At 34.8% G+C, this 57,671-nt stretch carries 59 protein-coding genes and 2 pseudogenes (1 of these 61 only partly in view); 52 read left to right on the top strand and 9 right to left on the bottom strand.

Translation table 11 applies throughout. From position 1 onward, the window contains the following. On the top strand, window positions 1–94 hold the end of the coding sequence (gene tenA, locus FZC76_RS14260) for a thiaminase II (protein WP_148988833.1). It extends 596 nt beyond the left edge of the window; the window shows 94 of its 690 coding nt (coding positions 597–690); the start codon falls outside the window, past its left edge; it ends in the stop codon at window positions 92–94. Window positions 95–168: 74 nt separating this feature from the next. Here the strand turns inward: tenA and FZC76_RS14255 are convergent, their stop codons facing one another. Continuing rightward, entirely contained in the window at window positions 169–579 is a 411-nt protein-coding gene (locus FZC76_RS14255) for a VOC family protein (protein ID WP_148988832.1), read from the bottom strand. Between the two features lie 313 nt (window positions 580–892). On the opposite strand from FZC76_RS14255, the gene FZC76_RS14250 reads away from it, so the two are divergent. From FZC76_RS14250 to FZC76_RS14195, 13 genes are all read left to right on the top strand, one after another. Beyond that, complete coding sequence (locus FZC76_RS14250; RefSeq protein WP_148988831.1) at window positions 893–1,129, top strand: hypothetical protein; 237 nt, start codon at window positions 893–895, stop codon at window positions 1,127–1,129. Window positions 1,130–1,181: 52 nt separating this feature from the next. Then, entirely contained in the window at window positions 1,182–1,367 is a 186-nt protein-coding gene (locus FZC76_RS14245; protein WP_148988830.1) for a hypothetical protein, read from the top strand. 35 nt (window positions 1,368–1,402) lie between these two features. Beyond that, window positions 1,403–1,906: a GrpB family protein gene (locus FZC76_RS14240; protein ID WP_187442077.1), complete on the top strand. Its 504-nt coding sequence runs from the start codon at window positions 1,403–1,405 to the stop codon at window positions 1,904–1,906. A 1,287-nt stretch (window positions 1,907–3,193) separates the two neighbouring features. Further along, entirely contained in the window at window positions 3,194–3,625 is a 432-nt protein-coding gene (locus tag FZC76_RS14235) for a DUF2712 domain-containing protein (protein WP_392396840.1), read from the top strand. A gap of 66 nt (window positions 3,626–3,691) precedes the next feature. Continuing rightward, window positions 3,692–4,462: a hypothetical protein gene (locus FZC76_RS14230; RefSeq protein ID WP_148988828.1), complete on the top strand. Its 771-nt coding sequence runs from the start codon at window positions 3,692–3,694 to the stop codon at window positions 4,460–4,462. After that, window positions 4,452–5,174 carry a WxPxxD family membrane protein gene (locus FZC76_RS23700; RefSeq protein WP_187442076.1) on the top strand — a complete coding sequence of 241 codons (723 nt, stop codon included), beginning with the start codon at window positions 4,452–4,454 and terminating at the stop codon, window positions 5,172–5,174. The genes FZC76_RS14230 and FZC76_RS23700 overlap by 11 nt, the downstream gene beginning before the upstream one ends. Continuing rightward, entirely contained in the window at window positions 5,161–5,892 is a 732-nt protein-coding gene (locus FZC76_RS23695; protein WP_148988827.1) for a DUF2705 family protein, read from the top strand. Before FZC76_RS23700 ends, FZC76_RS23695 begins: the two co-directional genes overlap by 14 nt. Window positions 5,893–5,910: 18 nt before the next feature. Next, the gene (locus FZC76_RS14220) at window positions 5,911–6,543 is read left to right on the top strand and encodes an ABC transporter ATP-binding protein (RefSeq protein WP_148988826.1); all 633 of its coding nucleotides are present in this window, start codon (window positions 5,911–5,913) and stop codon (window positions 6,541–6,543) included. Then, window positions 6,533–7,123 (top strand): hypothetical protein, encoded by a 591-nt coding sequence (locus FZC76_RS14215; RefSeq protein ID WP_148988825.1) that lies wholly within the window; start codon window positions 6,533–6,535, stop codon window positions 7,121–7,123. Before FZC76_RS14220 ends, FZC76_RS14215 begins: the two co-directional genes overlap by 11 nt. A gap of 547 nt (window positions 7,124–7,670) precedes the next feature. Further along, window positions 7,671–8,180, top strand: coding sequence for a DinB family protein (locus FZC76_RS14210; protein WP_148988824.1), 510 nt, complete (start codon window positions 7,671–7,673; stop codon window positions 8,178–8,180). 268 nt (window positions 8,181–8,448) lie between these two features. Beyond that, the gene (locus FZC76_RS14205; protein ID WP_148988823.1) at window positions 8,449–9,195 is read left to right on the top strand and encodes a class I SAM-dependent methyltransferase; all 747 of its coding nucleotides are present in this window, start codon (window positions 8,449–8,451) and stop codon (window positions 9,193–9,195) included. A gap of 85 nt (window positions 9,196–9,280) precedes the next feature. Beyond that, entirely contained in the window at window positions 9,281–9,643 is a 363-nt protein-coding gene (locus FZC76_RS14200; protein WP_316246613.1) for a GNAT family N-acetyltransferase, read from the top strand. A 283-nt stretch (window positions 9,644–9,926) separates the two neighbouring features. Further along, entirely contained in the window at window positions 9,927–10,940 is a 1,014-nt protein-coding gene (locus FZC76_RS14195) for a DUF3231 family protein (protein WP_148988822.1), read from the top strand. Between the two features lie 635 nt (window positions 10,941–11,575). Here the strand turns inward: FZC76_RS14195 and FZC76_RS14190 are convergent. Together FZC76_RS14190 and FZC76_RS14185 are read right to left on the bottom strand one after the other, a co-directional pair. Then, window positions 11,576–12,535 (bottom strand): calcium/sodium antiporter, encoded by a 960-nt coding sequence (locus FZC76_RS14190; RefSeq protein WP_148988821.1) that lies wholly within the window; start codon window positions 12,533–12,535, stop codon window positions 11,576–11,578. A gap of 598 nt (window positions 12,536–13,133) precedes the next feature. Further along, on the bottom strand, window positions 13,134–13,913 hold the full coding sequence (locus FZC76_RS14185) for an MBL fold metallo-hydrolase (protein ID WP_148988820.1): 780 nt from the start codon (window positions 13,911–13,913) through the stop codon (window positions 13,134–13,136). 130 nt (window positions 13,914–14,043) lie between these two features. Between FZC76_RS14185 and FZC76_RS14180 the strand changes: the two genes are divergently transcribed. The 18 genes and pseudogenes from FZC76_RS14180 (at window position 14,044) to FZC76_RS14100 (ending at window position 23,733) form a co-directional block, all read left to right on the top strand. Continuing rightward, window positions 14,044–14,454, top strand: a complete 411-nt coding sequence (locus tag FZC76_RS14180; protein WP_148988819.1) for an Lrp/AsnC family transcriptional regulator — start codon at window positions 14,044–14,046, stop codon at window positions 14,452–14,454. A 305-nt stretch (window positions 14,455–14,759) separates the two neighbouring features. Further along, entirely contained in the window at window positions 14,760–15,605 is an 846-nt protein-coding gene (locus tag FZC76_RS14175) for an AraC family transcriptional regulator (protein WP_148988818.1), read from the top strand. A 173-nt stretch (window positions 15,606–15,778) separates the two neighbouring features. Next, on the top strand, window positions 15,779–16,156 hold the full coding sequence (locus FZC76_RS14170; protein WP_148988817.1) for a hypothetical protein: 378 nt from the start codon (window positions 15,779–15,781) through the stop codon (window positions 16,154–16,156). 117 nt (window positions 16,157–16,273) lie between these two features. Next, window positions 16,274–16,399: a GNAT family acetyltransferase gene (locus tag FZC76_RS23525; RefSeq protein ID WP_148988816.1), complete on the top strand. Its 126-nt coding sequence runs from the start codon at window positions 16,274–16,276 to the stop codon at window positions 16,397–16,399. A 17-nt stretch (window positions 16,400–16,416) separates the two neighbouring features. Further along, a pseudogene (locus FZC76_RS14160) lies at window positions 16,417–16,725 on the top strand (GNAT family N-acetyltransferase); the annotation flags it as partial. 33 nt (window positions 16,726–16,758) lie between these two features. Next, a complete protein-coding gene (locus FZC76_RS14155) occupies window positions 16,759–17,049 on the top strand; it encodes a hypothetical protein (protein ID WP_148988814.1) in 291 nt (96 codons plus the stop codon). 260 nt (window positions 17,050–17,309) lie between these two features. Further along, window positions 17,310–17,759 carry a DUF2500 domain-containing protein gene (locus tag FZC76_RS14150; RefSeq protein ID WP_148988813.1) on the top strand — a complete coding sequence of 150 codons (450 nt, stop codon included), beginning with the start codon at window positions 17,310–17,312 and terminating at the stop codon, window positions 17,757–17,759. Continuing rightward, complete coding sequence (locus FZC76_RS14145) at window positions 17,746–18,276, top strand: ClbS/DfsB family four-helix bundle protein (protein ID WP_148988812.1); 531 nt, start codon at window positions 17,746–17,748, stop codon at window positions 18,274–18,276. Before FZC76_RS14150 ends, FZC76_RS14145 begins: the two co-directional genes overlap by 14 nt. A 38-nt stretch (window positions 18,277–18,314) precedes the next feature. Beyond that, window positions 18,315–18,443, top strand: coding sequence for a hypothetical protein (locus FZC76_RS23520; protein WP_010199893.1), 129 nt, complete (start codon window positions 18,315–18,317; stop codon window positions 18,441–18,443). A gap of 11 nt (window positions 18,444–18,454) precedes the next feature. Next, the gene (locus FZC76_RS14140; RefSeq protein ID WP_148988811.1) at window positions 18,455–18,751 is read left to right on the top strand and encodes a hypothetical protein; all 297 of its coding nucleotides are present in this window, start codon (window positions 18,455–18,457) and stop codon (window positions 18,749–18,751) included. 34 nt (window positions 18,752–18,785) lie between these two features. Beyond that, window positions 18,786–19,091, top strand: a complete 306-nt coding sequence (locus FZC76_RS14135) for a hypothetical protein (protein ID WP_148988810.1) — start codon at window positions 18,786–18,788, stop codon at window positions 19,089–19,091. A gap of 35 nt (window positions 19,092–19,126) precedes the next feature. Further along, complete coding sequence (locus tag FZC76_RS14130; protein WP_148988809.1) at window positions 19,127–19,606, top strand: SRPBCC family protein; 480 nt, start codon at window positions 19,127–19,129, stop codon at window positions 19,604–19,606. A 137-nt stretch (window positions 19,607–19,743) separates the two neighbouring features. After that, window positions 19,744–20,151 (top strand): GNAT family N-acetyltransferase, encoded by a 408-nt coding sequence (locus FZC76_RS14125; RefSeq protein WP_262372618.1) that lies wholly within the window; start codon window positions 19,744–19,746, stop codon window positions 20,149–20,151. 91 nt (window positions 20,152–20,242) lie between these two features. After that, window positions 20,243–20,899, top strand: coding sequence for a Type 1 glutamine amidotransferase-like domain-containing protein (locus FZC76_RS14120; RefSeq protein WP_148988808.1), 657 nt, complete (start codon window positions 20,243–20,245; stop codon window positions 20,897–20,899). Window positions 20,900–20,950: 51 nt separating this feature from the next. Continuing rightward, entirely contained in the window at window positions 20,951–21,721 is a 771-nt protein-coding gene (locus FZC76_RS14115) for an aminoglycoside phosphotransferase family protein (protein WP_148988807.1), read from the top strand. A gap of 27 nt (window positions 21,722–21,748) precedes the next feature. Beyond that, complete coding sequence (locus tag FZC76_RS14110; protein ID WP_148988806.1) at window positions 21,749–22,165, top strand: GNAT family N-acetyltransferase; 417 nt, start codon at window positions 21,749–21,751, stop codon at window positions 22,163–22,165. A gap of 134 nt (window positions 22,166–22,299) precedes the next feature. Then, window positions 22,300–22,839: an MBL fold metallo-hydrolase gene (locus FZC76_RS23515; protein WP_262372616.1), complete on the top strand. Its 540-nt coding sequence runs from the start codon at window positions 22,300–22,302 to the stop codon at window positions 22,837–22,839. 426 nt (window positions 22,840–23,265) lie between these two features. Then, window positions 23,266–23,733 carry a GNAT family N-acetyltransferase gene (locus FZC76_RS14100; protein WP_148988805.1) on the top strand — a complete coding sequence of 156 codons (468 nt, stop codon included), beginning with the start codon at window positions 23,266–23,268 and terminating at the stop codon, window positions 23,731–23,733. A gap of 61 nt (window positions 23,734–23,794) precedes the next feature. On the opposite strand, the gene FZC76_RS14095 is transcribed toward FZC76_RS14100, so the two are convergent. Then, window positions 23,795–25,075 carry an HRDC domain-containing protein gene (locus tag FZC76_RS14095; RefSeq protein ID WP_148988804.1) on the bottom strand — a complete coding sequence of 427 codons (1,281 nt, stop codon included), beginning with the start codon at window positions 25,073–25,075 and terminating at the stop codon, window positions 23,795–23,797. Between the two features lie 238 nt (window positions 25,076–25,313). On the opposite strand from FZC76_RS14095, the gene FZC76_RS23510 reads away from it, so the two are divergent. Further along, a complete protein-coding gene (locus FZC76_RS23510; protein WP_392396839.1) occupies window positions 25,314–25,460 on the top strand; it encodes a GrpB family protein in 147 nt (48 codons plus the stop codon). Between the two features lie 295 nt (window positions 25,461–25,755). Then, window positions 25,756–25,935 carry a hypothetical protein gene (locus FZC76_RS14085; protein WP_148988803.1) on the top strand — a complete coding sequence of 60 codons (180 nt, stop codon included), beginning with the start codon at window positions 25,756–25,758 and terminating at the stop codon, window positions 25,933–25,935. Between the two features lie 238 nt (window positions 25,936–26,173). On the opposite strand, the gene FZC76_RS14080 is transcribed toward FZC76_RS14085, so the two are convergent. From FZC76_RS14080 to FZC76_RS14060, 5 genes are all read right to left on the bottom strand, one after another. Further along, entirely contained in the window at window positions 26,174–26,836 is a 663-nt protein-coding gene (locus FZC76_RS14080) for a hypothetical protein (RefSeq protein WP_148988802.1), read from the bottom strand. Window positions 26,837–26,895: 59 nt separating this feature from the next. Beyond that, entirely contained in the window at window positions 26,896–28,068 is a 1,173-nt protein-coding gene (locus tag FZC76_RS14075) for a restriction endonuclease subunit S (protein ID WP_148988801.1), read from the bottom strand. Between the two features lie 3 nt (window positions 28,069–28,071). Continuing rightward, complete coding sequence (locus FZC76_RS14070) at window positions 28,072–29,625, bottom strand: type I restriction-modification system subunit M (protein WP_148988800.1); 1,554 nt, start codon at window positions 29,623–29,625, stop codon at window positions 28,072–28,074. Between the two features lie 23 nt (window positions 29,626–29,648). Next, entirely contained in the window at window positions 29,649–30,239 is a 591-nt protein-coding gene (locus FZC76_RS14065) for a restriction endonuclease subunit S (protein ID WP_148988799.1), read from the bottom strand. A gap of 173 nt (window positions 30,240–30,412) precedes the next feature. After that, a complete protein-coding gene (locus FZC76_RS14060; protein ID WP_148988798.1) occupies window positions 30,413–33,166 on the bottom strand; it encodes a type I restriction endonuclease subunit R in 2,754 nt (917 codons plus the stop codon). Window positions 33,167–33,393: 227 nt separating this feature from the next. Between FZC76_RS14060 and FZC76_RS14055 the strand changes: the two genes are divergently transcribed. From FZC76_RS14055 to FZC76_RS13970, 18 genes and pseudogenes are all read left to right on the top strand, one after another. After that, complete coding sequence (locus tag FZC76_RS14055) at window positions 33,394–34,836, top strand: SIR2 family protein (RefSeq protein WP_148988797.1); 1,443 nt, start codon at window positions 33,394–33,396, stop codon at window positions 34,834–34,836. Further along, window positions 34,836–35,318, top strand: coding sequence for a TIR domain-containing protein (locus FZC76_RS14050; RefSeq protein WP_148988796.1), 483 nt, complete (start codon window positions 34,836–34,838; stop codon window positions 35,316–35,318). The genes FZC76_RS14055 and FZC76_RS14050 overlap by 1 nt, the downstream gene beginning before the upstream one ends. A gap of 177 nt (window positions 35,319–35,495) precedes the next feature. Next, on the top strand, window positions 35,496–36,404 hold the full coding sequence (locus FZC76_RS14045) for a hypothetical protein (protein ID WP_148988795.1): 909 nt from the start codon (window positions 35,496–35,498) through the stop codon (window positions 36,402–36,404). A 540-nt stretch (window positions 36,405–36,944) separates the two neighbouring features. Beyond that, window positions 36,945–38,868, top strand: a pseudogene (locus FZC76_RS14040) (3'-5' exonuclease). Between the two features lie 29 nt (window positions 38,869–38,897). Further along, window positions 38,898–40,529, top strand: coding sequence for a hypothetical protein (locus FZC76_RS14035; protein WP_148988794.1), 1,632 nt, complete (start codon window positions 38,898–38,900; stop codon window positions 40,527–40,529). Between the two features lie 116 nt (window positions 40,530–40,645). Then, window positions 40,646–43,213 (top strand): MrcB family domain-containing protein, encoded by a 2,568-nt coding sequence (locus FZC76_RS14030; protein WP_148988793.1) that lies wholly within the window; start codon window positions 40,646–40,648, stop codon window positions 43,211–43,213. After that, a complete protein-coding gene (locus tag FZC76_RS14025; protein ID WP_148988792.1) occupies window positions 43,185–45,632 on the top strand; it encodes a restriction endonuclease-like protein in 2,448 nt (815 codons plus the stop codon). Before FZC76_RS14030 ends, FZC76_RS14025 begins: the two co-directional genes overlap by 29 nt. A 22-nt stretch (window positions 45,633–45,654) precedes the next feature. After that, the gene (locus tag FZC76_RS14020) at window positions 45,655–45,978 is read left to right on the top strand and encodes a nucleoside triphosphate pyrophosphohydrolase (RefSeq protein WP_148988791.1); all 324 of its coding nucleotides are present in this window, start codon (window positions 45,655–45,657) and stop codon (window positions 45,976–45,978) included. A gap of 205 nt (window positions 45,979–46,183) precedes the next feature. Further along, window positions 46,184–47,605 (top strand): Wadjet anti-phage system protein JetA family protein, encoded by a 1,422-nt coding sequence (locus FZC76_RS14015; RefSeq protein ID WP_148988790.1) that lies wholly within the window; start codon window positions 46,184–46,186, stop codon window positions 47,603–47,605. Continuing rightward, window positions 47,606–48,253: a DUF4194 domain-containing protein gene (locus tag FZC76_RS14010; RefSeq protein WP_148988789.1), complete on the top strand. Its 648-nt coding sequence runs from the start codon at window positions 47,606–47,608 to the stop codon at window positions 48,251–48,253. It begins immediately after the preceding gene. Beyond that, window positions 48,250–51,546, top strand: coding sequence for an SbcC/MukB-like Walker B domain-containing protein (locus FZC76_RS14005; RefSeq protein WP_148988788.1), 3,297 nt, complete (start codon window positions 48,250–48,252; stop codon window positions 51,544–51,546). Before FZC76_RS14010 ends, FZC76_RS14005 begins: the two co-directional genes overlap by 4 nt. A 2-nt stretch (window positions 51,547–51,548) precedes the next feature. Then, entirely contained in the window at window positions 51,549–52,760 is a 1,212-nt protein-coding gene (locus FZC76_RS14000; protein ID WP_148988787.1) for a Wadjet anti-phage system protein JetD domain-containing protein, read from the top strand. A 228-nt stretch (window positions 52,761–52,988) separates the two neighbouring features. Then, window positions 52,989–53,627: a hypothetical protein gene (locus tag FZC76_RS13995; RefSeq protein ID WP_148989044.1), complete on the top strand. Its 639-nt coding sequence runs from the start codon at window positions 52,989–52,991 to the stop codon at window positions 53,625–53,627. A 36-nt stretch (window positions 53,628–53,663) separates the two neighbouring features. Further along, on the top strand, window positions 53,664–54,371 hold the full coding sequence (locus FZC76_RS13990) for an exonuclease/endonuclease/phosphatase family protein (RefSeq protein WP_148988786.1): 708 nt from the start codon (window positions 53,664–53,666) through the stop codon (window positions 54,369–54,371). 43 nt (window positions 54,372–54,414) lie between these two features. Beyond that, entirely contained in the window at window positions 54,415–55,206 is a 792-nt protein-coding gene (locus FZC76_RS13985; protein ID WP_148988785.1) for a YwqG family protein, read from the top strand. Window positions 55,207–55,221: 15 nt separating this feature from the next. Further along, a complete protein-coding gene (locus tag FZC76_RS13980) occupies window positions 55,222–55,818 on the top strand; it encodes a GNAT family N-acetyltransferase (protein ID WP_148988784.1) in 597 nt (198 codons plus the stop codon). Then, window positions 55,797–56,630 carry an alpha/beta fold hydrolase gene (locus tag FZC76_RS13975; protein WP_148988783.1) on the top strand — a complete coding sequence of 278 codons (834 nt, stop codon included), beginning with the start codon at window positions 55,797–55,799 and terminating at the stop codon, window positions 56,628–56,630. Before FZC76_RS13980 ends, FZC76_RS13975 begins: the two co-directional genes overlap by 22 nt. A gap of 43 nt (window positions 56,631–56,673) precedes the next feature. Continuing rightward, entirely contained in the window at window positions 56,674–57,564 is an 891-nt protein-coding gene (locus FZC76_RS13970) for a helix-turn-helix domain-containing protein (protein ID WP_148988782.1), read from the top strand. Window positions 57,565–57,671: the final 107 nt, after the last annotated feature.

Raw genomic sequence — 57,671 nt, 5'->3', positions numbered from 1 at the left:
CTTCATCACTAGCGCACAATTAGAACATCAATTTTGGACCATGGCTTATACGCAGGAAAAGTGGCCTGTTGCTTTGGATTATATGAAGGTTTAATGATATAAAGGCTAAATTATACTAAGAATGCAGGCAATCATAATGATTACCTGCATTTTATCGTCTATGTTTCATTATTGCAGTGCAGCTTGATCCATGTAAAAGAGTTCCCAAAGGTGACCGTCTATATCTTGAAAGCTCCAACCATACATAAAGCCGTGATCCTGTGGTTCTTTTGACGGCTTTCCACCAGATTCCAAAGCAGCATGGACAATTTTATCCACTGTTTCCCTACTATCAACAGATAAAGCGATGATTGCTTCAGTTGATACGGTAGAATCTGCAATTTCCTTACCGGTAAACGTCTTGAAATGGTCCTCCGTTAATAACATCGCATAACTATGATCATTGATAACCATACATGCTGCTAATTCATTTGTGAACTGTTGATTAAATTCAAAACCCAGACCAGAGAAAAATTCTTTGGATTTACTTAAATCTTTAACTGCCATATTAACGAAAACTTTATCGGCTTGTACACGCATAACATCCACCTCATTATTAAATATTTTAAATCTACATTTCGCTAGCCTATCCTGCAATTCCTCTGAAAAAATTGAGCTTAACATATTTGTAATAATGATAGGAGGCTACTAATTAGCGTTCATTTTTATTTTAGTAAAGGGCTTCATTAGTGTCCTGTAACAACGATTAGCGCTTGTTCTATGTACCTACTTAAATGAAGAATTATTCATTGTAGGAATCTATATATTATGAAATAATTGGTATTAATTAACATGATAAATTACATTTAATACATAATATTTACAGATACATAGAATACTAGGAGGCTTTACGTTGTACATAATACTATCCATTTTTCTGACCATTATCTTAGGGAGTGTATCACTCATGATGGGGCCAGTGGCAGGCAGTTTGCTGGCATTCGGAATTATTGCAGGCATTTTACTTGAAGGTCTGTTCCTTCTAAAAGAAATACACAAAAGGCTCACCAAAGATGAACCCGACTACGATCCAGTCAAAGAAGCTTATGAAAACTATTTGAAAGAAAAAGAAAGCAAAGTTCAAGGATAAGGGAATGCACAGCAAAAAAAGGATCACGGTGCCTGTCCCCTTGGAGGTGTCTATGAAAAAATACGGTTTGTCCTTTATTACATTCTTTGCTGCAGCATATATCGTTTTAGTTGTGTTGGGAGTGGGAGAAACTTTCACCAAAGGAATTCATGTTTTCATCTTATATATTATTGTCACCACCATTGACTGGATGTGGGATAACTCCCAAAAACCATTCAAAAAGAAAAGGTCTGAATAATGTTTAAGTTGGATAGGTATAAGGAGTGCAATCCTGTGAGAAAGACCAACATTCACTCATGGACCAAAGAATGGGCAATGGCATATGAACAAGAACAGAAACTGTTAAAAGAAATCCTGAAAGATGAATTGGTCGATATCTTTCACATCGGAAGTACATCTGTACCGACAATAGGTTATGCCAAACCCATCATTGATATTTTGATTGTGGTAAAAGAAATTGAAAAGGTTGATCGGTACAATGAAGCGTTACAAAAAGTGGGGTATGAACCGAAGGGCAAGAACGGGATAGCAGGGAGAAGGTACTTCCCAAAAGGCAGGCAAAACAGAACACACCATGTACATATCTTTCAGGTCGGAAATGAACATATACAAACACATCTGGATTTCAAAATGTATCTAATGGCACACCCTGATGATGCAAAAGCATATGGAGAAATGAAACTTAAATTAGCAAAGCAGTTTCCAGATAACCACCATATGTATCAAGAGGGGAAGCAGGAGTTTGTGTATGAGTTAGTGGAGAGGGAGAGGAGTTAAGTAGTTGAATGATTTGTTACATAATATCAAAGAAGATTTGCAGGATAAATGCAGAGTCTTCAAAATTCTTTCTACACTCTAGGATGGTTCTCTTGAAGAACAACACTGTTTCCAATTCATCTTCTCGATCTTTTAAGAGATTTAACTGTATTGCTACTTACTGCAAATTCAACTTATGCGTTTCCTTAAGCAGTTCTAAGATTTCTGCATACTGTGGTATCTAAATTACTATATTATATTGGATTAAAGCAGAAAGAGTAATTTGAGATATTAATGGAAGTGGAATACATTCTATTTCTCAAAACGGAACTCTTACTTATAATTGTTGACGCCCCAATACATTTATTTTCTTTCAAAATTTTGAATAAGTATTATAACAGACCGGCAGTATCTCCTCCGAGGATGACTAATATGTCATAATCACTTACTAAGCACTTTTCCACCTTTAGATTCACTTTAATACTGAACTTTCCACTATAGTATCTTCCTTATTAAGAGATGTCTTACATTCGTCATCACAAATATAAGCCTCTTCCTTTAGATGCTTTGCACACTTTTTCACACGTTGATTTCATTTCTAATCCATTACATAACCCCGTTTCCTATAATCTTATAGTAATCTCATTAAAAATGAGGGTCAGTTTATATACTGGTATATTCAATCAAAAGTAATATAATGATAGTTGCTTTTGATGCAACGAATAACAAACCATATGCTTCAAACTTTCTAGTGATTTTTCTCCGCTTCATTAAAGCCATAGTTAAAAATTTTTTCTGCTGATTGAAGTTAAAAATTTTCTGATGGACCTAGATTAAAGAAAGTAATGGCTAATAGATCTAATTTGGACCTTACTGGTACTGAAATATGATCAGAAACAATACATAGTTCATTAATAATAAAAGCCTAACAAATTTTTTGATAGGCTTTTTGTTCTGAACCAAAGTTAATAGTTGGTACTAAAGATTTGTTATACTAAAAAATCTTCACAAACCACCTATCAATTACTAGTAACTACTAAAAGTTTATCCTGTTCTCATTTAGAACGTTTGTGCTGGCAGACCACATATTCTTCTTCAGGGTATTGTTGTCACAATTATAAAACTATTCTTCTAAGAATAATTACACTATATCATTCCAAAATATACTAATATTAATATATAAGTAAAATTAAAATACCAAAAAATATAAAAATTATTAAATATTACCAAAAATATGTTGACTTATAATAATATTCAATATATTGTAAATTTTGTGTCGGCACAAGTAAAAATTTGGAGGTGTTATATTTGTTAAAATTATCATTTGGGAAAAAAATGAAAAACTTAGCATTTGCTTCAGTTATTGGGGTTACAAGTATCTTAATAACTGCACCAGCGTTTGCTGCCAATGATAACATTTTTTATTCTTTTGAAATCAAGCCTTATCACGGAAATGGTTATACTGAAGAAAGATACCGTCAAACAACAAATGTAAATAACAAATGGAAAGTAGATTTACAGGCATCAGGAGAAGGAAAGGGAACAATAACAACATTTTGGCTAGATAAAAACTTAACAGTAGTATCTAACCTATATGATGTGAAACAAGGGTCAGGAGCACAATATTATTCTGCTTATCATACTGCAAGTCAGGTTTATGTTGGATTAGGTGCTGAAAACAATAATTATTCAGCTAATTCCTATACTGTTTCTGGAGTTTGGGACGAAGAAACAAACTAAATTTAGAAATTAATACAGGGAGGAAATAATAAAATGTTATTTCTTCCCTTATAAGGGGAAATTGAAGTGTTTGAGTCTCATCTAAGAAGAATATTAAAAAATAAAATAGCCCTAATACCAATATTTATCATCATAGGATTACCGTTTATAGATATTTTACAGTTAATGCAAGTTAAGATGAGTTTTGGGGTTGAATATCATCCCGTTTTTGCTTCATTTTTAACTGGGGCATCTAGGTTTCATATTAGTCAGATTTTACTAATTTGGTTCTTGCCAATTTATTTATTGATTTTTGTAGCGGATAACGCTGTACAAGACACTCAAACTGGTTATAAGAAAGTTTTAATAAATAAAGTTGGTATAAAACATTATATGTTAGAAAAAATAGGAACATCTTTTATCTTATCTTTTTTAATTGTTTTCATAAGTATAGTTATTAATTTCATAGTTTCTAATACGATCTTTTTTGGGGGTAAATATAGAAAGGGGCTAGAAAATTTATCGTTTCCTGAAAATGTTTTATTTAATTTAGGAACTGATCATCCTTATATTACATATATTTTATTTATTTTTCTATTTTGTTTCGCTGCAGGTATTATAGCTTCCGTTGGAGCATCTTTTAGCTTATTCCTATCAGAAAAGAAATATGTATATAGTGCTACATTTTTCTTTTGGATGTTCTTCATTTTACAAGAGAATTCACTGGTATTTAATTTTCAGCCATTCACAGAATATGGTTTAGACAAAATGATGCCTTCATATATTACATTTCTAGTTACTTCATTCTTCATATGTACAATAATATATCTTATAGAGGTAAGAAAACATGAGATATAAGTCAATAACACTTTCATTTTTCCTTATTATTTTTCTTATGGTTTTTTGGTATATTCAAAACACGCCTAATTTTCAAGAAGATAAGTTGAAAACCTTTCTTGATTTAAATTCATCTAGTTTTGGGTTTATCTCTACGAGGTCGTTAGTTTTATTCTATATAATACCTTTCATCCTGTATTATTTAATATTATCTCAAAAGTTTAGTGATTATTTATATATTAGGTACCAAAAGAGATTGAATATACTAATTAAACAAGTATATTATGTCATAATAAATTCCGTATTATTCTCCTTAATATTAACGATAGCAAACGTTATCATGACAATATATTTTTTTTCGCATCAATTCCTTATTGAAATGAATTACTACTATTATAACTTGATAAATTTTATTTCTCTTTCTATCTTTTATAGTATTGTGGGTATAACATATAGAATATTCTTTAATATTATTAATAAATTAAACTTTGCAATTGTTTTAACATTTCTTCTTTATTTTATTTTATACAACTTAGGCTTACTATTTCCTCATATTAACTTTACTTGGAATATAATTGGAGAGATGGTTATGCTAGACACTCTTTTGAATAGATATTGGACCATCAATCATGCATACTTTATTTTAGTAAAACACTTTTTCATATTAATGACTCTAATTATAATTAATTACCTTATTTTTTTGAAAAAGGATCTTATAAATGAAAAAAAATAAACCTTACTTGCTATTTTTGTTATTATGTCTGTTTTTTCAAATATATAGTCAAAAAAAATTAAACTTTTTAATTGGTCCTTTACCATTTTTGAATGGTGTTCCTGTTGTAAGTTCTGATTATTCATATATCATGTTAATGCTCCTTTGGTATTTTCCAATAGCAGCACTTTTATTTATGTTCTCAGGTTATCTTAAAAAATCTAGTGTGTCCCATGGGATACTTATCATAACTCGGAGTCAAGTAAAAACATCCTATTTATATAAACTTTATTTCAAAACCTTTCTTGCGATTTTCATATTTGTTCTAGCACAAACATTTATTGCTATTATTTTTATTAAAGATATTTCATTTATTTATAATACTAAATTATTTATAACATTGTTATCATACTTTCTTTTGCTAGTTTTTATTATAGCGACTCTGTATTTAATTGAGTTGTATATCAATCATGATATGTTGGCTTTACTTTTTTCCAACATGTGTTTAATAAGTAGTTTAATATTTCCAAAAATAATTAAATATTTGGAAATTCCAAATTATTTCCAATACTATGTATTTACAAATTACGGGATGCTTTACAAAAGTTTAGAACACTCGGAAATTTCTTTTTACTCACTAATAATTAATCCATTTTATGGTTTGATCATTATAACACTGTTTAATATTTTCATATATATTCTTATTGCCAAGAAATTTAAAGAAATAGAGTTTTTATAAGTGGAAGGGCTGAATGAAATGATCTCAATAATTAACTTAGAAAAAGCAATAAAGAAAAAGAAAGTATTAAGTGACATAACTGTAAATTTTGAAAAGGGAAAAATTTATGGAATATTTGGTAAAAACGGCTCAGGTAAAACCATGCTCTTAAGGGCAATTGCTGGTCTAATTTATCCAAGTAAAGGTGAGATTAAGATAAATGATTTAGTATTGCATCAAGACATATCTTTTCCAAAAAGCATGGGAATATTGATTGAAAACATGGAACTGTTACCTCAATATGATGCGTTTGATAATTTAAAAATCTTATCTCGAATACAAAAAAAAGCAAACGATGAAGAGATTGATACTAGCATTAAGAGAGTGGGATTAAATGATGTAAGAGGGCTAAAAATAAAAAAATATTCATTGGGAATGAAACAAAGGCTGAATATTGCACAAGCTATTTTTGAATCTCCAGAAATAATCCTTTTAGATGAACCAACAAATGCAATTGATGATGAAGGTATAAAATTAGTGCAAAGTCTACTTGTTGAGGAAAAAAATAGGGGTGCAACAATTATTATTGCTAGTCATCATCATGATGAATTTTTACCTATATGTGATAAAGTAATGTACATGGTTGATGGGAAAATTAGGAATGAAAACTAGAAAAATAGTAATTGTAATTTTTATGATTTTTTTAGTTATACTTTTAGGTTCTACTAAGCTTCTAAATTATGTTTCTAATAAAGAATTCAATGGAGTAATTAATGCAGGTACTTATGTAGGTGGGGTTGATATACCAACTGGAACTTATGACCTTGTAGCAATAAAAGGTAGTGTTTCTATAGATGGAATAGCAATACCAGAACAAGAAAAACTTTTAAATAAAGCTATTAATAATAAGTCCATGATTACTGTGAAAGGTAAAGGAAGCCTAAAAATGACACCCTCTGAAAATTTATTTTTAGAACAAGGTGAAAATGAAACAACCATTATTAATAATATTGGATATTACACTTTTGGCCGAAGTTTTAAAGAGGGGATGTATCAACTTTTTGTCGAAGATCATGATAAGTTATACATTCAAGTCTATTCCCCTGGCAGCTCCAAGCCATCTAATATTAGCTTTAATAATAAATCAAGTACTACTATTAAGCTAAATGAAGGCTATCGTCTGGTAGTTTTAAGGGGATTTGCAAATGATTCTAATGATAACAAGGTGAATGTTACTCTTTCCATTAAATAATTACCGTATGACAATGAAATTATATTCTCCAACAATGAGTTTGGGGTTTGTAAAAAAAGTTTTTATAAGAAGTCGAGGTCAATATCCATACGAAATAGGGACGATTCTCTGCTGCAGAAGCAGAGAATCGTCCCTATTTGTCATTAAGAAATTTAATGAGTACATTGAAAATATATTAATAATGCTCACTGAGTATTTTAGGGATTTTCCAGAGCAAAATAAGATTGATATTTTAGTGTCTGGTTCAACCATCTTTGAATCAACAGTTATGAAGCAAACAATAGAGGATTTGAAAAAAACACATTAGAATAATTTAGACTAGTGGGAGGTGTTTAGGGAGATGGTTATATGAAGAGGATAGGTATAATAGGAGCAATTTAGATAGAAATAGTCTTAGTGTTAGATAAAGTTAGCTGTATAAATAAGTTGTACAGAGATAATAAATTAATTATTTAGCGGTAAAGATCATAAGTAAAGGAAATATCCCCTAGCCAGTCGAATAGTAGACTAGAAGCAAAATTAACTAATTCCGATGAGGAGGATTCTTGTGCGTCCACGACCATTATGTATTGATAATCCAGAGCATGATAGGTATGTTCGTCTTGTGCAAGATGGAGAAATTGAAGAAATACTTAGTAACCAACGGACAAAGACCATTACACTCTTAAGTAGCTTATCAGAGGAGTCAGCAAGGAAGGCGTACGCACCAGGGAAATGGACTTTAAAAGAAGTGATTGGGCATATGACCGACTCGGAACGTGTGATGTCGTATCGCATGCTTGCCATTGCACGAAATGAAAGTGAACCACTCCCAGCAATGGAACAGCATCAATACGTCTCTATGGCAAACTTCAACAAATTATCCTGGGAGAAGTTACCAGCAGATATAGACGCGGTGCGCTCTAACACGCTAAGCCTTATTACAACCATTGATGATGCAGCTTGGGTTCGCAGTGGAACTGTAATGAACAGCCCAGTTTCGGTAGGCATCATTGCATATGGCATTGCCGGACACGAGTTACACCATTTGAAAGTGATTAGGGATAAGTACTTATAAGTGGATTTTGGGGTCTGATCCCCGGCACACAAAGCGTTAGTGTGTCGGGGGACAGTCCCCGTTTCACATTGAAGAAGCAGCCGCCCTCTTTTCAAGAAAAGGGTAGGATTGTGGAAGTCTTGAATTCGAGGTACTTTCTGAAGTCTATTACTGTAATAAAAGTATTACAAAATTATTTATGTAGAATTATAGAAGTGTATTGATAGTATGTTAACGTGGAAACGCATCTCATCTTAAACTTAGAAGACTAATTAGAGGAGTGAATTAAGTGAAACAAAATATTTACGACAATCCAAATTTCTTCAAAAACTATACAGCCTTGCGAGAAAGTGGAATAAATGCCAATGTCTTTATAGAACAGCCAGCAATTAAATCATTAATCCCCTGTTTAGAAGGAAAATCTGTATTAGACCTAGGGTGTGGTGACGGTCATTTTTCAAAGTTTTGTATTGAAAATGGTGCAAAAAACGTAATAGGTGTAGACATTTCCAAAAATATGATTGAACGTGCTAAAAAGTTATATCAGGATGATAACTTAAACTTTATGTGTCTACCTATGGAAGATATGGTACTAACTAATCAACGATTCGATCTTATTATAAGCTCCCTCTCTATACATTACATTGAAGATTATTCGGCAATGATTCAAAAGATTAATAAACTGTTAAAAAGCAATGGGAAATTTATCTTTTCAACCGAGCATCCAATAGCAACAGCTCGCAAGGGAAGCAACCATTGGATAAAAACTGATAATAATAAATCACACTGGGCATTAGATAATTATCAAGAAGAAGGAATTAGAGTACACAACTGGTTTGTTGAAGATAGAGTGGTTATTTATCATAGAACTGTTGCCACATTAATAAATACTTTGATTGAACACGGGCTTTCGATTGATAAAATAATTGAACCACAAGCAACTTTGGAAGGGATAAAGAAAATGCCAGATTTAATAAACGAATCAAGAAGTCCATCTTTTATTATTATTCAGTCAAAAAAAACAAATAATAATTAAAATATATACCACAATCTAGGAGCTTTTGTTTAACAAGGATAAGGTAAATATTGCAACTTTCTAATAAGGTTAGTGGGAGGATTAAATGGACATTACAGTTGAAAAATTAAGACATGAAGATGCAGAAGCAGTGATTGACTTTGAAAAAGAAAATAGAGCATATTTTGAAAAGATGGTACCAAGTAGGGGGGATGACTACTATTACTTTGACAACTTCATTACACGCCACCATCAGTTATTAAATTTACAGAGTCAAGGATTATCTTACTTTTACTTGATAAGAAAAACGAATGGTGAAATCTTAGGGAGGATCAACTTTGTAGACATAGACAAACCCCAAAACTCAGGTCACATAGGCTATAGAGTGGGTGAAAAACATACTGGGCATGGGATAGCATATAGAGCTTTACATACCTTAATGGATAAATTAAGTACGGATGGTTTTTAAAAAATTTTTGCTAAAACCACAAATAATAACATTGCTTCACAAAAAGTCTTGGAGAAAAATGGCTTTAAGAAGATAGAAGAAAGTGCCGAAGAATTTGTAATGAATGGAGAAAAATTGAGATTTGTAAATTATATATGGGCTATTTAACGACTTTATAGATGCAATCGGGGCGCCATTCTTGAAGAAGAATTGGTGCTCTTTTTGTATTTAGGGCCAGATTGTTTAATAAAATATCTAAAATAGGAAAAATTATAGAAGACTTATTGCAATAGGAGGCTTTTAAATGGGGAGTTCATCTAACCGAGTACCAATTACATCCACAGAATTAGCGAACTTGTGGATGACGTATCAAGACAAAACAATGATTATGAGATTTCTTGAATATTTTCTTAAACACGCTGAACATGAAGAAACAAGGAAAATTCTACGTTATTATTATGAACGTGCTATAGAAAGTGTAGCGTTTGTGAGCAATATCTTTCAACAGGAAGGCGCAGTTATTCCAATGGGTTTTACTGAAAAAGACTTAAATAAAGAAGCACCCAAATTATTCGACTATATGTATGATGCAATGTATTTGCATTTAATGGCTAAAATAGGAACTAATTTATATGCACTTTATTCAACGATGTCTTACCGTCAAGATATAAGACAGTTTTTTAGAAGTTTAACAGAAGAAGGACAAGAGGCGTATGATCAAATTACACAGATTCTTTTAGAAGCTGGGATTCTTTCTCGTCCTCCCTATGTATCAATGCCAAAAGAAGTGAAATTTGTACAAGATAAAAAGTATATGACAGGATTAAATTGGCTCAGCAATGAAAGATCTTTAAACACACTTGAAATTTCTCTAATACATCATGCTATTGAGACAAACCTTACGGGGATGCAATTAATGATTGGTTTTGCACAAGTTGCACAAGACCAACAGGTACGTAACCATTTTGTAAACGGAATGAAACTATCAATGAAAATAGAAACATCACTAGGTGAATTTTTACGGCAGGATTACATTGAACCACCAGCTACTCATGCAGGGAAAGCTACCAATTCTACTATCTCTCCATTCTCTGATAAATTGATGTTGTATAATACCAACCTTTTAACCACATTTGGACTAGGCAGCAATGCACTGGGCGGTGCTTTTAGTTTACGTACAGATTTACCTGCAAAAATGGCACTCCTTTCAAAGGATATTTATAGTTTCGCAAAACAAGGTGGATTAATAATGTTAAAAAATGGGTGGATGGAAGAACCTCCACAAGTTGAGGATAGAAATCAATTGACTAAAAGGTAAAATAAAAAGTGTATCGTTTATTTAAAACTTATTAAAAAGTAAAGGAAGTCATATAGCTTAATTTATTGAATATAAGGGCGCTATGTAATGGATTAGCGCTCATTATTAGTTGCACCGGATGAAGATTAACAAATTGTAGGAATTTTTGAATTGTGAAATAATTGGAATTATGGGAGGGAATATGGCTTCTTTTTTAAAAAGGAATACGACAAGTTTTATTGTTGATAAATATGACAATGAAAAGTTGGTCCAGCTACTCTTTGAAGGGGATTTAGTTTTATATAAACACACTGTTGATGACATTTCTCAACAATTACCTTCATTAATTTGTTGTTCCAAAAACTGAAACTCACTTAGTAAAATGGAGAACCGTAAAATTAGCAAAAAATGAAATAATTTCCCATTAGATAACTTGAATTCAAGGGCAATTCAATTACAATTATCAAGGCAATCCCATAGGAGGCTAAGGCCTGTAAGAAAGGCTTAAATCCGCAGAACAAACCACCAGTTACACTGGTGGTTTTAATTCTTAAGAATGGCCATAATCTTCTATTTCAGTTAAGAAGACTGATACTAGCCATTAGGGTGAATGGTACTATGCTTTCTTCGAATAATCTGATCTTACTTCCATTTTGCTAATTTCGGAAAATAATAAAAGCTAGGTAAACGATGTAGATAATCGCCAATATGGTGCCTTCTATCCTCGAAATTTTGTGATGTGTTCTTGATATGATCAATAATAATAGTGTCACGAAAATCATTAACCACATATCTAAAAATATTTTTGGATCTACAGCTAATGGGTGAATACTTGCTGAAGCTCCTAAGATGAAAAAGATATTAAAAATATTACTACCAACAATATTACCTAGAGCAATCTCTGTTTGTTTCTTCAAGGCTGCGGTTACAGAAGTGACCAATTCAGGAAGCGATGTTCCTACTGCCACTATGGTTAAACCAACAAGAGTTTCACTCATCCCAAGTGAAAGAGCAATCTGGATGCTATTTTCAACTACAAGATAACCTCCAAATACAATTCCAGCAAGGCCGCCGATTGTAAATACAATATTTTTCATCCATGATGTCTCCACCACATTAGTAGGATTCTCGTTCTCTATCATATCACGACTGTTCCTCGCCATCTCAAATACATAGTAAAGAAAAACAGCAAAGAAAAGTAGTAAAAGTATACCCTCAGTTCTAGTGATTAGATTGAATTCTGAGTATTGAAGTTGGACATCGCTAATAAGTATTAGCAACGAAACAGCTCCCAATAAAGCAAAAGGGATTTCCTTCCTTATAGTATCGTTCTGTACAGCCAATGGGAATACAAGTGCAGTAACTCCTAAAATGAAAGTTACATTAAAGATATTGCTTCCAACGACATTTCCAATAGCGACATCACTGTTTCCTTCGAAGGCAGCAATAAAGCTAACCGATGCCTCAGGAGCGCTCGTACCAAAAGCTACGATTGTCAATCCAATCAACATTGGTGAAACCCTCAAAGTTTGTGCTATTTTCGAGGATCCTTCCACAAAATAGTCAGCCCCCTTAATTAGAAGAGCAAATCCTACAAACAATATAAGGTATGTCATATGTTCACCTCTTTCATATACCTCCATCAATTGTTTATCAATTGCTTAAACAATATACATAAACTTTACTATAAGTAAAGGGATAATTCAAAAAATGTATGGGTAAGACAAAATTACTGTACAAATATACTCTTCAACAGAAAAATAAAGTAAACAATCGGGCGTCAACCAGGAACAAGGACCAGCGCCATTTATGTCGTGTCCGAAGAGAATTTATATTATAGGAATTATTAGCTTATAAAATAATTGGAATTAAGCAATCGGGGCAGAATAGTTGAAGAAGGTAAAAGCGTTAAGTGGGTGATGAATTCTGAAAAAGGATAATCAAGTAGATATTTTTAAAATTTTTCATGATGGAACAATAACTAACATAAGTAAAAAAACGGATATTATTCAATTGGAAATTGAGATACAATATTTGGCTGAAATATTAAACGAAAAGTTTAATCTGTTTTATTGTGAGTTGGTGGAATGTGAAGAATTCTTCTTAGAAATTTGGAGTGATAAGAAGAAATATATAAGTGATTTAACCACAATGGACGCATATGAATTAGAGATACTAGATGCTCACTTATTAACTAAAAACTCTACTTATGATTTAAAACTCGTAAGCTTCCCCGTTATCAGGCACTAAAACATTTGCAGAGATCCCTTTTTCGTCAGCAAAGCTCTTTAATTCTTCTCTTGATAACGTCCAATGATTCACAGCTTCCATGTGGACGGAGATAATCTTTGCATTTGGAGCAGCCTTATACACTTCATAAACATCAGCTTTCCCCATTACTAAAGAACCGCCTACTAGGAATTGGTTATCTCCAGCATTTACGACCATAATTTCAGGCATATGAGTGTCAATAACTTCCTTAACTCCACTATACCAAACCGTATCTCCGGCAACATATAATGTTTTCTCAGAAGCGTGTTTAAAAACAACCCCACATACGAGACCAGTTGCTTTTAACATTTCGCCCCTTCCGTGTTCGCCATTTGTTTTAGTTAATTGAATATCTCCAAAAGTTGTATCTTCATGTAAAACCTCGACTTGGTGAAAACCAGCATTGCGTATCTCTGTTGCATCTTCTTCATTTTGGGAAAATAGCTTAACATCTTTAGGCAATGCCTTTACAGCGTCTTGATCCCAGTGATCAGGATGCAGGTGAGTCACGATGACTGCATCAATATCTTGGATAATTGTATCAATTGAAACAGGCAAGCTTACTAAGGGATTGTGTTGATCTTGTCTTGGTGCATCAGGTAAGCCTATTCCGGATCCAAAGGCAGGCATCGTACCTTTTTCCGCAAACATTGGATCAATTAAGAACTTTTTCCCTGCGTACTCTACGACTATAGTTGCATTTCGAATTAGTTGTATATTCATTGTTAAACTCCTCCTCTTTTATTAATCTTTCCAACCATGTATATTTTATATGATGACTCCATGACCAATACATAGATTAAATAAAGTCTTTTGGGTGTATTACTTTATTAATGAAAGGAGTTAACTCTCATTGTTAGATAACACAGATAGGCAAATCTTAAAGGAACTGTCCATGAACAGCCGCATTACCATGAAAGAATTAGGAGAAAAAGTCCATTTAACTGGACCAGCTACCTCAGCAAGAGTGGCTAAATTAGAGGATAGTGGCATTATTGAAGGTTATACGATTAAAATTAATCAAATCAAAATGGGATATTCTGTTCATGCTATACTCCATATTTACCTTAAAGACACTAATCATCAAGCCTATTTGTCCTTCCTTACAAGTCAAGATTCATATGTCATAAACAATTACAAAGTGAGTGGGGAAAGTTGTTATCTTCTCGAATGTAAATTTCCATCTAATGAAATGTTAGATCAATTTTTGACTGAATTAAGCCAATATGTAAATTATAAATTATCAATTGTTATTAATAAATAGAACGATAAGGCAATTTATCCTAGGAAGGCTTTCTATAACTAGGGGTGAAATGATTGGTTATTAAAAAGGCATTTGCAATAAAACGGGCGCGATCCTTGAACAAGGATCAGCGCTCGTTTTTATTTTGACCAGAAAGTAGAATGTCTTATTGTAGGAATTTTTAGAATATGAAATAATTGGTAGTAAGCAATTGTACGGTATCCCTGGAAAATTAACGGTTTTTATAGAACCTACTTTTTTAGGCAAATAATATCGGACTTAACTTTTCCATTTCTTTTAGAATTGATATGGAAAGGGGGGATTATATGGAATGGCTAGATAGAATGAATAATGTACTAGATTTTATAGAGGACAATTTGGAGCAGGAAATAGATTACAAACAATTAGCAAAGATTGCTTGCTGTTCTGAGTTTCACTTTTCTAGAATGTTTGCATCTATAACAGGAGTATCACTGTCAGAATATATAAGACGGAGAAGATTGACGCTTGCTGCATTCGAATTGCAAAAAAGCAATATACGAATTCTAGATATTGCGAATAAGTACGGTTACGAATCTGCTGATTCATTCTCCCGTACTTTTCAAAAAACACATGGTATAAAACCATCTGAATGTCGTCATAAAGGGATGCAATTAAAAGCCTTTCCTAAGATATCCTTTCAATTATCAATAAAGGGAGACACTGAAATGGAATATAGAATTGAAAAATTAGACTTTGAAATAAGAATCGTAGGTAAAAGTAAGCCAGTAAAAACAAACAGAGCCTTTAAAAGTATCCCGACTTTATGGAGCCAAGCTAAAAAAGAAGGATTTATGCAGAAATTAATAGATATGTCTTGGGAAAATCCGAAATGTTCACTAGAGGGCATTTTAGGTGTATGTGGAAATGAAGCAGCTATCACGGATGAAGAGTTTAATTACTTTATGGGAGTAAGGTATGATGGTGAATTACCTGAAGAAATGCATACTTTAATTATTCCGCCAAGTACATGGGTTGTTTTCCCCAATATTGTTGAGGCATGGAAACGTTTATATTCTGAGTGGGTACCTACATCAGGATATGAACTTGCTAATTTACCATGTATGGAATGTTATTACGGACCAGGCCATAAACCCCGTCATGAATTGTGGGTCCCAATTATTTCAAAATAAATACGGGTTCTAATACAATTGCAATTCAACAATCCAGGAGCTTTAACTGAATAAGAAGGTCAGTATCTCTAATAGGAGGAGTTATTATCAGTTTTAAAAAAACTATTATTCAGTTATTTTGTATTTCTCTAATTTTTGGCTGTACGTCCAATACGGAAGATAATGACTATTATGTGGAAGATATCGAAAACATTATAACCAGTAAATATTCAGAAGAAAGTGTATTAAAAACTCAATTGAAAGACAATAGTGACATCATTATGTATGAGGCGGATGAGTCCATATACTTCTTTTACTTCTTGGATAATACGTTAAGAAACCATCATAGAATCTATTTAGAACTTGTTGATAAGGAAGGTATTTGGTGGACTGCTGGAACAGAAATACACGGTGATTCCCATGTATGGGGGATTGTAAATGAAAACGAAGAGGTTCCAGTGGGGTTATCTAATAATGATATGAAATTTCTTCACTTAGATTTCGAGAATTACACTATTTTTTATATTGTTACAGAAGAGAAGATAAACTCTCCAATCCTATTTACCTATTAGTATCAGTAGAATTAAAAGCATCATCAGCAACTGTACGGAAGTAAACCCGTTAAGGTATTCTAGCAGGTTTATTTATTCAAATAATACAGTAGTAATCTTATCTAAAGGAGAATGACGATGGCTCAAATATCCATTCAAGAATTAACGGTGAAAAATATGTATAAATGTCTAGAACTAAAGTTAGCGGAAAATCAAGTTCATCGAGTTGCACCTAATGTTTATTCCATTGCAGAGTCTAGGTAAATCCCAATCTTACACCGTACGCAATACATTTGGATGAGAAAGTTATTGGTTTTGTAATGACGGAATATGATCCAAACGAGATTAAAGAGAGGAAGTATTGGATTCCTAGGTTTATGATTGATGTCTCTTATCAAAGTAGGGGGCACGGGAAAGAGGCGATGCAACAAGTCGTAGATATGTTCAAAAAGAATGATGACTGTCATTATATTGGTCTCTCAACAGAGCCAGATAATTATTCGGCACTTCGATTCTATGAGTCACTTGGATTCGTAAACACAGGCGAGTTGTTAGAGGAAAGTGAAGTTATTTTACTATTAAAAGTATAGACGGTAAATTCACTAATGCAGAGGGGGATGTTTTTGAGTGAAGAAAAAAACAAGAGATACATATACTTATTAGCTGGATATGGAGGTCTTCTGTTCCTAGGTATAGCCATCTTAAGAAATTTATTATTTTTTCAAGATACACTGGGGTACGTGCTAACAACGTTCGGATACATTTTTTTAGTGTCTTATGTTAAATTTGCTGATGAAAAAATAGGTGCGACGAAAAGAGATAAGATCATTTTTAGGTCAGGGCTTATGGTTATTCTGGGAGTAGTAGCCCTCTACTTTTATCAACAGCATTCCATTAATGGGTGGGCAGTATAATAAATGCGCAGGTTACGAGGTAATTTATATATGAAAGATCCTATCAGAATAATGTTGTTGGGCATCGCAATGTTAATTATAAGTATATTCGTTCAGAACACCTAAAGGTGGGACAGAGTCCGTTTCAAACATAGTGCAAGTTATTTTTGTAATTGGGGTTATCACTACTTTAATAGGTTTTTTCAAGAAGTAGGAACAAGGAAGCTGCAAATGAAATGGGTCGGGAGTCTGTCCCTGTTGATCAAAGGAGGAGTGTTTACATGGTAGATCCATATGCTATGGGTGGTGGTGATCCTATGTTTCAGATTGTACCTATTTTTATTGGCATTATTTTTGTGATAGTTATCGGCAGTATCTTGATTTCAGTATTCAAAGGGATTGGTCAGTGGCAGAAAAATGAGCAGTCTCCGAGGTTAAGTGTGCCAGCTGTTGTTACATCAAAACGGATAGATGTTACGAAAAGGTCTAATATGCATCATCACAACGACACCCATCATCACCATTCTTCCAGCACGCATACAAAATACTTTGTGACGTTCGAGTTTGAAAGTGGTGACCGTTCGGAGTTTCATGTCGCTGGTAAGGAGTATGGTTTACTCTCCGAAGATGACAATGGGGTATTGAGCTTTCAAGGGACACGGTATTTAGGGTTTGAGCGGAACAAAGTGAGTATACCAAAAGGGGAGGATTACCAAGATGACTACAAGTGAAAAAGAAATTCTACTGATGAATAGTGACAAGTACTTTAATAGATTACTTGAAATTATTGAATCTGTACCTCCTAGAAAAAGAGGCCTTTCCAATGAAACTCCAGAAAGAGACAAGAATTTTCGTGATGTCGTCATGCACCTGTATGAATGGCATGCCATGCTGGAGAGATGGTATCGAGAAGGAATGGATGGGGATATCCCGTTTATGCCAGCACCAGGTTACAAGTGGCGTAATATTGGGCTACTCAATATGCGAACTTGGGAAAGCTACCAAGATGTAACATTAAATCAAGCGATAAAGAAATTAAAGTTAAGTCATGAGCGAGTGATGAAACTGATTAGAGCACATACTAATGAAGAGATCATGACAAAGAAATACTATAAGTGGACGAAAACAAGTAATCTATATAGCTATTTCGCAGCGAACACTTCTGACCATTACGTTTGGGCTATAACAAAATGTGAGGGGATTGCAAAGTCTATAAATGGGGTGGAAGAGGAGCAGGTTGTAAATTAAAAGTTTTATAGTGAAAATGGGAAATTGAGGTGGAAGAATTGATCATTATAGTGATTATTATTGTTCTCATTACCCTTTTATCCATAGAAGTGCAGTTAAGGCGAGCCAACAAACATAATGAAGAAATAATTGAGTTGTTGAGAGAGATAAAGGATAGAGTGGAGTAAGGAGGGATTAGATGAAAAAGGGGATGTTAATCGTTTTAACTGGTGCAATAATAGTCATATTTTTTGTAATGCTGCACTCAAATCCAACTACTGCATTACGGACAAAAGTATTTTTTATGGGGTATCCGAAAGCTGCTTTTACGTCTGAAATTGTAGAATATGAATATGTAAACCTTCATGAAAAGGATAGTAAGGGATATGTATTTACAGAGCCCCCTATGGAAAAAGCAACCCAAGGTTATTTAGACACGTATCAAGTGAAGAAAATAGGGATTTTTTATTTTGCTGAGTTTATGAAAGATATATGATGTTGCTCTATATTGATAATCCGGGGAGAAGATAATGAAGAAATATAATGTGCAAATTGGAATCGTTTTGTTAGTACTTTTAGCTGCCATTTTTATTAATCCAAAAGAATTGTATTATAGCTTTCAGGCAGAAAAAGAGATTGAAATAATACGTGGTATTGTAGAAGAAATTGGAGATGAAGAATATAAAGTAAAAGATATAAAGCATATTGGTGGAAATAGTTATATTGTAGAAACCAATAGCGATAGTTTGCTAATTCAAAGCAATAAAGAGGGTAGAGCTTCTTCTTATGAGATTTATGTTTATGGATTAACTATTGAGAGATTTATGAATAAGTAGTTTATTCAATAGAAGTTTTTAAGGAGGATAAAATAATGAATGGGTATGGTACGCTACATGATCTAAACGGGCGTTTTGCTTTAAAATTCGAACGATTTTTCCCTCGTAATCCAGAAGAAGTTTTCCGTGTCATTACAAATCCTAGTTCCTTCTCCCAATGGTACCCTTTTGCAACAGGGGAGATGGACCTCAGACTTGGTGGCGAAATTGCCTTTGATGACGGAGAAGGAACGACATATACGGCTACCGTCACAGAGTTGGAAAAGCCATATTCTTATGGTTTTCGTGAAGTTGATGATCTGATAAACATTTCATTACGGGAAGAGGATAAGGGTTGCCAAATGACCTTTACACATACTTTTGACGATGTTTCATGGGCAGTTAATACAGCGGCAGGATGGCATAGGTGTCTGGATGTACTTCACCAGATAGTTAACGGACAACCAGTTAAATGGAAAGATAATTCAGCAGAGTTAAGGGATTATTATCGGGAAGCATTAGATGGAAATAGTTGAAAATTATGATCAAAGTCATCATTAAGATTCTCCAAAGGGTCTAATGGAAGAAATAATTAGATGAATTTTAAGGTCCATATATTGCACCGTGAAAGTGGGTCGCGGTGCCTGTCCCCTTGGACCATAGGGAGATTAACATGAAAATTGATTTTTTAGCAAACCATCCGGATAAGACAAAAGTAGTTGCTGAGATGATTTATGAGGAGTTTGTCGTAAAAACGGATAGTGTGATGCAGTTTGATGATGTTGTAAAACACTTTTCCAATACGCATACAACTATCTTTCCCATAACACTTGTGGCTATAGAGAACGATGAATGTCTAGGGACTGTATCGATTTTAGAGAATGATTTGAAGATAAGAAGTATGTATAAACCTTGGCTGGCATCTTTATATACAAACCCTGCGTCTCGTGGTAAAGGAGTCGGACAACAATTAATAAATAAAACGTTAGATGTAGTGAGGGAATTAGGTTTTAGTGAACTTTATTTAAGGACAGAAGATACATCTGAGTATTATAAAAAAAAGAGGTTGGGCTTTTATTGAAACCGTTTCTGATGATAAATACGAAGAGATTCATGTCTTTAAGAAAAGCGTGTAAATGGTCTAGATATAGTCTGGGTCACTCGGGGGACTTATGAAAACACACTATTATTTAGGTTGGTTCAGCAATTACATTCCTGAGGATTTGACGAGGGTGCTACAGGAGGATATTACGGATAGGAAATCGATTGCCATGATTAGTTCGAATCCAGATATGTATGAAGAAGTGGGCGCTGTTGAACGTTCGTGGCTTGATGTGGCCGGCATTACATTTGATGAGTATCATTTAATTAATTATCAGGTCCAGAAGGAGGATGCTCAAACATTACTTGAGAAGGCTTCTGTCATTTTCTTATTGGGTGGGAATCCTGTAAAACAAAATGATTTTCTGATGGAATATGAATTATCAGAGTCAATTAAACAAAGCAATGCAGTTGTGATGGGAGCTAGCGCTGGTGCAATCAATATGTCCGCGAAGTGGCTATGCTCGAAAAAGCTTGGATTTGAAGCGGAAACAAGTTCTATTTACACTGGAGTCGGCCTGGACAGCTTTTCCGTCCTATCTCATTATGACTTAGAAAATAACACAGATTTAGTTCTAAGCGAGTTGTCTCCGTTATCCGAAGAAATGGACATATATGCGTCAAACAAAGATTGTGCAATTCGTGTAAAGGGAAATCGAATCGACATTTACGGGAATGTCTATGTAATTTCCGAATCAGTCATTCAGAAATTGGACGCGACACTTTAAATTAATAGAGGAAAGATACCACAGTGACAAAAAGAGGGGGGATAGATTTACATGAATGAGAGTTTACAGAGAAAGATAGAGAACATAACAGGTTCCATTCATAAAGTGAAAGTACTTGATGAGCAAGGCTGGACTTCTGAAGTGAGTAGGATTTCCACAGAAGACGGTTCATTTTTGCTTAAAAGTAGCTATAAAGAGAAATATAGAGAGTGGTTGCGGGAGGAGGCTCGTGTGCTACAAAAGCTTAATAAGAATCCAGTCATCCCTGTACCTGATTACTTTGGTCTGATTGAGGAAAAAGATAGTGACCATTTGATCATGTCGTTTGAAGAGGGGATGTCATTAACTGCAGCCCTGAATAAGGCAACTTCACTCACAGAAAAGAAATCCTTAATTAGAAGTTTTGGTAGATTTCTACAACAATTTCATGAACAAGAGCAGCTTGAGTGTCTAAAATGTGATGGGGATTGGTTAGAAGGTCAGCTTTCAGTGGCTCAGAACTATGTGGAAAATGGACAAACAGGGGCGGAGTTGTCATTATTAAACCATCTTAGGGCTAAAAAGCCTGCACCAGTAAAACAAACCATGATACATGGTGATTGCACAATAGATAATGTACTTGTCATAGATGGAGAAGTACGATTGTTTATTGATGTTGCTGGAATGACAGTGGGCGATCCAAGATATGATGAATCCCTGGCAATAAGGAAATTTTTTAATAACCCTGAGTACCTAACTGTTTTTTATGAGGGGTATACTCGATATCGAGTAACAAATGAGGAGTTTAAATTCTTTGATGAGGGGTTATATGAGTTTTTCTAGTTTAGTAAAATTTAGAGGTGGCCTTCCATGCGTATGCAACTGAGAAAAGAAAACCTGCTTGAGGTTAGAGAGTATAGGCAGGAAGATTTTATACATATTGATAGATTAAATGCAGAGGAAAAGTGGAATAATCTTGTCGAAAATAAGGAGATTACAAAGGAAGCCTGGGAGAATTCGAACATTGCTTATGTTGCAGAAATAAACGGGCAGCTTGTTGGATATATTAGAGGGCTTACAGATACATCTATCACCTTGTACATCTGTGAATTATTAATAGATCGTAATTATCGCGGGTTAGGGATAGGAGAGATATTGCTGAATTATGTTCATCGCTTATACCCAACGACAAGGATAGAAATGCTAGCAAACAGTGATTCTCGGACTTATTATGAACAAAAAGGTTATAGAACGTTTTACGGATTTAGGAAGACAAGTAAAGAATGATATCTGAATTTTTCAAAAGAAGGAGGCTAGTCCAATGGTGAAAAAATAATCCGAGAAAATCTATTAGAGTTCACGGAGCGTGTAGATTTTCTCATCTCTCAATTAGTAAAAATAAAAGGAAGAGGAGAACTAACATGCTTAATAAAGTTACGCCGGCTGTTTATTATTTATCAAATGTCGATAGTAAAGAAAGACCAACTTTAGGGTTGGTTTGTGGAGATAAATTCAGTCTTGTTATAGACTCTGGAAATTCAGTACAGCATGCACAAGACTATTTGAAGGAAATTAAGGCTTTAAATGTGCCTCCGGTAAAATATTTGGTTGTGACCCATGGACATTGGGACCATATCTTAGGGTTGAACGAATTTGGGGCTACCATCATTGTTAACAGCCTGAAAAATCAAATACTAGAAGAGTGGCAAAACTATTCTTTTGATGATGACTCCCTTCACAACTATGTAGAGTCTAATAGGATGTCTTCTAAATGTATGGAAATCATAAAAAATGAAATACCTTTAAGAGAATCGTTTAAGTTAAACGCTGCCGATATCATTTTTGAAAAATCCTTAACTATTGACCTAGGGAACAAGCTATGTGTGCTGGAAACCATAAAGGGGACACACAGTGACGATTCAACCATTGTTTATGTTCCGGACGATAAAGTCCTTTTTTAGGTGATAGTGCATACGGAACAACCACAAATTCTTTATTCCATTATAAACAATCGCATCTATTGCCTATGATCGAAGAGATTCAAAAGTATGATACCACTGCCTTCATACTTGGACATGAATCGCTTTGTGACGTAGAAGAAATGAATCTGTACTGGAAGGAACTTATTTCTACCAGCAAAGCTACAGATTCAACCTCTTTAGATAGAGCCATTGAATGTTTTGAGAAGGAGAATAATAGAACGCCTAATTCAAATGAGGAGTTTTTTCTGAAAGCCTTTGTTAATGACCAGATAATTAGATCACAACAGAGGTAATGGTAATAACTTTTGACAGCGATTCTTCTATATGTGGGATCGCTGATTTTTATATAGAATAAGGTCATACGAGAAAGATTGGAAAGATTATTGTTTTATAGAGGGGATATTTATGAATTATAAGTTTGAAATAATGACTCAGGAACAAGCGGAAGAAATTGCACATAACTGGCACTATGATGGCGAATATTCTTTTTATGATATGGAAGCGGATGAAGAAGACTTAGCGGAATTTCTGGATTGTAAAGCAAGAGGTAACTCTATGTTTGCGGTAATGATAGAAGGTGAGTTGATAGGTTTCTTCAGTGTGAGCCAAGCAGCTGATAATATATATGATATAGGGTTAGGGATGAGACCAGATTTAACTGGTAATGGCAGAGGGACAGAATTTCTATATGCCGGTATGGAATTTGTCCAATCAAGATTTACAGTAGATAAAATTACGTTATCAGTGGCAACTTTTAATCAAAGAGCGATAAAAGTATACAGAAAAGTAGGGTTTAAGGATATGGATACCTTTGTGCAGGATACTAATGGGAGTACATATGAATTTTTGAGAATGGTGTATGAATGTGTATAACCCAGTTCGTTACGAGCTGGGTTTTTCTTATATAAAAAAAGCACTGCAAGAGCAGTGCGATTTAAGAGGTCTTCGTAAAGATAGAAACAATTCCTTCTCCAAACTCTTCTGCTTTCTTCGGTCCAATGCCTTCAATTTTTAGTAAGGCTTGTAAGGATTTTGGCTTTTGCTCCAGAATCGCTTCCATCGTTTTGTTGGTGTAAATATAGTATGGCGGAACATTCAGCTCCCGGGCACGGGTTTTACGGTATTCGATTAGAAGAGAGCGGAAGTCTTTAGGTACATCTGGAGAACTTTCCGCGTTCTTTCCTTGTAGAATGTGCAAGATCTTGTCTCCATAATCCTCCGCTTTTTTCTGTCCAATGCCTTCCACTTCTAGCAACTGTTCCAAAGTCTGTGGCATCTTTTCAAGGAGGATATCCAATGTACGGTTGTTGAAGATATTATAGGGTTTAACTCCGGACTCTTTAGCTTTTCTAGTGCGGTAATCGGTAAGCAACATCTTTAGATCGTTGTTTTCCATAGGAGCAACTGGAGGCAGTTCCTTCTCTATAGTGGCTGCAACAAAAGCGGATGCCCCTACTTGTTCGTCTTCCAATAGATATTCCCGTTCATTAAAAGGTTTCAATTGGCTAGCTCCCAAGATAGCATTTGTAATCTTATAAACAAGGGAAGCGTGCATCTCAACAGGAGAACTCTTCTTCATTTCAGACATTAAAAAAGCACTTATCTGGTCATGACGGATGACGCAGTTCTGGATATGAGACGGAGCGTTTTTAGAAATCTCCAGGATCGTTTTCGGGTTGGCAAACGTCACCGCATATCGAATAGGACATTTTTTGATGATCCCTTTGTCCTTAAGAAGCCTCTCCAATATCATCACGTGTCTTTCCACTTGGTTGATCGGGCTATACATTCCCTCTTTATTTACCACTCTATTACTCTTCCTGATGACACGCTGAAAGTCACCCTTATCCGTGACAAGGATATCGCCAAAAAGTTTCTTTACTTCCAGCACAAGAATGAACTTTGGCGTGACAAGTACAAAATCCATCTGTGCTTGATAATCCTCAAACTCAAGATAAATATCATGCAGAATCAGCATCGGAACCATGGAGTTCTTCAACTCAAACATCACACTTTTTTCTCCTGCATGCCCGATGGAAAACAGCTTTAGATGGTTCTCCGCTTTCTTGAAGTCCACAGAAGGATTGCTGCTTTCTGTGAGACTTTTTAGGTTTTCTAATAGGATAGGATTTTCACTGATATCCTTATGTACGATAGGTTGATTTATTTCTCGGTTATCTTTAAACGCGTCAATGACATTTTTGAAAAAGGACATGGGTTACCTCGCTAATAGTATTTGTTTAACAGTGGTAATATTGTAACATTATGTAATATTATTATAACAGAACGTCACTTTGAGAAAAACCATCATTCAAGAGTGGGAAAGGGCATATGACTAGGAACAGAAACGACTAAAAGAAGTCCCAATAGAAGAATTAGTAGATATCTATCACATTTGAAGTACACCTGTACTGGCAAGCGGTTATGCCAAACCCATCATTGATATTTTAATAGTGGTAAGAGATATCGAAAAAGTTGATGGGTACAATGAAGCGTTACAAAAAGTAGGATATGAACTAAAAGGCGAGAAAGGAATAGCAGGGAGAAGGTACTTCCCAATAGGCAAGCCAAACAGAACACACCATGTACATATCTATTAGGTGGAAATTGATCATATACCAACACACCTGGATCTCAAAATGTATCTGATAGTACATTCCGAGGAGGCAAAAGCATATAGAGAATTGAAACTGAAACTAGCAAAATCATCATATGTATTAAGAAAAGAGGAGCTTCTGAATGGATTGGTGAGAGGGTAAGGAGGTGGGGCATAAGAAAGGTAGGATAAGAGGAAAAAATTTTCGGAATCCTACGCTTTTGAGAGGTACAGTGAGGGGGGAATGTAGATTTAAATAATTCAGTTTGAGAAATTTATTATACAAAGGAGAATAAAAAATGAAGATTAATTGTACGTGTTGCAGAGGAAAATTAGATATTAAAGATAAAGTGGTAATTGATGAATTAAACTCCATGTACCATGCAGATTGTTATAGTAAAATGGAATTACATAAACATTCTATTGATTGGAAAGATTTTGGTACAATGGGGGATATCTTTGAAAAGCACAATTTATAGCAAGTAAATTATATAAAATTATATATACTAAAATTTGATAGTCTCTAGCCCTACCTTATTAGTAAAAGTAGACAACAGTACTATATTTATAGTAAATAGAGAATTGCATAAGCTCCGTAGAAAGAGGCGAAGTTATTCTAGGATTATTTGCGGAGAACCGTAGCATAAGTAATGAGGTCTTTGGTAGAAAATAAGAACCAGCACCTTTCAATATGAGAGGAAGGTGCTGTTCGTAAGGTTATGAATTTGAATGATATTCAGATTCCATTTCAGCTTTAAGTTCATTTCTTTGTTCCAATATATCTAATAAATAAGATGACATATTATCTAAATCTTTGTACACATCATTAAAAAACTGTACGAAGTTTTCTAAATCAATTACAACGTTGTTGAATTCTGTAATGTAAAATTGTGGTTCCAAATCTCTTGTTAAGGAATAACGAGCAAAAGTAATGTCGTAAACTTTTTTGCCATTATCTCTGACAGTTTCAATTTTAGTATAGAGTTCATCAATATATTTTACTAATTGGATAGACCATTGTAATGCTTCAGTTCTATTGTCAAACTCTGCAGTTAGCTTTTTCGTGTTCTCTAATAAACTTTTAAGGTTATGCGATGACTCAAAGGAATCTGTCCTATTCAACAGCTGATTTAAGTTCCAACTCATGGATTTCAAATAAACTTCGATACCATGATTTAAATTAAATAGGATCGGAAAAATTAACATATCTGCTTTTTTGTCATGGTTATCCTTTAAGCAGGTTTCGGCTAATGTGATTGCAGAATTCATAAAGCCTTCTGCTATTACATGCATATTGTGAATATGATCAAATCGGTTTGTTCTCCAATTCATGTAGGCATTTTTATTGATATCAGCATTATAGGAAAAAATATCTTTCATCGGGAAACCCTCCTTTTAATAAAACTAAAACCACTTAAAAAAAGCTTGCACTTCTTTAGTTAAATAAACATTTGCTGCATAAAAGCTTTTTTTTGTTCTTGCAATATCCCTAGTTTTTTTGTTTCGAGTTGAATTTTTGAATCTAATTTAGAGAATAAACTAGCGATTTTCTTCTGTTCTTCATAAGAAGGAACTTTGACTTTAATATCTTTCAAAAGAGGATATTTTAAGTTCCACGTGTCAGAAGTAAGTCCTTGAGAATACTTTTTAAACTGATATAGCATGAAATCCGTTTTGAATAAGTATGCAAAGAATAAACTATAAACTTGTTCTCTGGGCTTTAATACTGTGTAGGCAGGACTAACAATCCCTTTAAATATTGAATGTCCACTAGCTCCCTGCCACATTCTCATAGAATTATAAGCTATATCATCTGGTAACACACGTTTATAACTTGATTTATCTTCACTTGATGTATCCTTTTTCATTCCAGTACGATCTGTTACACCTTTACCAAGTGTAACTGCTAATAATTGATATTCTTCATACCCTCTTTCCGAACGTTCTTCAAATAAATCACCCAATTCAAAAAGAGACCAACCGTTTTGATTCTGATTAAAAATTTGCTGTATATATCCCTTTTTCTGTTTGTTTAACAAGCTAATTTTCACTTGTTGTTTTTGTATTTTTAAATCTAAGGTAGAAAAGAATTCTGCAATTTTAGATTGTTCATCTTTAGAAGGCATTTTAAGTTCAACCGAACTTAGAATGGATTGGCTGACATTAAATCGAGTACTTCCACCAGCTTTTGTTCCGATTTGATTCCTTACATTGGGAGATTCTAAATTTAATTTTAAAAAATACGGATGATAATCAGCTTGTTTTTTGCCACGAATAACGAATCCACCAAATAGAGCAAATTCATTCTCGTCTAAATAGACCGAGCTTTTTCCTACATCATCTCGAGTTTCTGAGCTGCGAAGAAATAGTAAATCCCCATATTCGACTTTATTCGATTCTTCCATTTTAGAAGATACTGAAACAAGTCCAATAATTTCACTATATTTAATAAAATTGTTATTTAAAATGTCTAATACATTAATGAATTTACGACCATGACCATAACTGTTTTTGTCTGCATTAATACCATTATTAAATGACAGTAAGTCCCCTAAAGTAGTTTCATTCCATTCTTTCTTAAAGGTTTCAAATCTCAATTTCGGTGCATTCACCCTTTACACCCCCAATTCTTTAAAATGTTGTCCTAATTCCTGATCAACTTTTGCAATTTCTTCGTCAATATCTTTTAATCGTTTTGCTACTGCTTCTAAATCTATCTGTTCCCCTTCTTCAAAGGTGTCAACATAGCGAGGAATATTTAAGTTATAATCATTTTCTTTAATCTCATCTAATGTAGCTGCGTATGAGTATTTATAGATTGTTTGACGATTGATATAAGTTGATACGATTTTGTCAACATGCTCATCTGCTAACAGGTTTTGATTTTTGCCTTTTTCAAACTGATTTGATGCATCAATAAACATTACATTTTCATCGTGTTTACGGCATTTTTTAAATACTAAAATACAAGTAGGAATTCCTGTGCCGAAAAAAATGTTTGATGGTAAACCAATGACGGCATCTAAATAGTTTTTTTCTTCAATCAAGTATTTACGAATTGCTTCTTCAGCAGCTCCACGGAATAGTACACCATGCGGTAATACAACAGCCATTGTACCGCTGTCATCCAACTGATGAATAAAATGTTGAATGAATGCGAAGTCTGCTTTTGATTTTGGTGGTAGTTTTGCATAGGCGCTAAACCGTTCATCTTCTTTGAACTTATCATCTGCGCTCCATTTTGCTGAGTATGGAGGATTGGCTACGATTGCTTCAAAACGCTGGTCGGTATGGTGCGGTTCTTCTAATGTATCCGCATTTTGAATATCGAAACGTTGGTATGGAACATCATGTAGCAACATATTCATACGAGCTAAGTTGTATGTTGTTGATACTTTTTCTTGTCCGTAATATTTGTGCACTTTCGCTTCTTTACCTACACGAAGTAGCAAAGAACCAGAACCACAAGCACCGTCATATACATCACGAATTTCTGATTTTCCAGCAGTCACAATCTTCGCTAAAATTTTAGACACTTGTTGTGGCGTATAGAACTCGCCAGCTTTTTTTCCTGCGTTTGCTGCGAATTGAGAAATCATGTATTCGTATGCATCACCCAAAATATCAATTTCTACATCATCTTGTAAAAATGGAATATCTGCAATGTTAACAATTACTTTACTGATTAAATTTGTACGATCCTTCACTGTGCGCCCTAGGCGAGATGAAGTTAAATCCATATCATCGAATAGATTTTGGAAATCGTCTTGGCTTTCAGTACCTAAAGTAGATGATTCAATTGATTTTACACCGTTTTGTAGCATCTCCACATCGAAGTTACCATTTGCCCCTTTTTCGATTTCTTCAAGGAAACGTGAGAACAGGAATTGTGGCTCTACTACATAACCTAATTCATCAATAAGATATTCAGCTAAGTCCTCACGGTACTCTTCGTTTTCCCATGCTTTTGCATAAGAAATGTTATCGTCTTTTAGTAATTTCTCTGCACGTGCTTCTACTTTCTCGGATAAGTAACGATAGAAGATTAACCCCAAGATATAATCCTTGAATTCATTAGCATCCATTTGGCCTCGTAAGTCATTTGCCATTGCCCATAATTTTTTATGTAATTCAGCTTGTTGTTGACGTTGTTTTTCGCTTGTAGTCATAATAATGTCCTCCTTAGATTTGTTTAATTTACATGGAAACTTTGAATTAATTTCTGTTGAATGTATTGCTGTTGTAATTCACGTTTTTCTACTAATAATGAATTCTTCAACTTTTTCAAGTATGCAACCTTCCCAATAGTTATTTGCTTTTGAAGAGGTGGTAAGTCAATTTCCAAATCTTTTAAATGAGAAAGCTTTAACAATGAAGTAACTGTTCCTTCACTTAATACAGACAACTGTTTTTGAATAGATGGATGCTCATTAAAGTACCATTCAAAGAAGGCGAGATCTATATCGCTTGTTAATTGAATTTTTATAAAGTTATTAGTTAATAATAACCCACTGTATTTCTCAGGTAACAAAGCAACTTTTTGGGTATGTGTGTGTAGAATTAAACTATTTGTATCTGTTAATAGTTTTGCTGATAATTTTTCTTTTGGTACAGTTATTTCAGCACTTTTTTCATTAGATATCCTATAAGTCAGTCCAAGGGTTTCGTTAAATTGTTTTAGTGAAAGCAGTCTTACTAATGATGTTTCTAAGTTGTCGGTTATAGTTTCCAATCGATTAGCAAAAGCCCCTTGTGTGAATTGTGCTATTTCATAAAGTTTCACAACAACCCTCCTTTGATATTTTTTAATATATCAGTAAATCCTTGTTTAGTATATACGATATTTTAAAAAATATCAACAAATTTTAATATAATTTTTGATATTTTTAAAAATATCAAAAAGAGCGCTTGTGATGCGCTCTTCATTTATTGATATATTTAGTTTAGCAAATACCTTTACGCACCATATTTTTCTGTAAAGTCACGGATAAATGATGTGATGTGTTTAATCGCTTTGTTTTTCTTCAAGAAGGAACCAGATAAGGAGTCCATAATAGCATTCTTTTCAATTAAGTTCGAGTATTCATAGGAAGATACTTGTTCACGTAATACACTATCTTCAATGTCTACTTCTTTTGCAAAAGATGTGAGTTCCTGATCACTCATTTCTTCTTCATATCGGTTATATGCGTCAATTACAGATTCATTAGGTGCTAAAGTAGGTGCAACTTTATCTAAGAAGCCTTTAATTAGTTCAATTTTTAGACGTAGCTTCGGATCAGATGCATGGTCTAATTCTTGCTTGATGAAACGGATTTCTTTCTCACGTTCTTTTTGATCTTCAGTGTTCAAATTCGCAACCAGATTCAAAATGTAGCTAACATTGATTCGGTCTGTATGCATCAGCTCTAGCTCAAAGTCGATGTCATGAAGAATGGACTCTTTTGACACTTCACTACGCTTAAACTCTTCATAAACTTTAAAGTATTTACTTTTGTAATCTTCGTATGACTGCTGTGAAATTTTTAGTTCTGTTTCATCAAATTCGAAATCAGAAAATGACTGCAAACGTTGGAGCATTTTCGTAACATTTTTGAATGCTACAATGAATTTTCGTTTATCTTCTTCACGTTCTAGTTCATCCACTTCTTCAGGAATAACTGCAATTTCTCTCAATTTTACCAATGCTTCTTTAAAAGCTTTAAGATACTCATCGTAACTAGACATTAATACTGTATCAACATTATCTGTTCGAGAGAATAGCTTAATGGCATCATCTGTTTTTTCTTTAAGTTTTCGGTAGCAAACGATGTTACCATATGGCTTTGTAGATTTCTCAACACGATTGGTACGACTATATGCTTGAAGTAAGTCATGATACACCATGTTTTTGTCTACATATAAAGTGTTAAGTGGCTTACTATCAAAACCAGTTAGGAACATCTTCACGACAAGTAATATATCAATTTGTGCATGCTTTACTTTCTTAGAAACATCGGAAAAGTAGCGATCCCATGTGTCAGTAGAGAAGTCAGTGTTGTACATTTTATTATAGTCTACAATTATGCGGTCTAAGGCTTCACGAGAATGTTCACCAGTTCCATCGCTTTCCTCGTTTGGTGCATATGAATAAATACCAGCAATCTTCAATTTGTGGTCCTTCTTTTTGAAAATATCATAGTACTTAATAAGAGTTGGAATGGAGTCTACTGCAAACATAGCACAATAACCTTTACTCTTTGAACGTCGATTATGATTATCTACTATATGGTCTGCTATTAGATTGAGACGGCGCTCATCATGCCATACTTCATCCGTATTAATCGCTTGTACTTTTGTATCATCATCTTCATTAATATTTGCATTAAAAGTGCGAATGTACTCGACAGAGAAACCAAGTACGTTGCCATCTCGAATTGCATCTTTTATTAGATAATGGTGTAGACACTTCTCAAATAGGTCAGCGGTTGTACGTCCATCTTGACTTTTATTCTTGACAAAGCGAGGTGTACCTGTAAAGCCAAAGTATTGAGCGTTTTGAAAATGACGGTCAATTTCTTTTCTCATATCACCAAATTGACTGCGGTGACACTCATCTATAATAAAGATTACACGCTCTTGCTTATATGGAGCCATTATTTCTGCATATTTAGAGTTTTTTACAGCATTATTCATCTTATCAATAGTTGTAACTATAAAAGATCGCATTGGATCTTTTATTTGCTCAATAAGTATGTCCGTTTTTTCAGTTCGGTCAACGGAACCTTTTTGAAACTTATTAAATTCTTGTATTGTCTGACTATCTAAATCTCGTCGATCTACAAGGAAAAATACTTTTTTGATACTCTCTTCGTCAGCTAGAATTTGCCCAGCCTTAAAAGAGGTTAATGTTTTCCCAGAGCCTGTAGTGTGCCAAATGTATCCATTATTCTTTGTTTCGGTAGCACGCTTCACAAGTGCTTCAACTGCATAAACTTGGTATGGACGCATGACCATTAACGCTTTATCTGTATCATTAATGACCATGTAACGGCTAATCATTTTTGCAAGATGGCACGGTTGTAAGAAAGCTCGACTGAACTCTTGCAAATTTGTGATAAGTTCATTCTTCTCGTCAGTCCAAAAGAATGTAAAGCCAAATTGAATGTCGTAGTCGGAGTTCGAGAAGTATTTAGTATCAACTCCATTACTTACAACAAAGATCTGTAGGAAACGATACAAACCAGTAAATGTGTGACGACGATAGCGCTGGATTTGATTGAATGCTTCTTTAAAATCTAAACCACGACGTTTCAGTTCGATTTGTACAAGTGGTAAACCATTAATAAGAACGGTCACGTCATAACGATTTGTATAGATACCTTTTACTGTTGTTTGAGTTGTTACTTGGAATAGGTTCTTACACCAATCCTTTGTATTCATGAGTTCTACATATAATTGTGTACCATCCTCACGTTCAATCAGTAGCTTATCACGCAAGATTTTTGCGGAGTCATAAATGCCTTTTCCTTCAATTAATGTAAGAATTCTTTTGAATTCTATATCTGATAATGGTTGCCCATTTAGTTTATGTTCATTAAATAAATTTAGTTGATGCTTAAAATTGGCTAATAATGCATCATAGTTTGGAATCTTCACGGCTTTGTAACCTTGATTTACTAGTTGTTTGTGTAAATTTTTCTCTAGTTCTGCTTCTGGTTGATATCCCATGCTGTAACCCCCTTAATCCTATATCTACTATATTATACTTAAATTTGTATGGCTTGGTTTCATTTTTTATAAAATTTCCCAGTAATGGCTGCAATAAGTACTCTCTTATAAATACAGTTAACAGCTAACAGTACCAGTTTCTAAATTAACATAATATAAAATGTAACTTTTTGTAATAGTGTGGTAAAATTTACATATTAGATTTTGTCTGAAGGGAAGGGGTAATTGTGAGTACTTCTATTGCCAGCTTTGAAAAAGCAGTTTTAAAAGAACTAAGGAATAATAATTTAGCAATTTTTGCGGGGGCCGGCCTTTCAAGGGGCTCTGGTTTTGTTGACTGGCGTGGTCTATTAAAAGATATTGCAATAGAGTTAAATCTAGATATTAATAAAGAACTAGATTTGGTTTCCGTAGCACAATATCATTTAAATGCAAATGGTAGACAGACAATCAACGAAGCGATCATAGACGAATTTCAGCAAACTGCTGAAAAAAATGAGAATATGAATATATTATCTACTCTACCAATTGATACATATTGGTCAACAAATTATGATTCTATAATAGAAGATACTTTAGGCGAAACCGGCAAAGTAGTAGATGTGAAAATTAAACAAAGTCAAATGAAGAATTTTAAGCCTAATAGAGATGTTGTAGTTTACAAGATGCATGGTGATAAAGAATTTCCTGATGACGCTGTCATAACTAGAGATGATTATGAAAAATATGGAACTGAAAGAGCCTTATTTACCACTCAGCTCAAAGGTGAACTAATTTCAAAAACATTTATTTTTATTGGTTTTAGTTTTGAAGATCCTAACTTAGAACAAATATTAAGCAAAATTCGAATTGATTTGCTAGGTGCTAGTCCTAAAAATCATTACTGCTTCTTTAGAGAAGTGAACAAGTCAGATGAACGTTACAATAACACTGGGGAATTTAATGAAGATGAGTACAATTACGATAAAGTAAAGTTAGATTTAAAAGTCAAAGACCTTAAGCGATTTGGTATAAACTCAGTTTTAATTAAGGAGTACTCAGATATTACTAATATTCTTAGAAATATTGATAAAAAGTTTAAAGTCAATAAAGTATTTATATCGGGCAGCGCCGAAGATTATGGTGATTTTTCAGCAGAGGAAGCCAAAAACTTACTACATACCCTTTCTAACACATTAGTAACTAACAATCATCATATAATATCTGGGTTTGGATTAGGGGTAGGGAGCTTTGTTATAAACGGAGCTTTAGAAGAAATATTTGCAAATAAGGGGAAAAAAATAAATGATTATCTAACACTAAGACCTTTCCCTCAGGCTGAATCAGGTGGAAAGACATTAAAAGAACTTTGGACTGAATACCGTAAAGATATGATAAGTGAATCAGGCGTAATGATATTTGTTTTTGGAAATAAGCTTGTTGATGGAAAAGTGGTTGAGGCTGATGGAATGCTAGAGGAATATCGTATAGCACGGGAAAAAGACAAGTATATCATTCCTATTGGTTCTACTGGATTTGCGGCTGAGAGTATTTTCAAAGAGATAAAAGGTAACTTAGAACAGTTTTGGTATTTGGAAAACTCGATAACTGTTTTAGAAAATGTGAAAGACCAACAAAAGTTAATAACTGAGGTTGGTAAAATAATAGAAAACATTAGGAGGAAAGTATAATGGCTAGAAAAGTATTCTTTAGTTTTCATTATGAAAGAGATGCTTGGAGAGCAGCACAAGTTAGAAATTCAAATATTACTCAATCAATTAAGGGCTATGTTGATAAGGCAGAATGGGAAGAGATAAAAAGAAAAGGTGACAAAGCAATTAAAGATTGGATAGAAGGACAGATGAAAGGAACTTCAGTCACCGTAGTTTTAATCGGTAAAGAAACAGCAGATAGAAAATGGGTACAACACGAAATTGAAAAGAGCATTGAAAAAGGAAATGGGTTGTTAGGAATCTACATTCACCGTCTAAAAAATATCAATGGTGAGAAGGATGAAAGGGGACAAAACCCTTTAGATAATGTCTATATCTCTGTTGATGGAAAGTTAAAGAGGGCTTCGAGTTATTTCCAGACATATTTCTGGGATTTAAATGATGGTTATAATAACTTTTCTAGTTGGATAGAAGAGGCTGCTACTTTAGCGGGTAATTAATAAACGAACAATATACTACTAGTATTAAGTTATAAATCTATCATCAGTTAGAGGAGTGCCTGGCACCTGTATAGCAGAGTTTTGCATAAGATATAAATATCAAATAAACAAACATTTATGTCTCAATTTATTTTAACTCCACTAAATTAAAATTAATAAAAATATCTCAAGGAGATAATGATGAATCAATTGGAAGTATCGATGATTGAAAATAATCTATCTAACCATATTAATAGGTTCCTGCAAGATCTATTGATGATAATTTCGAACATAAATGATGGTAATCACAACGACACCGAGAATAAATTAAAGAGTTTAAACTTTGAAAATAACTTCAGATGGACAAATAGCGAAAATAGTCCGAATCTGCTAGAGACCATAGAGAGTATAATTAAAATAAATAGCATATCGAGCGAAGAATTTCGAACCATTATTATTGAAGAATATGGCGAAAAGATATTAGAGTCAGTTAAAAGTGAATTAGGGTTATCTAAAAATGATCAAATGTTTACTATAGATCAAATTAAACTAACCTATCAATCAAGGTTAATACTAATCTTACTATACAATCAGAAAGATATTTATAAACCAGCAAAATATGATGTATTTCTTTCACATAGTAGTGTAGATTCAAGAGAAGTTTTAGGGATAAAACTGTGCTTATTATACGAGTTTGACAAAGTTTCTTATGTAGACTGGATTGATGACTATGAATTAAATAGTCAACGATCTACTGAAAAGGTAATTAATTTATTGTCAAGTTTATTACCTGAAGAAGATAAAAAAAGGCTTGATATCCTGGAGGGAATTTTTGAGAACAGCTTAAACATTTCCATGACTGATAAACAGATAACAAATAAGATATTATATGCATTAGATAACTCAAATTCGTATATCTATCTTGATTCAAGGAATTCAAGGCTATCAAAATGGATGCCATATGAATTAGGTTATGCTGAAGCCAAATTAAATAAAAATATGTATAGAATAATAATAAAATACAAGCGAACTAGAAAAGGAATATTAAAATATAGTAGTTTTTTATCAAAATATGAGACGGTCAACGATTTGAGAAAAATTAAGTAAATTTAATTTGTGCAAGCTATGGGGGAATATACTTAGTACTTCCTAACAAACATATCAATTACCATAAAATGATTAAACTTTACCGCAAAGGCTAAGCTTGGAGTGGAAGAGGATGTCAATCTATTCCGTAAGGATTAACTTCAACTGTTATACTGTGTTGTCCTTAGTACTCGTTTAAGCCTACTGGATTTCATTTGAATCTTACACTGCAAAGGATACACCACTGAAACAATACAATGTTAATCAAATTATCATTTCGTACAAAATTTTGAATGATTACAATGGTAATACAACAAGTGAAATTTAAAGAGCAAAAAAATACAAAAACTCATTTAGATACATCACCGTGAACCGCATAAAAAGTTAAACTACATCAAAATATAAACTTTAATTAACGAAAAACTATGAAGCAAATTATAAGTAATAAAAAGGTGCTCAGTAATACATAACTGCACCTTTTTTGTATTTCCTGTAACTTTATGTAAAAATCCTAGTCCTTTTGCTATAATAAAAGTAATATTTTGTCGGTAGGTGAAAAAGATGGCCGTTACGGTTCCGGAAACGATTAGGAGCAGTGCTACTTCTGGGGAGAGAATTTTGTTTCGTACTTTGAAGGAGTATTTGCCGGATGATTATATAGTTTATTTTGAACCGGAGATTCAGGGGACTAGGCCGGACTTTGTTATTATTGGTCCTGATCTGGGACTGATTGTACTCGAGGTGAAGGATTATACAAGAAATACGTTGTATCAACTGAATAAAGATGAGTGGACGATTAGGGATACTAGCGGAAATCTACATAGTGTAAAGAGTCCGCTTAAACAGGCAAGAGATTACGTGTTTAAGATAAATGATGTGTTGAAAAAGGATAAGAATTTGTTTCAAACGGAAGGGAAGAATCAGTTTAAATTAAAATTCCCTTATGGCTATGGCGTTGTTTTTACAAGGCTAAATCAAAAGCAGGTTCTAGAGGACGGGATCTATTCTATCATTGATCCAGACAGCATGCTTACACGGGAAGAGATAGACCCGGATTATGGGAGTTCTCGGAGGAAGTGCTTGCACAAAAGTTAATAAATATGTTCCAAGTACCTTTCAGGTTAAGAGAGCCGCTTACATATGAAGAAATTAATACGATTAGGTACTATCTATTTCCAGAGGTCCGAATTGGTGCTGAGTTTAAAGAGCCTGTTCCTTACCAGGATCAGCTGCTTCTATCTTTAAGAGATATCAAAACAATGGATTTCCACCAAGAGAACATGGCCAAACAAATTGGAGATAAAAATAGACTTATTCGAGGAGTAGCAGGCAGCGGGAAGACCATTATTTTGGCGAGTAGAGCAAAGATGCTGGCGAAAGAGAATCCTAATTGGAGAATCTTGATTTTGTGCTATAACATATCACTCTCCCAAAATATCGCCCAAATAGTAAGAGCGATGGCATTGGAACCTGATAATCTATTTGACTTTCATTTTGGTGATGGGGAAATACAGATTCAGCAAACTCCTAGGAATATTGAAGTAAGAAACTTTCATCAATGGTTGATAAATGACCTAAACATGAGTGAGGGAATCATCGATACATACATTGAGAAGTTAGAGAAGGGGGAAGCAATTGCTCCTAAATCTGACGCTATCCTTATTGATGAAGGACAGGACTTTGAAGCAAGCTGGCTTCATCTCGTGAGCTTATGCCTTAACCCTGAAACCAAAGCCCTACTTCTTGTAGAAGACCGTGCACAAACAATTTACCCAAGAAAAAGAAGTTATCTCAAGGACACAGGTCTGGATTTCCGTGGTAGATCGAAAATATTAAATATAAACTACAGAAACACATCACAAATCGTCAACTGTGCTTGGGACTTCTTCCAAAAGAATTCCTCGCTACAAAACAAGGTGGTAGTGGGTGAAACAGAAGGCGTAGAGATTATCTCTCCCAAAAGTACGAAACGCAAAGGGCCAGAACCAGCCATTTTGAAAGCAGATAACTTTGCAAAAGAAATGCAGATTATCGCTAGACAAATTCAACAGCTCCACCAAGTGCGAAAAGTTCCTTACTCTGAAATACTCATTCTATATCGTGTAAAACGAACACATAAGGCCGACATTATAGAGCACTCAATAATGAAGGTATCCCCGCAACATGGATAACAGAAAACGAAGCCAGCAAAAGAGCTTTCAATAGAGAAGAAGAAACCGTAAAAATCAGCACAATAGACAGCAGCAAAGGGCTGGACTTCCAAGCAGTATTTATTGTGAAAGCGGATACCATGCCGTTCCCGCTTGAGAAGGATAAGGAGCGAGAAGTTTCCTTGATGTATATTGGGATGACAAGGGCGAAGGAATATTTGTGTATTTCGTATTCAGGGGAGTCGGAGTTTACTTCTTATTTTGAAGAGTGGAAAGATGAGAAGAAAGTAGAAAATACAGTGAGTGATAAGGTGATAACTAAATATAGTAAATAATCATGAACATTTAAGAATTGAGGGAAAAAATGTTGAAGATAATATATCGAGAAGACAGTCAACTTAGACTTTATGAGAATGGAAAAGAAGAGATTCTTGCTAAAAAAGCAAGTGAATTCTATTATTTATCTTCGGAGGGGGATTATGCTTTTTATTTAGCAAACTCTAAGCACTGGCATAACGGAGACTTATATATTAAAAAGATGGGAAATACACCAACTTTACTAGGAAATAAAGTGAATTTAATTTATGTGTCACCAACCGCAGATGTAGTTGTATATATCGATAAGTATTTTGAAAATCAAAACAATAAAGGTAGTCTGTATATGGTTCGGAATGGTTGCAAAAAAGTTTGTTTAGATAGAAATGTTAGCGGAACTGTTATCGTTATTGAAAAAGACATGGATAAGTATAAAATCTATTATGAAAAAACAAATAAAAAGGAACTTACTAACTATCGAACTGGATTTGTTTTAGATGAAAAGGGAAATAAACAGCCCTTAGGAATAAAGTTCAATGATATAAAGTTTTTTCGAACAAATAAAGACGAATTACGAATAATTGGTGAGGTAACCAAATATAACAAAAAAGGGATGGACGTACAATATTATATTTTTCATGAAGAAGAGGTTATATCTCAAAATATCGCTGGGTTTAGTCATAACGATTCAACTAATAAGATTATATACAGCGAAGAAGATATTAATATTCAACGTCAATTTTTTAAGCAAATAGAATATAAGAAGTCTTATGAAACAAAGTTTGATGAAATTATCTTCCAGTTTTCCAGTCATTCCTCCAGTAGATATTATATTGCGTGTGAGATAATTAAAAAAGCTAAAAAACACTTAATTGTTGAGAGTCCTTATGATAAGGACGATAGTATTAATCATATTGCATTCTTTTCACCTGAACAAAAAGAGGATATTCTTCTTCTCCACTATACTCTAACAACAGGAACTGATTTTTTGCCAACTTATAAACTTTTTGGAGTTAGTGTAGAGGACTTAATTAAAAATGCTGGTGCTTTTCAGGGGAAACTTGGTCTAGACTTCGCAAAGATTATGAACACAGGTTTTATGACAAAAGACACAAGTGAAAAAATCATGTATCGCAACATCTACAATTCACTATTGAAAACTCATGATTTTCAGTATAGGCAAGAATTAAAAACATATTTACTCAACACCTATCTAGTCCCTGTCCAAGATAGAGTAGCACATACTTCTAGATTCTTCGAAAAATATGTTCAAACAAATGAAAAGCGTCTCCAACTCCAAGAAAAAATGAAACTTATAGAAGAAGAACTTATATTGAAGAAAATAATTCCATCAAAATGGAAGTCTGAATATGAAATGTTCAAATTAATTAAGAATCAATTTCCTGCAGCTCGATTACATTCATCTCCAGATTGGTTAGCGCCTCAACATTTGGACGTATTTATTGAAGATTTAAACATTGCTTTTGAATATCAAGGAGAGCAACATTTCTTAGCAATTGATTTTTTTGGAGGTGAAGGGGGGTTATTAAAAAGAAAGAAACTAGATAAACGTAAAAAAGATCTTTGCTTACAAAATGGTGTAAAGCTAGTTGAATGGATGTTTTATGAGCCAGTCACAAAACTAGAACTTGAGCGCAAGTTAGAATTCTTAAAACCCTAACTATATTAGTGAGCAAATTATATTATTCACCAGCATTTTTCCTGAAAGAAGGTAAATGCTGGTTTTTTGTCGAAAAATATAACAATAACAATAATTAGCAAAAGGAGATTTATATATTGCTAACAAAAATATTACTCGAACTATTAAACAAAGTTAATACCATCCACACATTAACCTCCAATAGACCAAATAAAATAGTCCGAACTGATTCTAATGGAATTTATGTAGAATCCGAAGCTTCTAGAAGAAAGTTTGAGAATAATGAAGCAACTGATCCTCATGCATACATTCCTTTTGAGTTCTTAATCACAGCATGGGAAGAATTTATTCAAAAAAGAATCGTTTCGGCTAGTGATTTCACCAAAACTAGAGGTAGATCATCTTTTATAATGGCTTTGTTTGCAAAACTTCCATATATAAAAGTTATGAAAGAACCAGCTGGAACAAAGATCAAGCTAAAAGAATTTAAAACGGATCAGCTTCCTTGTGAACAATTTCATAAGGTAATACGATTTTTAGATCAGGTCACCGAGGGTACCTATGATCCTCTAGCTTTAAGCAAACAAGCAAAAAATGATAACGAATATAGAATTCTTACTAAAAGTAGGCAGGATTTAAGACTTCTCGGTATATTAAATGAAGCAAATCAAAAAAGTGAAAAGTTTTATGCCTACGAGGCTTCTCAAGATAAATTAGCCTTTATTAAAGACCTTGTACTTGAGAAAGAATATTTCCAAATAGCTCTCTTTATCTTACAACTATTAGCAGCACACCCAAAAAACGAAAAGAGAGCAGCTCTTAATGAGTTAGGAGTGTTAATTGTCCGGAACTCTCAAGGTGATAATTTGATGAAGGAATCGCTTGCTAAGGAACGGACACATAATCTATTAATGTGGCTAGAAAAGTTAGAAGTAATAGATAGCAACTGGTCACCGATAGAAGAGATAACTTTGGAGGAAAACACAGTGAGTACTAGATTAAGAGATCAATTCTTACATATCATGAACCATTACCCACAAGCCAAAACCCAACCTTTTGGAGGTCATGAATTAGGTTCCTTCGTTCGTAACAATATTACAGACGAGTTAAAAAAGCTGCCGTTTGTTAATGCACAATATGTAGTAACTGGCTCCATTGGCCAAGGAAACTGGGCTAGTGTTCCTTGGATTGCCATCATGAACAACCAGATTACCACATCTACTCAAAGAGGCTATTACATAGTTTACTTGTTTAGTGAAGATATGCAGGAACTCTATTTGACGTTTGCACAGGGGGTTACGGAAACGACAAAGGAAGAGATGCTGAGAATTAAAGAGGCTATTAGAAGTGAAATTGGTATGGATGACCGGTTTCAAAAGGACGATACTATTTATCTTGGACCTTCCAAACGAGCAAGAGACTATGCTGCCTCAACTGCAGTGTATGTGAAATACAAGCTGGAGGATTTCCCTTCTGAAGACGTAATAGTAGGAGACCTACAAAAAATGGTGAGGTACTATGAGGAGTTTATTAGCTTAAATGAAGGTGTTACCTATAAACCAACTGACCCACCTAAGGTTGTCGCCGTGCCAAAGGCTGATTATATGAGCCATAAGGCACTCGTGGAACATATTTATCAATACATAAGAAGTAAGGGATTCTTTTATGAAAAGGAAGAAATAACAAATCTTTTCCTATCGTTAAAGACAAAACCCTTTGTCATTATTTCAGGTATTTCTGGAACAGGGAAAACCAAAGTTATTGAGTGGTTTGCTGAAAGTGTTGGGGCAACGGAAGGAAATGGGCAGTTCACGTTAATCCCTGTGAGACCGGACTGGAGCGATGGTTCTGATCTAATTGGCTATAAGGATATTAAAGGTGATTTCGTGGAAGGTCCCTTAACGAAAGTAATGCAAAAAGCTCTCGATAATCCAACAAAGCCCCATTTTGTTCTATTAGATGAAATGAACCTTGCGCGTGTGGAGTATTACTTTAGTGATCTGCTTAGTGTGATGGAGAGCAGGAACTGGAAGGATGGGGAGATTGTTTCCTCTGAGATCTTGGACAGTTCCATGGTAGGAAGGTCTATTGGTTTTCCGAAAAACATGTACATTGTAGGTACGGTTAATATGGATGAAACTACTCATCCTTTTAGTAAAAGGGTATTAGATCGTGCGAACACCATTGAATTTAATCGTGTGCAGTTGGATTATTTGGATTTCTTGGAAGGGACGTTTGTGAAACTTGAACCAAAGAATATTGAAAATAGCATGCTTCGTGCTGATTATCTTTATCTAAAGGACCTCGCTTCCAAGCACATGGAGTTAATAAAGGAGACCTCTTTAACATTAGTCGGTATTAATGAAGCACTTAAGCCACTTGGTGCACAAGTTGGGTATCGAGTACGTGATGAAATCTGCATGTACCTTGCCTATAACCAGGAAGGCAAGTTGTTCTCGCAGGAGGACGCTTTTGATTATTGTTTAGTTCAGAAAATCTTACCGCGAATTTCTGGTAGTGACAGTAGAGTCGAACACACGATAAAGGAGTTTTTTAAGCTCCTTACGAATCAAGAACTATCAGAGGATATAGAGGATTATACGGCGTACATCAAGCTCTCTAAGTACCCACGTAGCACAGAAAAGCTGGTGGAGATGTATAGGAGGTTAACGCACGATGGCTTTACCTCATTCTGGATTAGTTAAAGGTGATGTGGAACTTGTTAAAATAGAAACTGCTGACTTTTCTTTGGTGATTAAAGGAAAGCCCTATCATGAGCGGTATATAGGATTACAGCAATACCGTAATCTTGATTTTCATGATGAAATGCAGTTCAGGATAGTAGGAGACCATGAAGAGGTAAAGGTTTTTGATGTCGAATACTTGGAACTTGTAGACCTGCACACCCACCGTCCGATCTTCTTTGAAAACGGTGTGTACACGGTTATGGTGTCTCCTAAAAACGGTAAAGAATTGACTTTCTATCATGAGCATCCAGTTTTTCGGAACGCGATTAACCGCGTGGAATTTGGCCAGTCGTATGTTTTGCTAGGGAATTTGCATTTTCAAAATGAAATCGGCTATTCAACTTTTGAGATTAGAGAAGGAAAACGGACGCTGCTAGAGGTAACGATGGAAGTTTTTCCGACAAAGCTCAATTATAAGGAGGACTATCGGAAGCTTTTAGATGAAGTGAACGATGAGATCTATAATCTCGCCTTTCACTTTTTAAAGAAAACATTTCTAAGTGCGCAAACGAAGCTAGAAGGCTCTCCGTCTCCTGCTGAATTTTTTCGCTTGATCACAGTTTACTTTGACGCTTTCCTAAAAGCTATCGAGCAAATTGAGCGGCAACTCCATCATAAGCTAGTCAAGACTCATGAGATAGTCAGGGGAGACCGAATTAAGTCGCTCGATGCAAAAGGCCGAAATTACTTGCGAAAAAACAGCCATCTTTTCCAAGAAGTAGGCCAAGGCATCCCAATTGGGGACAAACAATTTATGCCGAGTAAAGGAATGACCGTCAATAAGCAAATCACCTTTCATACACATGAAAATCGTTTTGTGAAATGGATGATGACGCGTCTTGCTAGTAAACTCGAAGACTTGCTTTCTAGGTTCAAAAATAATCGCTGGAACAAAGCGGATCAAGACCCTGAGTTAGTAAAAACCATAGAGGAAATGAAGCGCTCGCTCACAAGGAAGCTTAGCAATCCTTTCTGGCGGGAGCTTACATTACCAGATAGAACCGTTCAAAGTCTCGTCATGCAACTAGCACCTGGCTACCGCGATGCCTATCAGATTTACCTTACCGTTTCCAAAGGATTAGCCCTGCAAAACGGCATGTACAAAATGTCCGTGAAGGACGTGGCAACCCTTTATGAGTACTGGACTTATCTAAAGTTAGGTCAAATACTCAATAAGAAATACGAGATGATTAGCCAGGACATCATCAAAGTGGATAGAAAAGGTCTTCATGTAAGTATGGAAGGTAGCCGCAAAGCAAGACGTGTATTTAAACATCCAGTTACCAAAGAGCGCATTACCCTTACCTATCAAAAATACGAAGGCAATCTCCCTACCATTGCACAAGTGCCAGACACCATGCTCAGCATTGAGAAAAAAGGAGAAAGCTACACGTTCAACTATGTCTTCGATGCAAAATACAGAATCGACTTCGCGCTAGAGGGCAGCTACTACGGCAAGAAGTATCGCGCTCCTGGTCCAATGGAAGAAGACATTAACACGATGCACCGGTATAGAGACTCTATAGTCTCCGAGCAAAACGGGCCGTATGAGAGAACTGCTTTCGGTGCGTATGTCCTTTTTCCATGGAACGAAGAACAGGTCTACCAGGATCATCACTTCTATAAAAGTATAGGGAAAGTGAATATTGGAGCACTTCCTTTTTTGCCGAACGCTACCGATCTTGTGGAACGGTTTATTGAAAATCTCATTGATAAGAGTCCTGAAGATATTCAGAAGGAAGGAATTTTACCGAGAGGCTCTCTGCAAAAATGGCAAGAGAGTGTGGAGGAGAAGGTGCTGGTTGGAGTGGTTTCGTCGGAGGAGCAATATGCGAGAGCTATAAGATCAGCCAAGTACTCGCTAGCTGCTTCTGTTTTAAGAAAAGGTTGGCAGCAGGCTCAGTATGTTGCACTCTACTTAACAAAAGAAGTCGACATGGAAAACGGTATTGTCTGCTATGGCAAGGTGAGTGATGTGGAGATTTCTAGAGACACAGTAACATTCTCAGTTGGGCATTGGTCAAGATTGAAAAATATTATTGTCCCAGTAGGATATGGATTTGCTCATTATATGCTGACCACCTTAAGAAGTCTGGAAAACTCTACTGAGTTACCAGAGTTGTTCATGAAGTCTGAAGAAGAGAAGGTTGTTTGGCAGATGCTAAAGCGGGTGTCTAATCGAATTCATATAGAGCTGGATGATCAGAAAATGGATCAGGCAGAGCGGGTTGCGAAGTATACCATTAAAGATGCGACGGTTAATTTTGATAGGGAAAGTGAAGTTGTGAAGATAGTGAAGGAAGGCACGGTACAGACGGTTACTTTTGAGGAGTTTAAAAGTGACCGTGTGAAATTGTTTAGATATCTGCTTAACTGACTGAGTTTTAGGGGGAATTCGATTGCCGATATACAACAAGCTAGTGCGGGACAAGATTCCACAGATAATTGAAGGAACGGGGAAGAGATATACAGCTAAATTTTTGAGTGATGGAGATTACATAAAGTATCTCAAGTTAAAGAGCTATGAAGAATTGGATGAGTACTGGGAAGCGGAGACGAATGAGGAAGCTGTAGAGGAGCTTGCGGATCTTTTGGAGGTTGTTCGGGCGCTTGCAGGTTACCACGGGTCTTCTATGGAAGAAGTTGAGAGGGTTCGTAGGGAAAAGGCAGAGAAGCGTGGTGGGTTTGGGGAGAAGGTATTTTTGGTTGAGGTGGAGGATTAGTTGGTAGGTAAAAAGACATGTCTAGGCATGTCTTTTTATTGTGGGAAATAAAGGATATTGTAGGTTTTTGTAGAATTTTATTATAAATAAGCAAAAATGATATTTTAAATGGGTGTTTTTTTTTTATGTCATTAGGACGTTTAACTTATAAATCAGATTTGTATTGAATACTGTTTGTTTTCATTTTTGAGAGAAGGGGGAAAATATGATTCTGTTTGACAATGTAGAATACGATCGTTTTTTTAATCCGCTTTGTTGTAAAAATAAAAGGATATATTATGAATGCATTTTACAGCTTATTGAAAAGTCAAAGTCCGTTCCACTTCTTTATGAAACTGATGCAAGAGACATTTTAATTTTATATCTTCGTAACTATTCTTACACGATGGAAGAAGAAGAAAACTCTGGTAATGCTGACGAGAATATTAGCAGTAAAAAATCAGAAACTGAAAATGCTAGGGCAATTCTAAGATATTTCAGAGATTGTGGTTGGATTTCAGAGCGTGAGATTGGAAGGAATGGTGACAATATTGCTACCGTTACGCCCTATTGTAGAAAGATGATTGATTCGATAGAGAGAATCTTTAATCGTGATACCAGTGCTGCTTTGACTAACCACATTTTCTCCATTTATGATATTCTGCACTCTGCATTTATAGATCATGGGAGAACTCATAGACCATATTCTAATATTCTCGTACCGGTATCTGATAGTGTGTCAGACCTGAAAAATGAACTGTTGGTGCTTAAAGATAGCATCAGATCTATTATGAGGATAGTTATAAAAATGACGGAGACCAATGAATTAGGACAGTTCCTTATCAAAGATGAAATGCTGGAGTCTTTCTTTAATGATTATTTTTTTATAAAGAAGGATGGTTTAATACCAGGATATATTTCTGAAATTGAAAAAATGCTTAGACTTATCACCAATACAGAAGTCTATGAAAATATGATTAAGGAATATCAAAAAATTAATAACTCAACCGAAATCACAGCTCGTGAAATAATAGATTGCCAGCTTTCTGAAGTACAAAGTTTTATTAGCTATGATTATGTCAAAGAGATGGATTACATAGATAAGAAAATTAATAACTATTACAGTTTGTACTCTACAAGAATTCTTATGGTCTTAAGCAATAATGTAAATATGCAGACATATTTAAACGACTTGCTGATGACAATTAAGGATTTTGAACCAAATGAAAAGAAGGATATTATTAAATCTATTTCTAAGTGTTTTGGCTTGCAGTCATACAAATACGTTGGCAGAAGATCAATTGAACGTCGAAAGAAACGTAAACCGAATATAAAGAGTGGAGCAATTATTTCGAGTTCATTATCTGATGAAGAAAAAGCAAGACTTACTAAGGAATTGTTATACGAATATCCAGACAGATATAGCGTGAAGCAAGCAATAAGTTACTTTAATAACTTACTTGAAAATAAGGAAAGTCTAATACCGGATAAGACGTTGGTCAAAACCAGAGATGATGCCATGATGGTAGCAGCTAGTATTATATATTCTGGGACTGGAGATTTTCCATATGAGATTCAATTCTTAAAAGGAACTATAGAAACAGAAGTTGCAACAATAAGCAATATACGAATTAAGAGGATGAATTAAATGAGTGATATCAAATTAAACATTTCTATAAAAGAAGAAGACAACATAGTGTTCAAGCGTTGCATTCGTAAGTTGTTGGATTCAACGTTCATCATTGGGGACAAGGATGAGAAATTGTACTCATTTATAGCAAGAGAATCAAATAGGCAGGATGTTTCTGATTATTTACGTATGATTGGATTTGATGTATTAGTAGATGCGAATGTAAGAATTGCAATGCTTAAGCCTCATGAGGATGATGCAGAAGCAGTAGGATTAAAACGAGCAAATGTTGTGACCTTCACAACAGAACAATACCATCTGTTGCTTGTACTTTGGGAAGTGTATCTGGAGAATCTGGGGTATAGTGATGAGAATGTTGTAATGCGTGGAGATCTAATTGATAAAGTCAAAGCATATGAAGTAGACATAGATAGTAATAAGTTAGCAGCAGCTATGAAGATTTTCAAGAAATATGATCTGGTTGATTATGATCCAAAGGATAAGTCGGAAGATGCTATTATCACATTGTACCCATCATTGCAATTTGGATGGGATGTTGCACAATTTCAGACAGTTTCTGCGGAATATATGAAGAACAACCAGATAGAAGATGGCTTAGAAGTACAGAATTCAGGTAGTGATGAAGATGAGGAGGATGTGGAATGATAAGATTGAAATCAATCCGGTTGATTAATTGGTATGGCTTCAACCAGATTACTGTTCCAATAGGCTTCTTCACTTTGATTGCAGGTAAGAATGGGAATGGTAAATCAGTTATGTTGGATGCCATTAAATATGCTCTCTTCGGGGATACAGTATTTAATAAGTCTACTGAGAATAAAGGAAGCCGAACGGTAACTTCATATACACGAGGTCTGCTTGATGCCACTGCAGCTACCTTTATGAGGCCTGCAGACCAGATGCCAAACGTATATACACATATCGTGCTTGAAATGGAAGAAGTGGAACTTGGAAAGAATTTTATCCTTGGAACAGTAATAGATACAGACTCTGGGAATGGATTTGTAACAAGAAGATATGTATTAGAGAATAGGAAACTAGAGAACATTCCCCATACATACCAAGATGGCGGACAGATCATTCCATACAGTACATTAGAATTGCAAAAAGTACTAGGTATAAAAATGATGGATGTAAAAGAGGGCATACTTAAATTTATGCAGCGAATCGGACTTCGCTTGAATGAGCAGCAGTTAGCATCTTTCAGAAGAAAACTTCGTAGCATTATGTCTTATGATCCAAATGCTAAAATTGATCAGTTTATCAGAGAAAGTGTATTAGAGGAAAAGAAGGTTGATTTCTCAAAGCTGGTAGAAGCGAAAAAAAATATTGATACTATGAATATGAGTTTTGCTACTATCGATGCTGAAATTGAAGAACTTAGCAATATAATTAAGCTTTTTGACGGCTTGCAAAATGCCAGAAATGTCATTCTAGCAGATGATGTAAAACGTGCATATAAAAGATTCTTGAAGTGCAAAAAAGACCTCGAAGAAGCTACAAGAAAAATGGACATCGCTAGTAGGCAGATTGCGGAAGATGATAAAAAACTTGAAGCAATTACTGCCCGTGAAAAAGAGCTGCGTACAGCTTACAATAACGCGAAAGATAATTTAATGTCTATGGACTGTGCAAAAGCAATAGAAGAAGCTGAGCAGGCTTTGCAGAATACACAGGCTGAAAAAGAGAAACTTGAAAATCAAAAGAACGCTCTAATTGATTTCCAGAATAGAGTGAGTGAACTGTTATCCTGGTTTAATGAAGGAAATCTGGCAATTGAACAGCAGGATGTATTGTCTTCATTAACTTTAGATAATTTCTCAAAGATTCAAAAAGAAAGTAGTGTTGATTATCTTTTAAAGAAAATCAAAGATTATAGGGATAAGATCATAGCTGAGAAAACCAGGGTTAAGGATAAATTAGGAGAAAATAATAGACAACAATCAATTTTGCAAAAGGTTATTAATGATTATAATTCTAAGAAGACAACTTTTTCAGAAATACCTGATTACGTCGCATTAAAGAATGAGATTAACAGAGAATTTGATAAAAGGGGCATACAATCTAAAGCTTGTTTTGCATGTGAGTATGTTATCGGTTTGACAGAGGAGTCATGGCGAGATGCTATAGAAAGTTATCTTGGGAGACGGAGATATACTATATTGGTTGAGCCGGAATATTATGACATTGCAGATGATGTGCTTAATTTATCAAAAAACAGGTATGCGCATTTATTCAACACAAAGCTTTTAATGAAAAAAGAGATAAATCCTGAGGAGGATTCAGTTGTTCAATTTATTAAAGTAAAGAATCGGGTTGCAAAGCAATATTTTGATTACCAACTTGGGCGTTTTCATGCAACCACAAAGGAAAAGGTTAAGAATTACGAGAACGCTATATCAAAAGATGGCAGAGTCTCCGTTGCTATGGATAGTTTCTTTCTCCGCTTCGATAAAATTAGGTTTTACTGTCTAGGACAAGAAACAATTGAGCTAAACAGAATAAAAGCTACAAAATCAATGGAAGCATTAATTATTGAATTCAAGGAATTTCAAGGGCGATTACAGCAGAAAGAATCAAATAAGTCATATCTTGAAACAGCTATGGAGTTCTTTGGTGAGAATAATTTCGATGCTTGCAGATTGTATGATGAAGTATTAATGGATTTTGCAAAAAAACAGGATGAGTTAGAACGTTTAAAAGACGCCCAAAAGAATAACCAAGAGTATATAGAACTTGCTGAGCAAGTCTCTAAACTAGAGCAAAAACTTAAGGCGGTAAATCGAGAACAGGATACAGTACGTGATGACAGATCTGCTATGCAGACGGAATATAGGGTAAACGAAAACAGGTTGAATGAAAAGACTGATAGTCTAACAAGTATAGAGTGTGATTTGAAAGAATTAGAGATGATTAATAATGTAGTATATGCAAAGGCTATTGAAGATTACGAAAAGCATATTGTTAATGGTCTAGGAAGTGCTGGTGGTATATTGTTGGATAGGGCGCGTTCAGAACGTTCTCTTAGAGAAGCTGACGAGAAGCTTAAAGGTGCTCAAGCTTCATATAATGCTACTAGAGCTGCAGATAATCGTTTACCATTGTCTGATAAATCCAGAGCTGAATTTGAGTCGAGAAAATCTAAAATCTGGATGGATGATTTGCAGGAGATACAACAAAAGTTAAAAGAACAAACCAGACGATATGAAGAGATATTTAAGAATGAGTTTGTTCTGACTGTATTGAAGTCCTGTGAAGCCGCAAGAGATGATTTGAAGTTAATAAATGCGGAATTATCAAAACTGAAATTTAAGTCGAAATATGCTTTTGATATTAAATATGTTAAGGATGGTTCTGACTATGAAAAAATCCTTGAATATGCAAGTTATTTAAAAGAGCGAGAGGAGCTCGGAACTATATCAGGTCAGATGACTTTTGATGTAGTAACATCATATTCAGATGATAAAGAAGTAGAGCTTGAAAAGAATATACGGAAGATTATCAACCGAATTGTTGAGAGTAACGATAAAAATCAGATTGAACATTATGCAGATTATCGTAATTATATGACATACGAAATTTTACTTACAAATGATGTACTTAAGTCAGCCAAACTTTCAAAACAATCTGGGTATAATTCCGGTGCCGAAGTTCAGATCCCATATATGCTTATTTTGTTATCAGCATTGTTAATGATATACAATGATAAGCATAATTCTACAAGACTTGTATTCATTGATGAACCCTTTGCAAAAATGGATCCAACAAATATAAAAATCATGCTTGGATTTATGAAAGAGCAGAAACTTCAGATGATTTTCTGCGCCCCTGATAAGACAGAGCTGATTGGCAATGAATGTGAAGTTGTTTTACCTGTTCTTAGAACGCAGGTGAATTTAATGGAGATAGGAATTGTTGAAATGCACAAGGGAGTGTAGTGATGGGATATGAAGAGAAAATCCTCACATATTTAGCTAATAATTATCGGAAGAGTAAGAAAGATTCCGGATATAACAAAACTAATAGGAGAACGCAGTTAAGACCTGAAAAATTATATAAAAAGTATAATTCTAATGATGGTGATTTTAATGAGATATCCAGATTGAATCAAGCGGTCAATGATTTGACGGAGAGAGGTTTTATTAATAACACCACGGAAACCTTTGGAACTCAAATACATAGCATTTTTCTTGTAGATGAGAAAATTCTCGAAATTGAGAAATACCTAACTGACATGTATGGTTATGTGTCAAAGGATATGCAGATTGAAAAGTTGCAATTGTTGGTTGATTTATACAAGAACGCCTCTCCTATATGTGAAAAAGAATGTGAGCTATTATTGGAGAGCGTTGATAATAGAAAGATTCCAAAGAATTATGAAGAACTTGATAATGTTTTCAAAGCAATTTCGTTCATAGAAAATAACAAGAAGGATTTATACATCAGGGAAGTTTCAATGAAAGTTTATGGGGATTCAAAGTTCTTTGAGAATGTAACATTGCAGTCGGTGTGTGCTTTGTTACGCAAGTATTCAGATAGAACTATTGAAAAAAATGAGCTCATTGATGAAATTCTATTAGATTATCACATTTATAAAGAACCTCAGAAACTTTTTATTAGAGGAAATGTGGTGATAACCATTTCTGGCAACGATGTGGATCTAAGTGGTTTTTCTGAAGGAATAGAAATCATGGCTTCTGATCTTACTAAAATTCAATCAGTAAAAATATGTGCTTCGAAGTTTATGACAATTGAGAATAGAACATCATTCCTGAGATACAAAGATGATGATACAGTCACCTTTTATCTTGGAGGATATGCTAACAGATATCAGCGTGAATTTATTAAACTGATACATCAGACAAATCTCAGTACAAAGTATATGCACTTTGGAGACATTGATGCAGGTGGATTCTGGATACATCATAATTTATGTAATATTACAGGAATTGATTTTGCTTTGTTTTATATGTCTTCTGATGAACTTAAAAATGAAGAGTATAAATCATTCTTGCATCGCCTTACAGAAAATGATATAGCAAGACTTAAAGAATTAAAAGAGATGGATTTATATGGGGATATAGTTAGTTATATGTTAGAGAATAATGTGAAATTGGAACAGGAAATTATTAGTTTGAATTTAATGAATTAGAAGTTAATAGTGTAGCGCAACTAATAAAAATTATTTTAGGTGTTAGGGTGAATACGCCGTTGTTGGAAAGGGGAAAAAAAGTATTAGTTTAAGAGTTTTTCAAAAAGACATGTGATGCATGTCTTTTTGTTGTGGAAAATAAAGGATGTTGTAGGTTTTTGTAGAATTTTAAGTTAAGAAGAATTTTAAATGGTCGTCTTAATTTTTAAAAAGGAAGGCTTGAATGCTATGAATAAACCACACCTCAACCTCATGCAGTTCTTTGAAGGGTTTGTAAAAAACTATCGTAAATTAAATTTAAATACACAACATAACAGGTCTATGTTTACGCAGAAGGAAATAAATTATTTTGCAGACTTAGGAGAGATGCTGGGGTTTGAAAGTTTTATAGAAGATTCAAAGTTTGATAAGTCAAAGAATCGTTCTCGCCCTATGGATCTCGCTTGGTGGAAGTGGGACAAGCGTGTAGATCGGGAGAATTATGCCTATCTGGCGCTTCATCTAGAAAGAGAAAGTCTTCCAATGAAGGATGAAGAAACGATTGAAAAGCTGTTTTCTGAAACGGAAGAAGGCTTTATTCCTAATGACGTAGTGGGGATTCTATATGTGGATTCTGAAGAACGTATTTCCTATTTAAACAATCTAGTTTTACATAAAAATAAGCAACAGCAATCAAATGCGCTTATGGTGTATAGGTATTTTGATGAAAGCTTACCGGCACAGAGGGTATTGGCGTACCACTTTTCAGCAGGTGGAATCGTGGAAGAAAGGAAAGCCGTTTGTAAGGAAGATGATTATGGTTATTTTAGTATGATTTTTGAGGAAGAACTTACAGAGAGTGGAGTAGAAGTAAGCTACATTTCATAAATCAGTCTGTAAGATTCCGATTAAGGAGGCATTTCAATGAAAATCCTCACCTGGAATTGCACTATGCGCTTTAGAGATAAGATAGACCATGTACTGACTATGAAAGCTGATATTCTTATCATCCCTGAGTGTGAGTCGCGAGAAAAGTGGAAAGGGAAAGATAGTGAGAAAGGGATCAATCAATTTATTTGGTTTGGTGATAATCCTAACAAAGGCCTTGGAGTATTAAGTATGAGTGATTCTTTTCAGATTAAGCTGCACCCTTCATATAATCACGCCTTCAGATATATTGTACCTTTAGAGGTTTCAGGGCAAGAAAATTTCATTCTCCTCGCAGTATGGGCGCAACTTGCTAAAACGAAGTATGAGAGTTACATAGGGCAAATCTTTCATGCCATTAATTATTATAAGGAGTTACTTAAAAAACCATGCTTCATGGTTGGTGATTGGAACAGCAACAAAGTGTTCGATCATATTAAAAGAGTGGGCAACCATACCGCTGTTGTGGACTTATTGCAGGCGGCTGAGATAGAAAGTGGGTATCACTACTATTTTAATGAAGAGCATGGGATGGAAACAATGCCAACTCATTATTATTGGAGGAAGCAAGAGCGACCATTTCACTTGGACTATATTTTTACCTCTCGTAACTATTTGGATAGATTGAAACATTTTGAGGTGGGTAGTTTTGAAGAATGGATCAAGCTTAGTGACCATATGCCAGTGATGGCGGAATTCGTCTGATTTTAATATAAAACCAATAATTTCTTTTAGGAGGCACTCCTCAATGCAAAAAGTCGACCAATTACTAAGTGAACACGACCTAGCACACCATAAGTCCGCTATTATGGCCAGTTTTAAAAGTGCTATTAAACTCAATAAAACTAATAAAGATGAAACGGACATTCCCGTTGGCTCTTCCAAAATAGGTGGTTCCCCAGACTTGCCTGTTGGTTGGGAGTTTCCTCGTTATGAAGATGACTATCTCACTTTTATGCTGCAGGTTAATCTATCAGAAGCAAAGCCCTATGACAAAGACAATCTGTTGCCTGAGAGCGGCATAATGTATTTATTTTATGAGGCGCTGGAGCAGCCTTGGGGATTTAAAGAGGATGAGGGATGCTTTAAGGTGCTTTATTTTGATGGGGACATGGAGGAGTTGGAGAGGAAAGAAAGTCCAAGTAGTAGGACTGAATTCGTTGCATTTCCAGCCTTTCGACTGTCCTTTGAGCCGATGGTGACGCTCTCTGAGAATCCTGAAAACTTGGACTTTGCAGATGAGGAGGAAGAGGCGAATTACTTTGATTTCCGTCAGGAGCTGGTGCAACCAAAGGGCGAGGATGGCAAGGTTGTAGCGGCACATTATATGCTGGGCGAGCCGTTGAATATTCAGGATGATGTGTTGTACGAGCTTTTTGAGGGTGGAAAGGATCCTGTGCTCTTGTTCCAAATTGATTCGGATGAGGAACTGGCAGATGTCATGTGGGGAGATAGTGGCATGTTGTATTTCTGTATGGAGAAAGAGGACTTGAGGGAGAAGCGGTTTGATTGGGTGAGATTTACGTTGCAGTGTTTTTAGGGGGGAAGGTGCAAAGTGATTACATATATCGGAACACCAAAACTAGAAACAGAACGACTACTCTTGGAAAAGTTCGAGCTCAATGATGCCCAGAAAGTCTTTGACCACTGGATTTCAGATGAGCGGGTGACAGACAATCGAGTGAGTGCGGCGCATACGGCCGTTTCGCAGAAGGTGGAGAGAGTGGCCAATATTGTGTCTCAATATGAGAAGGAAGATTTTTGTTATTGGGCAGTGAAGTTGAAGGATAGTGGAGAGCTGATTGGCGAGATTGATTTGTATGACTTTAATGAGGCAACCGGAAATTGCGAGGTGAGTTATTCCCTTGGTTACCAGTGGTGGAATCAGGGGTATGGCACGGAAGCGTTGCGAGCCGTGATCGAATTTGGCTTTCGGCACATGAATCTTCATAAGATTGCTGCTGCACACAATACCGACAACCCAGCGTCCGGCCGCATCATGAGCAAGGCAGGGATGGTGCAAGAGGGGATTGTGAGAGACATGATCCGGAATTCCAAAGGTCAGTATAAGGATTGTGCGATTTATGGGATATTGGAGGGGGAGTATTTTAGTAGGGGAGATGAATCTTTATGTGGGAACAAAGATTTATAGAAACAGAACGAGGTACCTTTGAATATTTCACTGCGGGGCAAGGAGATCCGTTAGCTACTACACATTTATATATGGCATTTGATGATCGTGGCAGTTTGTTAGCTAACCCGTACACGGAGCATTATAAATTTTACTTAATTAATACGAGAGGTGCAGGCAATTCTGTAAAAGCGGAAGTGGAAAATCAGCTTAATATGAAAGAAGGTGTAAAAGATTTAGAGGCTATCCGGACAGCATTAAGATTGGAGAAATGGGCATTTGCAGGACATTCAACAGGGGGAATGTTGGCATTGCAATATGGAATTGATGCCCCGCACTCTTTAACAAAATTAATTGCAGGTTGTGCCGCAGCAAGTAAAGAGTACGGCGGTCACAAAGATAGTATTTATTGCTCAGAAAACAAGCATTTTCAACGGATCGTGGAAATAATGGACGCATTGAACGATCCAAATACCCCGCGAGAAGAGCGTCAAAAGCTAGGTTTTGAATGGGCCTTGATGTCCTATTATTCTGAGGACAAATTAAAAGAGGCTATAAATCGTCCAAACAGTGGCCGAACTGTTGGAGAAAACCTTGATTATTTTAGAAAAGTTGAAGTAAAGAACTTTGACCTTCGCACTCAGTTAAAGAACATAAATGTACCTAGTTACATATATGCCGGCAGACACGATGCCCAATGTCCAGTGGATTTTAGTTTGGAAATGGCAGAACTTATTCCGCAATCACAACTATTTATCTTCGAGGAATCCAACCACAACCCTTTTATCGAGGAAGAAGAGAAATTTAGAGAGTTTGTGAAATCAACTTTATGAGGTGTCCACTATGCAAGAGCTTAGTCAACAAAAGAGGTGAGTTATGTTTATAAAAAATGAAGAACTCGGAAAAGAGATTAAGAGACTTAGAGTAGCAAATAAAATGTCACAGTTTGAATTAGCGAAAGGAATTTGCTGTCAGACTACCATTAGCGGAATCGAAAAGGGAAGAACGCTTCCAAGTGTTGATATTTTGTTTTATCTTTCCAAGAGATTAAATGTTACGACGGATTATTTACTAACCAGTACTTTACATCGAACGGAACATTACGTTTTATCCACAGAAGAGCTAATTAATAATTATTTAAAAACAGCTAGTTATCCTGAAATACTAGAAATCACGACTTTAGAAAGAGAATGGAGAAAGAAAAGAAATCTAGGAGAGGAATTTAATCAATTCATTGATTGGCATTTTTATAGATCATCATATGCTACTGGAAATATAGGATGGCAACTGTGTGTGGACAAATTGACATTACTCATCAATGATAAAAGTATCCTTAAACAGCCATTTCAAGATTTAAAGATCAAAAATGCAATTGCAAATATATTATCGGAAAATGGTTTATTTAATGATGCTTTAAATATATATAAGGAACTGCTTTCACATAATTTAGGTATGGAAAGTTATCAAAGATTCAAGTTGAAAATATATTTTAACTTAGCTAAGATGCACTTTTTTGAAATGAATTATAATGAATCGCTTGTTGTTGCTAAGAAAGGAATTGTAGAGTCATTACGGCTCGAAGATATTTCCGTATTAGGACAATTATACACCCAGTCTGCCCAAAGTATTAAGCAACTTGAAGGGTACAACGGTTTAGTAAAAGATTACCTTGATAAAGCAAAGGTGATATTTATTTTATTAAAAAGAGAAGCCTACGTAGAGTTTGTTGATTCTCTACAAAAAGACTTGGAAAAAGAAAGGAACTGATTAATAGGGTCCTACAATTAATCAGTTCCTCTAGCCAGCAGTTACTAACAAGTAAATCTCCTACCAAAGTACAATCCTCTATCTAATATCTAATTGATAAATATGAC

The organism is Sutcliffiella horikoshii (genome assembly GCF_008180725.1).
GTDB classification, from domain to species: Bacteria; Bacillota; Bacilli; order Bacillales; family Bacillaceae_I; genus Sutcliffiella_A; species Sutcliffiella_A horikoshii_B.
The sequence above is the reverse complement of the archived record's forward strand: the minus strand, read 5'-3'. Positions and strand labels throughout refer to the sequence as shown.

Coding starts and splice junctions, on each gene's coding strand:
- FZC76_RS14070 (WP_148988800.1), bottom strand. CDS start 29,625: ATGACTACAAGCGAAAAACAACGTCAACAACAAGCTGAATTACATAAA.
- FZC76_RS14050 (WP_148988796.1), top strand. CDS start 34,836: ATGGCTAGAAAAGTATTCTTTAGTTTTCATTATGAAAGAGATGCTTGG.
- FZC76_RS14245 (WP_148988830.1), top strand. CDS start 1,182: ATGAAAAAATACGGTTTGTCCTTTATTACATTCTTTGCTGCAGCATAT.
- FZC76_RS14130 (WP_148988809.1), top strand. CDS start 19,127: ATGAATGGGTATGGTACGCTACATGATCTAAACGGGCGTTTTGCTTTA.
- FZC76_RS14095 (WP_148988804.1), bottom strand. CDS start 25,075: ATGTCCTTTTTCAAAAATGTCATTGACGCGTTTAAAGATAACCGAGAA.
- FZC76_RS14010 (WP_148988789.1), top strand. CDS start 47,606: ATGAGTGATATCAAATTAAACATTTCTATAAAAGAAGAAGACAACATA.
- FZC76_RS13990 (WP_148988786.1), top strand. CDS start 53,664: ATGAAAATCCTCACCTGGAATTGCACTATGCGCTTTAGAGATAAGATA.
- FZC76_RS14150 (WP_148988813.1), top strand. CDS start 17,310: ATGGTAGATCCATATGCTATGGGTGGTGGTGATCCTATGTTTCAGATT.
- FZC76_RS14220 (WP_148988826.1), top strand. CDS start 5,911: ATGATCTCAATAATTAACTTAGAAAAAGCAATAAAGAAAAAGAAAGTA.
- FZC76_RS13985 (WP_148988785.1), top strand. CDS start 54,415: ATGCAAAAAGTCGACCAATTACTAAGTGAACACGACCTAGCACACCAT.
- FZC76_RS13970 (WP_148988782.1), top strand. CDS start 56,674: ATGTTTATAAAAAATGAAGAACTCGGAAAAGAGATTAAGAGACTTAGA.
- FZC76_RS13975 (WP_148988783.1), top strand. CDS start 55,797: ATGTGGGAACAAAGATTTATAGAAACAGAACGAGGTACCTTTGAATAT.
- FZC76_RS14060 (WP_148988798.1), bottom strand. CDS start 33,166: ATGGGATATCAACCAGAAGCAGAACTAGAGAAAAATTTACACAAACAA.
- FZC76_RS14100 (WP_148988805.1), top strand. CDS start 23,266: ATGAATTATAAGTTTGAAATAATGACTCAGGAACAAGCGGAAGAAATT.
- FZC76_RS14085 (WP_148988803.1), top strand. CDS start 25,756: ATGAAGATTAATTGTACGTGTTGCAGAGGAAAATTAGATATTAAAGAT.
- FZC76_RS23515 (WP_262372616.1), top strand. CDS start 22,300: ATGCTTAATAAAGTTACGCCGGCTGTTTATTATTTATCAAATGTCGAT.
- FZC76_RS14200 (WP_316246613.1), top strand. CDS start 9,281: ATGGACATTACAGTTGAAAAATTAAGACATGAAGATGCAGAAGCAGTG.
- FZC76_RS13995 (WP_148989044.1), top strand. CDS start 52,989: ATGAATAAACCACACCTCAACCTCATGCAGTTCTTTGAAGGGTTTGTA.
- FZC76_RS14025 (WP_148988792.1), top strand. CDS start 43,185: ATGGCTTTACCTCATTCTGGATTAGTTAAAGGTGATGTGGAACTTGTT.
- FZC76_RS14255 (WP_148988832.1), bottom strand. CDS start 579: ATGCGTGTACAAGCCGATAAAGTTTTCGTTAATATGGCAGTTAAAGAT.
- FZC76_RS14045 (WP_148988795.1), top strand. CDS start 35,496: ATGATGAATCAATTGGAAGTATCGATGATTGAAAATAATCTATCTAAC.
- FZC76_RS14080 (WP_148988802.1), bottom strand. CDS start 26,836: ATGAAAGATATTTTTTCCTATAATGCTGATATCAATAAAAATGCCTAC.
- FZC76_RS14110 (WP_148988806.1), top strand. CDS start 21,749: ATGCGTATGCAACTGAGAAAAGAAAACCTGCTTGAGGTTAGAGAGTAT.
- FZC76_RS23695 (WP_148988827.1), top strand. CDS start 5,161: ATGAAAAAAAATAAACCTTACTTGCTATTTTTGTTATTATGTCTGTTT.
- FZC76_RS14115 (WP_148988807.1), top strand. CDS start 20,951: ATGAATGAGAGTTTACAGAGAAAGATAGAGAACATAACAGGTTCCATT.
- FZC76_RS14120 (WP_148988808.1), top strand. CDS start 20,243: ATGAAAACACACTATTATTTAGGTTGGTTCAGCAATTACATTCCTGAG.
- FZC76_RS14000 (WP_148988787.1), top strand. CDS start 51,549: ATGGGATATGAAGAGAAAATCCTCACATATTTAGCTAATAATTATCGG.
- FZC76_RS14175 (WP_148988818.1), top strand. CDS start 14,760: ATGGAATGGCTAGATAGAATGAATAATGTACTAGATTTTATAGAGGAC.
- FZC76_RS23525 (WP_148988816.1), top strand. CDS start 16,274: ATGGCTCAAATATCCATTCAAGAATTAACGGTGAAAAATATGTATAAA.
- FZC76_RS14015 (WP_148988790.1), top strand. CDS start 46,184: ATGATTCTGTTTGACAATGTAGAATACGATCGTTTTTTTAATCCGCTT.
- FZC76_RS14135 (WP_148988810.1), top strand. CDS start 18,786: ATGAAGAAATATAATGTGCAAATTGGAATCGTTTTGTTAGTACTTTTA.
- FZC76_RS14140 (WP_148988811.1), top strand. CDS start 18,455: ATGAAAAAGGGGATGTTAATCGTTTTAACTGGTGCAATAATAGTCATA.
- FZC76_RS14215 (WP_148988825.1), top strand. CDS start 6,533: ATGAAAACTAGAAAAATAGTAATTGTAATTTTTATGATTTTTTTAGTT.
- FZC76_RS14125 (WP_262372618.1), top strand. CDS start 19,744: ATGAAAATTGATTTTTTAGCAAACCATCCGGATAAGACAAAAGTAGTT.
- FZC76_RS14005 (WP_148988788.1), top strand. CDS start 48,250: ATGATAAGATTGAAATCAATCCGGTTGATTAATTGGTATGGCTTCAAC.
- FZC76_RS14035 (WP_148988794.1), top strand. CDS start 38,898: ATGTTGAAGATAATATATCGAGAAGACAGTCAACTTAGACTTTATGAG.
- FZC76_RS14145 (WP_148988812.1), top strand. CDS start 17,746: ATGACTACAAGTGAAAAAGAAATTCTACTGATGAATAGTGACAAGTAC.
- FZC76_RS14185 (WP_148988820.1), bottom strand. CDS start 13,913: ATGAATATACAACTAATTCGAAATGCAACTATAGTCGTAGAGTACGCA.
- FZC76_RS23700 (WP_187442076.1), top strand. CDS start 4,452: ATGAGATATAAGTCAATAACACTTTCATTTTTCCTTATTATTTTTCTT.
- FZC76_RS14195 (WP_148988822.1), top strand. CDS start 9,927: ATGGGGAGTTCATCTAACCGAGTACCAATTACATCCACAGAATTAGCG.
- FZC76_RS14190 (WP_148988821.1), bottom strand. CDS start 12,535: ATGACATACCTTATATTGTTTGTAGGATTTGCTCTTCTAATTAAGGGG.